This window comes from Pelagimonas varians (genome assembly GCF_003208435.1).
In the GTDB taxonomy this organism is placed as follows: domain Bacteria; phylum Pseudomonadota; class Alphaproteobacteria; order Rhodobacterales; family Rhodobacteraceae; genus Pelagimonas; species Pelagimonas varians.
Genome location: NZ_QKMF01000015.1, coordinates 1 through 57,288 on the forward strand (window position 1 = coordinate 1; position 57,288 = coordinate 57,288).

A 57,288-nucleotide genomic window follows, 5' to 3' on the forward strand; every position below is an offset into this window, starting at 1 on the left:
GCCGCTCCGCCTGAGCGCCCCAGAACCCGTCCGGGTCACTCATAGATTGTGCGTACATCTCATTGTACTGCGCAAGCGTAACATTCGCATTGGCGGCGAGATCCGCAGAAGGCGCATAGGTTGTAGCGGCCTCTTTGGATGTATTCTGATCGGTCATGGATATCTCCTCCCAGTAAAAGTCCCGTTACGGCACGTACTTCCGTCACGTCACCGTGTTGATCGGAGCATAGGGTATTCTGAAAACTTTTGTAGAAAATAAGCAATATGAAAGGGTTATCTGTAAATTATTTTCAAGGCAGGTGTACTAATTGTAAATGAATTTTCGAACTGCCTGCTAACCCCTTCGTTTTGCTGGATGTGTTCAAATTCTGTTTGCGCAAGCAGTCCTTAACCTGTTCAAGACTTAATGCACGGTCTAAGACCTACGTAGTAGTGGGTACGGTGTGGCAAAGTGCTGCGGTTCAAATCTGTTGAGCGCTAACAGGTGTTCATTCGACCTTAAGGCGAATCTCGCTATTTTGACTTGAAAGCGTTCAAAGACGTACTAACGGCGTCCTTAAAGAGGGCGAAGCAAGGTCGTCTGGCTAGGAATTCTGACGGGTTTTTCAGCGAGACGGCTGAAAAAGTGGGGCCGCGTATTGTCCGGAACTGCGGTGCGGTCAGTTGAAACCTATGAGGTTGAGCCTGTCGATTTCCCGATAGTGGCGGAAAACCTGAACTTTGACGCATGGTTTCCTGCGACGAACAGGCGGGTCCACCTATATAAGCACTTTGTAAGCGGGATCCCCTCTGGAACCTTAATTGATATGAAAAAAACCGGTTCCGTGTTGCTTTGATCTTCAGAGCAAGGTGGGGAATGCAGGCTAAAAGCCGCGTTACAAAAGGTTCACTTTACGAATCTCAGAGATTTCCGTATTTCCGGAAATATGGAAATAATAGCGATCTCTCAACTTTCAGCCTTGGCAAACGACCGCCGCCTAGCAGTGTTTCGATTGTTGATGCGGCGATATCCTGATGCTGTATCGGCTGGGGACATTGCCCAAATACTGGACTTGCCGGCATCCTCGCTTTCGGCCTGTCTGACCCATTTGCGCCGCGCCAATCTGGTGTCCCAATCGCGGGAGGGGACATCATTGTTATACAGCGCTCAAACAACAGCTGCGTCGCAATTGATAGACTATCTTTCCGCGGATTGTTGTCGGGGGCGGCCTGAGCAATGCCTCGCTTCTGCAACATTGGGGGACGGAGCCATGCCGCGCAAATTCTCTGTTTTGTTTATTTGCACAGGCAATTCTATCCGATCCATTTTCGCAGAAACCCTTTTGCGGAACGAGGCAGGTGACCGGTTTGAGGTGTTTTCTGCAGGCACCAGCCCGCAATCCGATCTGAACCCCATTGCGGTCGATCTATTGCAGGCCAAAGGGTACGATATCAGTGGCCTTCGGGCGAAAAACATAGATGAGTTTCGCGGTGCAAACGCACCGGATTTTGATTTTGTCCTGACAGTCTGTGACGGGGCGGCAAACGAAGAATGCCCGTCGTGGTCGGGCCAGCCCGTCAGCGGCCATTGGGGGCAACCGGACCCCGCCAAAGCCACAGGAACCGAAGCCGAAAAACACCTGGCCTTTCAACAGGTATTCGGCGCGCTCCAAAACCGCATCCGCGCATTTGCCGCCCTGCCATTTGAAACGTTAGACCGTGCAAGTTTGCAAAACCGCATCGACGACATCGCTAAAACGAAAGACTGACACATGACTAAATATGCAATCAACGGCTTGGGCCGGATGGGCAAACTGGTTCTCAAGCCGATGCTGGACGCCGGAGCAGAGATCGTATGGATCAATGATGCGGTTGGTGACGCGCCCACTCATGCGCATCTGCTTGAGTTTGACACAGTGCATGGCCGCTGGGACGCTGAGTTTTCCAGCGATGAGGACAGCATCACAGTCAATGGCACCCGCATTCCGACCTATCAAACCCGCGATCTGGCAGATCTACCGTTGGCGCAGGCGGATGTGGTTATTGATTGCACGGGCTATTTCAAAACCGATGCGTTGATCGCACCCTATTTCGAGGCCGGTGTCAAAAAAGTCGTGGTCTCGGCCCCCGTCAAAGACGGAAACGCGGCCAATCTGGTCATCGGTGTCAACGACGACATCTATGACCCGGCGCATCACCGGATTATCACGGCGGCCTCGTGCACCACCAATTGTTTGGCGCCTGTCGTCAAAGTCATTCACGAAGGCCTCGGCATCAAACACGGGTCGATGACCACGATCCACGATGTCACCAACACCCAAACCATTGTGGACAAGCCGCACAAGGACCTGCGCCGGGCAAGGTCTGCGCTTAACTCCTTGATCCCGACATCGACGGGATCCGCCACTGCGATCACCTTGATATACCCTGAGCTTACAGGAAGGTTGAATGGCCATGCTGTGCGGGTGCCTTTGCTCAATGCGTCGCTCACCGATTGTGTGTTTGAGGTCGAGCGCGAAACCACAGTTGAGGAGGTCAATGCCTTGTTCAAAGCCGCCTCCGAAGGTGATCTGAAGGACATTCTGGGTTATGAAACCCGGCCCTTGGTGTCCACGGATTACGTCAATGATCCGCGCAGTTCGATTGTGGATGCGCCGTCGACTATGGTTGTGAATGGCACTCAGGTGAAAATCTACGCGTGGTATGACAATGAATGGGGCTATGCGCACCGTTTGGCGGATGTGGCGCAAAAAGTCGGGGCTTCGCTCTAAGCGGCTAAGAGAAAACTCATGACACAGACAGATACCCGCCCTCAGGGGATAGCGGCCTATATGGCCGTCACGGCCGCCTATTGGGCCTTTATGTTGACCGATGGTGCACTGCGTATGTTGGTGCTGCTGCATTTCCATACGTTGGGGTTTTCGCCTGTCCAACTTGCCTATCTGTTTGTGTTGTATGAGGTGGCGGGGGTCATCACCAACCTGTCGGCAGGTTGGATTGCAGCCCGCTTTGGGCTCAGTGCGACGCTCTATGCCGGGCTTGGCCTTCAGGTGGTTGCATTGCTGGCGTTAACGCAACTTGACCCTGCCTGGGGGATAACTGCATCGGTTGTCTTCGTGATGGCTATTCAAGGGCTGTCCGGCGTTGCCAAAGACTTGTCCAAGATGTCGGCCAAATCTGCGGTCAAACTGCTGGCACCAACAGGGCAGGGCGGATTGTTCAAGTGGGTGGCACTGCTGACAGGCTCTAAAAACGCCGTCAAAGGATTGGGTTTCTTGCTGGGCGCGGCCCTGCTGGGATTTGCCGGATTTGTGCCTGCGGTCCTTGGGATGGCGGCGGTTTTGGCTGCCGTGCTGCTGGCCGTGATTTTACGTATGCCGCCGGGCTTGCCTGCCGGTAAAAAAGACGCCAAATTTCGCGAAGTCTGGTCAAAGGACCGCAACATAAACTGGCTGAGCTTTGCGAGGGTGTTTTTGTTCGGCGCGCGCGACGTGTGGTTTGTCGTCGGCATACCGATCTATTTCTATGCTGTCTTGTCGGATGGAACCGAAGAGGGCAATCGCATGGCCTTTTTCATCATCGGCAGCTTTATGGCGGTTTGGACCATTCTATATGGGGTGGTGCAGGGGGCCGCGCCAAAGCTGCTGAGGGCTTCAATTCGGTCCGAATATGAGCTAATCTCTGCAGCCAGAAACTGGGCGGCAGGGTTGATGGTTGTCCCCGTGGTGCTTGCCGGGCTGATCTGGGTAGCAGGCGCGCCAGCCTTGTGGCTGACCACACTGATAACGATTGGACTGTTGGTCTTTGGTGCGCTGTTTGCTGTTAATTCTTCCCTACATTCCTATTTGATATTGGCCTTTTCCAAAGGGGATCGTGTGACGATGGATGTCGGTTTTTACTACATGGCGAATGCGGCTGGCCGATTGATCGGCACAGTCCTCTCTGGCCTCAGTTATCAAGCCGGTGGTTTGTCTTTGTGCCTGTTGGTTGCGGCCGCAATGCTTGGAATCAGCGCTTTTGGTGCCGGAAAACTTCGCACGTCCTGACACGTTCCCCGATTGCTGAGGCGATGCTTAATTCATGAGCGGAACTTACTGAAGTTTTTGCATTTTTGCGACATTCCGTCTGCAAAACCGTCTGAGAACATCAATTATCTAGAAACAATAGGAGCGCGTAGATAAACTTGTGGTAGTGTTGTTTATCTATCATTCGGCTTAGGCGGTTGCGCTTGCGGTAAAGGATCGTTTCCAAAAGGAATATTGGGCAATAAAAAATGAACAAAAATAATGATGTTCCCCAGTTTCCGAAGCGTTCAGCGAATAGGTCGGGTGACATTTGTGGGTGCCGATTGTGGCTGTTGGGCTTTGCCTGTTCATAAAAGAGATGGCCGTGTTTGATAAATCCAAAGCCGTTCGAAAAATACTACCAAGCCCTTTGCGGCAGCGCCTGCGTGCTTTGATTTTGTTGGCGGCAGTGCCAAGTGCTGCGAGTATTATCTTCTTTGGATTCAAAGACTACGAGGCGTCGATCCATCAAAACGCAATGTACTCTGCGAGGATCACACATGAGTTGGTTTTAACTCAGCAGACGTTGATTTCCGAAACGCTCAGTTTTTTGCAAAAACTGGCCGTTGATGAGACTGTTCAAGATCCCTCCGATCCGGCCTGTAGTGTGTTTTTGTCTCATATTTTGCAGCTTTCGGACCGATACCAAAACCTCGGAATTCCTGGGGCGAACGGTGATTTACTGTGCACGGCCATACCGCTTGCACAGCCGGTAAATGTGGCGGACCGTCCTTATATTCGCAAAGCTTTGGACCAAGGGGTGTTCAGTGTCGGTAGCTTTCAAAGCGACCGTGCTGCTGAGGTGATCAGCGTGAATTTTGCCTATCCAGTGATACCCGACGGGCAAAGGGAGCCGGTTGGGGCTGTCGTTGCCGTTCTTGGGCTGGAGTGGTGGAGCAAGCAGTTGATGCGATTGGAGCTGCCGGACGGAACCAAGGCGGCGATCACCGACCGCGAGGGCAAAATAATTGCGATCCACCCGTCGGACGAAACCGCACTGGGGAAAGAACTGGCGTCTCAAGCGGCTTTTTCAAATCCGCCCGTCACTGGGCCCGAAGGCGAAATGGTGCAAGGAGACGATGGAATTCGGCGGGTTATGTCCCGTAGCATCTTGTTCCAAGATGGCGAAGGTCAGCCAATTGAGGTCAGCCTCGCCTTTCCAGTTGAGCAGGTCCTCGTAGAAGCGCGCCAGTCAGTTCTTATTCGGTTGGCCGTTTTGGGGAGCCTTCTGGTTCTCTTCAGCAGTCTCGCTCTTCGCATTCTGGAAGGGCAGGTTATCAGACCGCTTGGTGCTTTGAATCAAGCTATACTCGGATTTGAAAAAGGTCAGATCGAGGATCACATTCTCGAAGCCCAGACCTCGAAAGTTTCGGATTTTGAACAGATTTCGAGCAGTTTTCGCCGAATGTCTCGGGCGCGTCTCGCAGCGGAAACATCGGAACGGGAACGCTTGCAGCAACTTCAGGCTTTGCTGGATGCTTTGCCGGACAGCTATTTCCGTCTCAATCGTGACGGAGTTATTCTGGAATATAGTGCAACCGAGGCGGCAGACCTGCTGATGCCACCGGAACAGTTTGTTGGCCGGCGGGCTGCTGATGTTTTGCCTGCGCCTGCGTTGAAGCTGTTTGATGAAAACATGAAGCGGTATCATGAGACCGGACGGGCAGTCTCTTGGGAGTATGAGCTGGAAATCAACGGACATCGGGTTGATTTCGAAGCGCGTGTTCGTCCGATTGGGGATGGCGACGAGATGGTCCTCGTGGCGCGCAATATTTCGGAATTGAAGCGTGCACGTGAAAAAATCCTGTTGCAGGCACGCACCGATTTTCTGACACGGTTGCCAAATCGGGCAAGTTTGACCGCGGAACTGGACGCTGCGGTTGATGATGCAAACCGCAATGACCAACAGTTGGTTTTGTTGTTCGTTGATCTCGATGGATTGAAACAGGTCAATGATCGTCTGGGGCATGCAACCGGAGACGGTCTTCTTAAACTGGTCTCACAGCGGTTGCGCGGCTGTCTAGGCCCAAGGGATTTCGCTGCGCGCCATGCGGGGGATGAATTTGTGCTGTTGTTGCGGGGTGACGATCCTGCTGCCCGCGCCAGAGCGGCAACCTTGCGGGTTTTGGCCGCCATGCAACGGCCATTTGTGGTTGGTGCAGAGACTGTCCATATTTCCGCGTCCATCGGCTCGGCAATCTGCCCGCAGGATGCCAAAACACCGCAGGCGCTTTTGAGTGCGGCGGATCAGGCGATGTATTCAGCGAAATCAAGTGGTGGCGGACGAATTCATCTATTTACCCCTGAAATCGGATTGCGAAATGCCAACCGTATCCGTCTGATGGATGACCTGCACGCCGGATTGATCAAAGATGAATTCGAACTTCACTATCAGCCTATTGTGGATCTGAAATCAGGGCGTGTCGTCCTTGCCGAAGCCCTCCTGCGTTGGAACCATCCCGAACTCGGCCAATTGGCACCGGACCGGTTTTTACCGCTGGCGGAAGAGGGCGGGTTGATGGTTCAGTTGGGGGATGCTGGGCTGCAACGGGCCTGCAATGACCTACCGGCGTTCCGCAACCGGTTTGGCGAAGGGTTTCAGATTTGTGTCAACCATTCCCCGTCCGAACTGAGCGCCCGCGAGCATGGCAAGGGGCTGGACTGGGCCAGTTACATCAAGGCAAACACACCGTCTGATGCGTCGATTATGGTCGAGATCACCGAAGCGGCGCTGTTGGATCCAACTCCGTTTACCCTGTCCAGTCTCAGAAGCTTCCACGATGCGGGAATCGAGATTGCATTAGACGATTTCGGGGCCGGGTACTCTAGCTTGCTCTATTTCTTGAACAACGAATTTGACTATCTCAAAATTGACCGGGAATTTGCGCAAAGCGCCCCCGAAAGCCAACGGGCTGTTGCGCTGTGCGAGACCATTTTGGGCTTGTCCAACCGGCTCGGAAGTCGCGCGATCGCAGAAGGCATCGAACGCGAGTCACAGCTCAGGTTTTTTCAAAACCGCAATTGCGCCTTAGGGCAGGGGTTCTTGTTTTCCAAAGGCCTGTCCCGACGACAACTTCTTGAATTCACGCAGGTTGTAGACATTAAGTAGCCGCGGCGGAGTTGGGGGCTGGGCAGTCAAATGTCGCCTGGCAAGCCAATGCCGTAAGATTTCAGATGTTTGGATAGATCGCGCGGAGCGATGTCGATGAGCTCAACATGATGGGCCGGGACCGACCAGACAAATCCGGTGGATGTGTTCGGGGTGTTGGGTTGGAAAATCAAGACATCGCCGTTTGCCAGTTTTGAGATTTCAAATCCCAAAGCGCGTTTGTCAGCAGGATCCCCGATCCAGACAACTTTCCAGTCGTCTTCGAAGGATTTGTTCCCGACAGAGTCAATGAAGCCCTTTTTGGTGAAGTGGTATGTCGGGATTGCGCGTGTCAGAAACTGGTCCATCTTTGCGACTTTGGCAGAAATCAGGGAACTGCGGGCAATGAGGCCGGCGGTATAGCACACGGCGATCACGGCGAATGCAGCCAGAATGTTGGCCAGCGCAATGCCTCCGAAGGATTCAATGGGGAACAATTTGCTGATGGGGGCCGCGACTTGCAGCGCAATTCCATATGCCTTGCCTAAGATCAGCAAGACAAAGATTATGGGAACGAGAAAAATTATTCCGCCGATAATGGTCGTTCGAAGGCCATTTAACATTCTTGTTTCTCCTGCCAGCCGCTCGTACAGGCATCTTTATGAAACAATACCGCCCTCGGCAATGCCAAGATGACCGACCGATGTGCGGCTTGCAAGCCGCGCGGCTTGGCTGATCTTGCACACAGAGACTTAAGGTGAATACATAAGTCAAACGCCCTCAGACGAGATAGCTATGTCCCAGATCATTTTACACAATTACCCTCAATCGCCAGTTGCTGAAAAAGCCAGAATTGCACTGGGTATCAAAAATCTGGCGTGGTCCTCTGTCGAGATCCCGCGACTGCCACCCAAACCGATGTTGACCAAATTGACAGGCGGGTACAGACGCACGCCCGTTATGCAGATCGGGGCGGATATCTATTGCGATTCGTCCTGCATTCTTGCCGAGCTTGAGCGGCGCGTCCCATCCCCCACATTTTTCCCGACTTCCGACACGGGGTTGGTCATGGGGCTCAGCCGATGGATCGATGGGCCGATGTTTGATCTAACCGTCAAGATTGTTTTGGGCTCTGCCGGTGACGATCTGCCGAAGGATTTTGCCGAAGATCGCGGACGCCTTTATCTGGGGGCAGATTGGGCCGAAGGCCTGAAAAAGGCCCACGAGAACCTTCCACACCTTGCGTCCCAAATGCGCGGTCCGATGTCTTGGTTCAACAGCCAGCTTTCTGATGGGCGCAGATTTTTGCTGGGTGAAAATCCGGCTGCTCTTGATGCGCAGGTCTACCATTTGGTGTGGTTTTTGCGGGGCCGTTGGACGCAGGGGCCCGAGTTTCTAAGCGAATTTCCCTTTTTGGAAAAGTGGGATGCCAATGTGAAGCAAATTGGCCATGGTCAAGTATCGGATCTGTCCGCAGAAGAGGCGATAAAACAGGCCTCTGAATGTGAGCCTCTTGGGTTGCAACATGACGACAAAAACGATCCGCAAGGCTTGGCTGTCGGCACGCCAGTTGTTGTGTCTCCTGATCTTGATGGCGGTGAACAACCCGTCGAAGGCACCTTGGTTTATGCCAATTCAGATCGCTTGGTGGTCCGGCGCAATGATCCCGATTTAGGATCAATAAATGTACACTTCCCACGGATTGGGTATCGGGCCAAAGTCTTGGACTAAAGCCCGTCAGACCCATGGCGCAGGGGCGGTTTTAACGCGGCTGGACGTTTCTGTTTCGCCGCTTTGATGGGCATCCAGAATGCACCCATGGACACATCTTGCCGCCACATTCAATCCAATGTGGCGGCAAGATTGATTTTAGAATGTCACGATCACATACCCGTTGCCGGAACTTTGATAGTAACGCCCACCGCAATCCCAAACGGCATACCCGTAGACGGTTGCACGCACGCATGTGGCGCTTGGTAGGGAGTTATAGTAAGCACCGCGCCGCATCGCCCGTCGGTTTGTGCGCCGGGCCACGCCTGCGATGCTTCCAGGTGTTAAAGGACGTCCGATTTCCGCGGAAACCGGCTGCGGGCCGAAGGTGCCGGATGCCAAAGAAACAGGATCTATTTCGAAGGTGAAGGCCGTGGCCAGTGCCGCAATCAACGCGAATTTATTGATGATTTTCATAGCTTTTACTCCGAAATCTCGCTGATGTTGCCCGCGGCGTCGATCTCGAACGACGAAAGCTCGGTAGCTCCGGACGGCGGAGCAAAGGTGAACGTCGCCTCGTCGGCCATCGGCTTTGTGTTCCAGTTCGACATAAGGATAGAGTATTCCGGCCCTCCGGCGATAAGTTTACTGGTAATCACATATTGAACAGGCAAAGGGGCATCGCCGTCTTTGACCCACAATTGCCAATCAACGTCATCGCCGCGAAACGCCAGATGATGGACATCTTGCCCCCCGATTGTTGTCATACCGACATGCACACCGGACAGAACATTGGCCGAACTGGGATCAAGCGGGGAGTTTGACAAAAGATCAGCCCCCGGCACATCGAAACCAATCAGATCCCTCACACCGGCAACCCCGTCGTCAATCGTCGTGGCGGGCAGTTGCAGATAGCGGTTTATGTTTTTGCCAAATACCGTGAGGGTGTCGCCATCAAGGATGAACTCCATGTTTGCCAAAGCACCGTGGTTTGTCACACGAAACTGGCCCGGCCTGTTGACCGCAATACTGCCTGATCTGGCGAGCTTCAACTTCTGACCGTTTTGAGTGATGGCATCTGTACTTGCGTCGAAGTCCACAGAAAATGCGGACAGCCCGGTCAAATACGATGACATATTGGTCAGGACGGTGGTTGCATCGGCGTCAATGTTTGCAGAATCCACGTCGGCCGTTGCGCTGACTGCTGCGCAGCTAAATATCAGCGCGGTGGCCAATCTTTTCGGCCCCCGAAGTGATTTTTGGAAATCTGTATCTCTCATAGTCGTCGCTCCGAATGATATGAAGCAAAGCCTAGAGCTTTCCCGTAGTTATAAAAGATGCCATTTCGCCATCGGAACTTATTCGCCATATTGCTGTGAGTGAGGGGGAGGCCGGAGGCGTGTTGAAACGCCGGGGCACGTTTTCTTTGCGGAAATCACTTCTCTGACTGTCAGGATCCGGAGTTGCCGTAAGGTAAATCAAAGGTTGCGTATTGCTGTGGGGTGCTAGAGGCTGATCCAAATTTTAACCGGAGGAACCACTATGAAGTACTTGTCTCTCATTGCTGCGACTATGCTGGCAGCAGGGCCGGCGCTGGCCGACGATCAAAGTGCCGATGATGTGGGCTGGCACATTGTGATGACGGTGAATGCCGGTATGGAAGATGCGGTCCTGCCGCTTCTGGACCAGATGGTGTCAGCGACCAAAGCCAACGAACCGGGTGCTCTGACTTATGACTATATGGGTGCCGGAGACCAAGTGCATATTGTCGAACGCTATGCTGATAATGCGGCAGCGATGACCCATATGGGGAATTTCGGCGCAAACTTCGCAGAAAAGTTTTTGCAAACGTTTTCGGTGAATTCGGTCGCGGTTTATGGTCCGGCAGGGGATGATCTAAAAGCGGTTTTGGAGCCGTTTGCGCCAGCCTATATGGCACGGCTTAGCGGCTATACTCGCTGATACAAGCTGATTGAAAAGGCAATTGCCTTTGATTTGAGCCACTTTTGCCACCGGGGAAACCCTGTTTTCGTTTTCCCGGTGACGCATATATTTCATATCACGTTTATGTTTTGGGTGGATTTTGGACTGCGCCGCTAAATCCTGCTGTGCGAAGAATTTTCAGATCGTTTCAGTGTGCTGGTTCTCTCGATAGAGAAGGATTGGTTTGGCCAGCGGTTCAAGCACTGGCAAAAGCTATGGATTGATCGGTTGTGTGCGTCGCCAGCCTGCTTTGTCCATCAGGTGACTGAACGTCCTATCCCAACATGATCCACTGACAAACGCCTCCGCGCTTGTAATTGGTTTCTCGGACAACGCGGGGTGTGATCCTTGGCCCACGGCGCGGCCAGATCATCGCAAGTCACAGGGCAGCCTTTGGTCCAGCGATTGCGCAACGCAACACGGTCGGCGCGCCCAAGGTCTCCTGATACGCGCCGTGGATCGTTCCGGATCTCGATCGGAAGGATGTGCTGCGCAATTCGTCAAAATCCATTCGGCCAAGTTGACTTGCACCATCCACGCGTCCCGTGGTTTATAGATGATTGCCATGCGGATGAGTCTTTCGTTTGCACACAGTGTCATCGGTGTTTGAATGTTACATTCTCGTCTGCGTTGCCTTCGCAAAACGGCACCATTAGGACTGCGTTATAGAGCGCCTCAATTCCAGTAAGCGGAAAGCAATCTGTTGATAGACAACAATAAATACACAGCTGTCAGTTCAGCGCGCCTGTCAGTGGCACCGATGATGGATTGGACGGATCGACATTGCCGTTATATGCACCGTCTGATCAGCCGCCATGCCCTGCTTTATACAGAGATGGTCACGGCACCTGCCTTGGTTCGCGGTGGGGCATTGCATTTGTTGACCTATAGTCCCGAAGAGCATCCGGTTGCGTTGCAATTAGGCGGTTCGGACCCGAAGGAGCTGGCTCAGGCGGCCAAGTTGGGTGCGGATGCCGGTTATGACGAGATAAATCTGAACTGTGGCTGCCCGTCGGATCGGGTGCAATCAGGCACGTTTGGTGCGGTTATGATGAAAGACCCGCAATTGGTGGCCAATTGTGTGTCCGCCATGCGCGACACTGTCGATGTGGATGTCACGGTGAAATGCCGGATTGGTGTAGATGACCAAGACCCGGAGACAGTTTTACCGGAGTTTCTGAGCTCTATCGCGGATGCGGGGGTGACGCGCGTCACCGTTCATGCCCGAAAGGCCTGGCTGCAAGGGCTTAGCCCCAAAGAGAACCGGGAAATCCCGCCATTGGACTATGATCTGGTGATGCGGATGAAGGCGATGTTTCCCGATATGCATGTGTCGATCAACGGCGGCATTGATAATCTGGACACCGCTCTCGATCTTTTGGACCGCGGCTTGGATGGCGTGATGATTGGCAGGGCGGCCTATCACCAGCCTTGGGATGTTTTAAGCAAGGTCGATGCGGCTGTCTTCGGTGGGGGATCCGACAAAACGGCTCAGTCAGTGGTGGTTGAAATGCTGCCCTATATTGAACAACACCTTCAATCCGGCGGTCGGTTACATCAAATTACACGGCATATGCTGGGGCTTTTCGCAGGTCAGCCCGGTGCGCGCAGATGGCGGCAAATCCTGTCGACAGGCGCGAACAAAGACGGGGCAGGGCCAGAATTGCTTGAGGTTGCGGTTGCCGCGATCAATGAGGCAAAGCAGGCCTCTGTTCAGGCTATGTGAGCAGTTGTGCGCGAATCAAAGCGTTTTCCCGCACCTATTTCCCTTCATTTTTGAAACAACGGGCGTCGGATTTTGGATTTCTTCCGCAAACCTAGCCCTGTTTGGGAAACAATCGGAACCTCAATCAATCATTATATGTTGTTGACGCAACGCTGGTAAAAAAAAGTCCAATCATTTCTAAAAGTATACTAGAAATTTACCTCTTTGAAGGGGGCTGCCATGATTTGGTTTTTGACGCTTTTTCCGTTGCTTTTGTTGACCACGTTCATTGGAGACGACTCCGATGATGACGATAATGATGACTCATCATCAGATCAGAACACAGATGAGCCGGACATCGGGACGGACGGCGACGATGTGCTGTCCGGAACGGATGGTGACGACATTATACAGACGCTCGGCGGGAATGATCTGGTCTATGCAGAGGGCGGAGACGACACAGTATCTGGCAATGGCGGCGATGACACTCTGCATGGCAATCAGGGCGACGACTCTCTGGCTGGAAATCTCGGTGAGGACCGGCTTTTGGGCGGAGACGGCGATGACACGTTGTTGGGGGGAGGCAATGACGACAAGCTGGATGGTCAGAACGGCGAAGACCTGTTGTTCGGTTCGGATGGTAACGACCTTTTGAGGGGAAGCGAAGGGGAGGATACGCTGAACGGCGACAGCGGCCATGACACGCTGAAAGGTGGCACCGGGTCCGACATTCTGGATGGCGGCGCAGGGGATGATAATCTGGACGGCGAGGCTGGCGACAATACCCTGTTTGGCGGCGCAGGCGATGACACGCTGGAAGCCATCGAAGGCGCGAATGTGCTTGAGGGCGGCGATGGTGATGATGGTCTGCTGATCGCTGGGTTCACTCTGGACTTTGCCTCTGACACCTTGGATGGCGGTGCCGGAAATGACACGCTGGAAGCCGGCGCTGCGGATGATCTTCTGTTCGGAGGGCTTGGGTCGGATTCGATCAACGGAGGCTCGGGCAATGACCGGTTGGAGGGCGGCGCAGAAGGCGTGCAAGAGGAAACTGCCGATGGCAATGACACCTTGAACGGCGAGGATGGCGATGACACCTTGATTGGCAACGCTGGGGATGATGTCTTTTTGGGAGGCGCTGGGGATGACCTCATCACCAATGCTGGCGGCGCGGGTACCGCGACTGGTGGGGCAGGGGCGGATACCTTTGTGGTCGATACTGTCGATGATCTGGTGTCAGGCGACGCTGACGTCGCACTCAGGGTGACCGACTTCACCCCAAGCGGCTCTGAAGCCGATGTGTTGCGCATTGAGCTGAGTTCGGCAGACTTTGGCGGAACAGGCATGCCAAGCGGTGATCTGTCTGTCGTGCCGGACGGGCTGACAGGCGATATGCTTGTGCAGGTAGAACACGGGTCAGGTACATTGACGCTGGCGCGCATTGACGATGGCGTTGCCAATGGTTTCACAATCAACAACGTGGTGTCGGTGCTCGTTGATCCGTCGGGTGCTACCGCCTAATTTGCGTTAGCGTTTGCAAGGTCGGTGTTTAGCCCCGGCTTTGTAAACGCGCTTGCCGGCCGCCCCGCCGTTTGGTCAGCAGTGCTTTGCGATCAGGCAAGGCCAAAACGATTTCGGCACGTTCGTCATTGCTCAGCTTTGACCACGCGGTGATTTCATCAATAGACCGCAGGCAACCGGTGCATATACGTGCATCAGGATGCACAACGCAAATATTGATGCAGGGGCTTTGCACTTCGTCGCGTTTCCAAACGTCGTCTTTCATCCAGGCCATCTCCGATTAACTTCCGATGTGGCGCAAACGATCAAGCGCTCCTTGCAGGATATAGGAGGCCGCGACGTGATCGATAACCTCTGCGCGACGTTTTCGTGACGTATCCGCCTCTAAAAGTGCTCTTTCTGCCGCAACAGTGCTGAGGCGTTCATCCCAAAAGGTAATGGGCCCTTCCCACAGGCGGGTGAAATTGCGGGCAAAAGCGCGGGTCGATTGGCAGCGGGCACCCTCAGATCCATCCATATTGCGCGGCAAACCCAAGACAATACCGGCGATTTCGCGTTTCGCGAGGATGGCGACCAACTGTTCGGCATCAAGGGTGAATTTCTTGCGTTTGATGGTCTCTAGCGGCGTGGCGACACTGCGCAGCCCGTCAGACACTGCAACCCCTATGGTCTTGGTCCCGAGGTCAAGCCCGGCAATGGCCCGCATCGGGGGCAGGGCGCTTGCGAATTCGGTGACATCATCATGGATCATCTGTGGCTCAAGCCCTTTTCAAGCGCCGCCCACTCACCCACCCCGCCGCATGAAAAGGGCTTTGGGGGCTCGTGGGGCAGGCAGTGCGGATTATGTCTAGTCGGCGATACCGATGCGGGTAGCCGCAGCGGTGACCTGTGCCAAAGATTCGGGATCGTTGGCAAAGATGTTTTGCGCCTCGTTCCAGATAGCAGTGGCTTGTTCGATATCGCCCAGCACGCCGATTGCGTTAATCAACTTAGCCCAATCCGAGGCAGGCCCGCCTTCGGTTGCCAGACGTTCGGACAGTTGGTCAACCATGCCTTTGATCATGTCCTGGCGTTCTTCGGGTGTCATGTCAGACGCAGCAGCGATATCATCAGAGCTGGGTCCACGGTTGTCATCATCGGAATGCGGCAGCGGCGGCAACTCAAAGCGGGTTTCGCCGGCGCGATAGGCCAGTTCTTCGATCTGTGCGCGGATAGGGCCAACCCATGGGGCATCGGGTGCACTGGACCGCAGTAGACTGTTCCACATGCCAAACGCCACATCGGGGCGTCCGGTTTGGGCCATCATCAAGCCGCCATAGAACCGTGCCACACCGTCTTCGGGATCAATCGCCAGCGCTTTTTCAAGGGCAACCTGAGCTTCGGGCGAAACAAGACCGCCAGCTGCGATGATCATCATATCTGCCAGATCAGTGTAGTCTTTGGCCGTGGCGGATTCCCCGCGCAGGGCCACGATTTGCGCCTGTGCTTCATAGGCCAGTTTGTAATTCCCGAGCGCCGCTTCCGAGCTGGCCAACAAGATATGACCTTGCAGGTCGTCCGGGCGCGCCGCCACAGCTTCGCGCAGTTTTTCGACCAGTTTCATGTAGTCTTCCGGGGCATTGGCAGCCTCTGCTGCTGGCATTCTGGATTCGTACTCGGCCTGCGATGGACGGTTGTCGCGAAGCTCTTGGGCAGCGGCAATCCGGTCAGACAGGGGCATATCAACCGCATCGGGGCTGCCTTGTTTCCAATAGAGTCCAAATCCGCCGCCCAGCACCAAAGCGGCAATCAGCCCGGCCATTATATAACTGCCTGTACCCGCGGTGCCCTCTGTTGATGCATTTTGCTTTGCGGCTGTGTCGGCCGCCAAGATTCGGCGGGAGATTTCGACCTTCAGTCGCTCGGCCTCATCGGCGGCGATAGTGCCGCGGGCGGTATCGCGTTCTATCTCGGTCAGCTGATCGCGGTATACGTTCAGGTCAAACGCTTCGGCCGGGCCGGTCTCACGCTGGCCGCGCAACAGCGCCAACAGCAATAGAACGGTCAGTACCAGCGCCAAAGCGCCCGTTAGGATCCAGAACATATATCATCTCCGCCTGTGTTCCGTCTTGATCTATAGGCGCGGGGCGCTGGAAAAAAGGGCAAAAGTCAAGCGATGCGTCTCATGTGACATCCCGCGCATCTTGTGAAGTGGGCTGATGTCGCAACTGTGTCAAATGTGACGGTTGCGTATCGCCCCTGTCGCGGCAACCATTTATCACAATATCAAAACCCTGAGCTTTGGGATTCGAGCCTTATGAAACGCTATTCTGCCTTTGCCATTGCCCGCGAAGCCCTGCGCGACCACACCGGATGGGACCGCGCCTGGCGCAAGGCCCAACCGAAAAAACGCTATGATGTTATAATCGTTGGCGCGGGTGGTCATGGCCTTGCAACGGCCTATTATCTTGGAAAGAATTTCGGGATCACCAATGTGGCCATCTTGGAAAAGGGCTGGCTTGGGGGCGGTAATACCGGTCGCAACACCACAATCATCCGGTCCAACTATCTTCAAGATCCCTCAGCGGCGATCTATGAAAAAGCCCGCTCGCTGTACGAAACGATGAGCCAGGATCTGAACTACAACGTGATGTTCAGTCCGCGCGGCGTGATGATGCTGGCGCAAACCGAACACGAAGTGCGCGGCTATCAGCGCACCGCCCATGCCAACGCGCTGCAAGGTGTGTCGACGGAGTTTATTTCACCGGCCCGTGTCAAAGAGCTTTGCCCGATCATGAATATCAATGGTCCGCGCTATCCGGTTCTGGGTGCGCTTTGGCAGGCGCGCGGCGGCACAGCCCGCCATGATGCAGTGGCTTGGGGGTATGCACGGGCCTGTTCGGACATGGGCATGGATATCATCCAGCAATGTGCGGTGACCGGTGTGTCCCAAGAAGGCGGCAAAGTCACTGGTGTTTCGACAACCAAAGGCGACATCGCTTGTGAAAAACTGGGAATGGTGGTGGCAGGTCATTCCGGCGCGCTCGCCGATATGGGCGGTTTCCGCCTGCCGTTGGAATCCGTCGCGCTTCAGGCTTTGGTGTCAGAGCCAATCAAGCCCGCGATGGATTGCGTTGTCATGGCCAACACGGTGCACGGCTACATGTCGCAATCCGACAAAGGAGAAATGGTTATCGGCGGCGGCACCGATGCGTTCAACAACTACACCCAGCGCGGATCCTTCCATCACGCCGAGGAAACAGTACGCGCCCTGATCGAAACCTTTCCGATGCTGTCGCGTTTGAAAATGCTGCGCCAATGGGGCGGGATTGTGGATGTCACCGGTGATCGCTCCCCGATCTTGTCAAAAACCCCGCTCGAAGGCTGCTTCATCAACTGTGGCTGGGGCACTGGTGGATTCAAAGCGATTCCGGGGTCTGGCTGGGGCTTTGCCGAACTGATGGCCCGCGGCCAATCCCCGCTCACCGATCAGTTTGGGCTAAACCGCTTCTCCGAAGGCCGCTTCATTGACGAAAGCGTCGCAGCAGGGGTGGCGCACTGATGGCACTCGCAGGCTCTCGACAAACAGACCAAGACCGCCCGCCCAAACTCAAGCTCAAGTCCTCGACCGCCCGCGCGGTTGGCTTTTGTGTCCTTTCAAGTCTGAGGAGTGCATCATGCTAATCCTTGAATGCCCCTATTGCGGCGTCAAAGCCGAAGAAACCGAACTGCATGCAGGCGGAGAAGCGCATATCAAACGCTTCGGCCCCGGTTCATCGGATGATGACTTCGAAACCTATCTGTTCCAGCGCGAAAACCCGATGGGGGTGCATTTCGAACGCTGGCGCCATGTTAACGGTTGCGGAAAATGGTTCCACGCTGCCCGCTCGACCACCACACTTGAGGTCTTTGGCACCTACAGCGCCCAGACGCTGGCACCGCCCAGTGACATCACAGACAAAATCACCGCCCGCCTTCCGGGCTGGAGCTGGAGGGACTTGTCATGACCTCCATCTTCATCTTGCTTAATAAACTCCCGCCGGAGGCTCCCCAGCTCTCCCCGTGCGAAAAGGGCCAATAACATGAGCACCCGTCTCGCCAAGTCCGGTCGCCTGATCGACAGATCCTCCCGTGTTGAATTCACCTTTGATGGCAAACGCATGTCGGGCCACAAGGGGGATACACTTGCCTCGGCTTTGCTGGCCAACGATCAAATGCTGGTTGGTCGCAGCTTCAAATATCACCGTCCGCGCGGTATCGTTGCCTCTGGTGGCGAAGAGCCGAACGCATTGGTCAATCTGGGGCAGGGCGACCGCCACGAACCGAATGCCCGCGCCACCACGACCGAGCTGTTCAATGGTTTGACCGCGACCCCGCAGAACGTCTGGCCAAGCCTCGACTATGACATCGGGGCGGTCAACAAATACGCCTCGCGCCTTTTGACGGCAGGCTTCTACTACAAAATGTTCATGTACCCGCGTGCCTTTTGGAAGCACGTCTATGAACCGTTTATCCGCCAATCCGCGGGCCTTGGCAAAGCGCCAAATCCTGAAACCTCTGATCCTGACACCTATGAACATTTCTATGCCTTCGTAGACGTTCTGGTGATTGGCGGCGGCGTGGCAGGTTTGCAAGCCGCGAAAACCGCGGGTGAGGCTGGTGCCAAAGTCCTTTTGATCGAACAAACCCCCGATTGGGGCGGACGCACTGTTGTCGACGGCGCGGATATTGACGGTATGTCTGCGCAAGATTGGGTGAACTCAACCCTTCAAGCTCTTGAAGCCATGCCCAATGTCACCCTGCGCAACCGGATGATGGGCGCGGGCGTTTATGACCATGGCTATGTGCTGGCTTACGAACGCCTGACCGATCACGCGCCGGAAATGAAGGGGCCGCGCCACCGTTTGTGGCGCATTCGGGTCGGACAAACCATCACAGCGACCGGCGCGATTGAACGTCCGATCAGCTTTGCTGGTAATGACATTCCCGGTGTGATGCTGGCGGCGGCAGTGCGTGATTATTCGGTCAATTACGGCGTGTCGGTCGGGGACCGCACAGTTGTGGTCACCAACAACGATGATGCTTATCGCACCGCGATCACCTTGAAACAATCCGGTCTGGATGTGCCGATGATCGTAGATGCCCGCGAAACGGGCGGCGGGGCCTTGATGGATCAGGCGCGCGGTCTTGGCATCCGTGTAGAAACCGGCTGCGGCATCGCCAAGGTGCATGGTGGCAAGCGGGTCACATCCGTGGATATCTGTAAACAGGCTGGCGAAGGCGGGATGTTGTGGAACATTCCATGTGACGCTGTGGCCATGTCAGGCGGCTGGTCGCCCGTGGTTCACCTGTGGTCGCATTGCGGCGGCAAGCTGACATGGGACGAGGCAGGAGCCTTTTTCCGCCCCGATCCAACCCGCCCGCCTTTGGGCGACGCCGGTCAGACGATGGTCCATGTGGCTGGCAGCGCCAACGGCGAAATGTTATTAAGGACCGTCTTGGAAGATGCGGCGCGTGCTGGCGAAGTTGCCGCTCTGGCCGCAGGTGCGACGGGCCAAATCTCGGACGCATCCGTGGCCGCAGATACCGCAGAAGCTCCGCTTGAACCGGTTTGGTTGATGCCGCAGGGCGCCCATTACGGTTTGCGGCTTAAATCCTGGCTCGATTTCCAGAACGACGTCAAAGTATCTGATGTGCAACTGGCGGCGCATGAGGGTTATGAAAGTGTTGAGCATACCAAGCGATACACCACCTTAGGGATGGCTACGGATCAAGGGAAATTGAGTAATATCAACGGCCTTGCGACGCTTTCTAATGCACTTGGTGCGGAAATCCCCAAGGTTGGTACAACCACCTTCCGGCCGCCCTATACGCCTATTTCAATGGGCGCTATTGCGGGCGAAGCGCGCGGTGATGTTTTTCAGCCGATCCGCAAGACACCGATGTATGATTGGCACGAAGCCAATGGTGCTCATTGGGAACCGGTGGGACACTGGCGCAGGCCCTATGCCTATTTGAAATCGGGCGAAACCATACATCAGGCGGTGCACCGCGAAGTCACCGCAACCCGCACCAGCCTTGGGTTGCTTGATGCCTCTACCCTTGGCAAGATCATCGTCAAAGGACCGGACGCCGGGCGCTTCATGGACATGATGTACACCAACATGATGTCCAACCTGAAGGTTGGCAAATGCCGCTACGGGTTGATGTGCAGCGAGAACGGGTTCTTGTCGGATGATGGCGTGGTTGCGCGCATCGATGAAAACACATGGCTGTGCCACACCACCACCGGCGGCGCGGATCGTATCCACGCCCACATGGAAGAATGGCTGCAAACCGAATGGTGGGATTGGAAAGTCTACACTGCCAATATCACCGAGCAGCTGGCGCAGGTCGCCGTTGTTGGCCCGAATGCCCGCAAAGTCTTGGAGAAGCTGGGCGGCATGGATCTGTCCAAAGACACCTTGCCGTTTATGGAATGGCGCGATGGCACTTTGGCGGGTTTCCCTGTCCGGGCCTATCGCATCTCGTTCTCGGGCGAATTGTCTTATGAAATTGCGGTTCCCGCCAATTTGGGCCGTGCGTTCTGGGACAAGCTGCTTGAGGCGGGGGCGGAATACAAAGTGACGCCCTACGGAACGGAATGTTTGCACATCATGCGGGCCGAAAAGGGTTTTATCATGATTGGCGACGAAACCGACGGCACAGTGATCCCGCAGGATTTGGGGCTGAACTGGGCAATTTCGAAAAAGAAAGAAGACTTCTTGGGCAAGCGCGCGCAATTGCGCAGCCATATGACCGACCAAAAACGCTGGAAGCTGGTCGGGCTTGAAACAACCGACGGGTCAACCCTGCCGGATGGTGCCTATGCGGTTGCGGATGGCAACAATGAAAACGGCCAGCGCAACACCCAAGGGCGCGTAACCTCAACCTATCATTCGCCAACTTTGAACAAGGGGATTGCGATGGGGCTGGTTCTAAACGGCCCTGACCGAATGGGCGAAGTGATCGAGTTTGCGATGGATGACGGTGAAACCATGGTGGCCGCCAAAATCGTCACTCCGGTTTTCTATGACCCCGAAGGGGAGAAGCAGAATGTCTGATATTGCCACAGCGTTGAACGGAGCCAGCTTTGACGGGTTGGTCCAAGTTGAAGAGTTGCGGGCGCAAGGGATGATTACCCTGCGCGGTGATTTTTCGGATAGTGGTTTGGTCAAGACGATCACCGATCTGGCTGAGGTTGCCCTGCCGGGCCAACGCGGGGCCGTAATGGACGGAACGCGCGGCTTGCTCTGGATGTCACCTGATGAGCTGCTTTTGCTATGCACCTATGCCGAAGCCCCGTTTTTGCTGGGCAAACTTGAGGCTGCATTGGCAGGGTATCATGCCTTGGCAGTGAATGTGTCCGATGCCCGCGCTTGCTTTACGCTTCAGGGGGCGGCAACACGCGAAGTTCTGGCAAAACTGGCACCGGTTGACATGTCTCCCGAAAGTTTTGGCGCAGGGCAGGTGCGCCGTACCCGTTTGGCGCAGGTTGCAGCGGCGTTCTGGTTGACTGGCGAAGAAGGCGCACAGATCGTGTGTTTCCGGTCGGTTGGTGAATATATGTTTAACCTGCTCAAGACCGCCGCGGCACCAGGTAGCGACGTTGGTTTTCTGTAGCTAACTAGCGTCAGTTGTGTTGTGCAAATTGAATTCATTGCGTAGGTTCCGGTTGAATAAACTTGGGAATTTACGATGAATTATATTTTGGCTGCAGCATGTTGCGCGGCGTTGTCCATGGTTGGGCAAACGGTTTTTGCAAAACCGGTTCAGTACACTTGTGACGTTAAATTCAAAAAAGGCAGCTGGGTGATGCCGAAAATGGATTATCGGTATGACAGCGAAAAAGGCACGGTGTCGCTGTTAGACGGGATGATCTGGGATCACAATGACAAGAAGTGGCTGGAAGCGACCATTCAAAAGGACACAGAGACGAAGCTGGTCTTTAATTGGCGGTTTCGTGCACCTTCCAGAAACAAGACTCCGATTGAGTTGCTCTACACCGCAACGGCGAACAAACAAAATGGCCGCCTAAACGTAACAGCCCTGTTAGTTGAACATAATCACCGCAGTTTTGGCCGCGGCACCTGCAAGCTTAGAAAATAAACTTAAGCGGCCTATATCTAGGCGTGTACGGGGTTGTCAGGCGGGAGGTGTGGGAAGCAACCTTGAACCCCTGCTGCCTGCTGGCTATGTGCTGATTGAACCCATTGGAGTACCCTATGAGAAACGCCATTGTTGCGCTTGTCCTGGCCTTTGGGTCCATTCAGGCCACACCTGCGCAAGCCCAAGGGGTTGGCTATCAATGCAAAGTGGCAACCACATCCCAGCAAGGAAACTGGTTGCCAGAGTTTCTTTTCATCGGGTATAAACCCGCTGAAAACCTGGTCATTATTTCGGATCCGATTATTTTGTATTTCAATGATCGCCAGCCCGTCAAAGGCAAGTTGGAATCGGATACGGACAATCGAATTTCGGTGACTTGGCGTCTTGAAACCAAAAGCGGCACCGGACAGTTTGTGCGCATGGCCTATCGGGCCACTATTTTTAAGGCGACTGGTAAACTTAGCATTTCAGCCAAACCGCTTGGATATCAGGACACGTTTACCGGCCGCGGCACCTGCGAAGCGCGAAAGCTGACGTAAAGCCGAGACTTGGACTTGACCTTACGCGGTCTAGGGGACAGGTATGACACAACCACAATAGATGCGAACAAGGGGCTCCACCATGGCTTTTGAACTTCCTGATCTTCCTTATGCACACGACGCTCTGGCTTCCAAAGGCATGAGCCAAGAGACAATGGAATATCACCACGATATTCACCACAACGCTTATGTCGTGAATGGTAACAAGCTGATCGCCGGCACCGAATGGGAAGGCAAATCGCTTGAGGACATTATCACAGGCACATATGACGCCTCTGCTGTGGCCCAAAACGGCATCTTCAACAACGCATCGCAGCACTGGAACCACACACAGTTCTGGGAAATGATGGGCGCTGGCAACAACGACATGCCGTCCGAACTGGAAGCCGCTTTGAAAGAAAGCTTTGGCACAGTCGACGCGTTCCGCGATCAGTTCTCTGCTGCTGGCGCTGGTCAGTTCGGTTCCGGCTGGTGCTGGTTGGTCAAAGACGCGGATGGCGGCCTCAAGGTCACTAAAACCGAAAATGGTGTGAACCCATTGTGCTTTGGTCAGACCGCGCTTTTGGGCTGCGACGTATGGGAGCATTCCTACTACATCGATTTCCGCAACAAACGTCCTGCGTATCTTGCCAACTTCCTGGACAACCTGGTGAACTGGGAAAACGTGGCATCGCGCCTCGGCTAAAGGTTTGGGCTAAGCGCCTGCACTTTACGGTGAAGAATTCAAAGAACGGGGCCGCATTGCTGGCCCCGTTTTTTCGTGCTTGTTCCTATGGACCGACCCCGATAAGCCAACAGCAGGGGGCCGCATGAACAACACACAACAAGGTTTGCTGGCCATGCTTGGGGCCTGTTCGATCTGGGGCCTTTCCCCGATTTATTACAAAGCATTGTTGCATGTTCCGCCGGGTGAGTTGCTGGCTCATCGCACGTTTTGGTCCTTTGTGGTTTTTGCAGGCGTCCTGGCGTTGCAAGGGCGGCTTGGCAATCTGAAATCGGCCATGGCGACGCCCCGCGCGGTAGCAGTATTGGCTTTTGCGGCTTTGATGATTTCTATCAATTGGGGGCTGTTCATAATCTCGGTCCAGATCGGCCGCGTCACAGAAACCTCTTTGGGCTACTACATCTTTCCGTTGATGGCTGTGTTGTTCGGGGTGGTCCTTTTGCGGGAACGCCTGTCAACACTGCAATGGCTGGCCATTGCGCTGGCAACCGTCGCGGTTTTGCAGTTGGCCATCGGATTGGGCACCGCGCCGTGGATATCATTGATCCTTGGGGTGACTTTTGCTCTGTACGGGTTGATCAAAAAGCGGTTGACGACGGGGCCGGTGGTGTCTGTTACAGCCGAGGTCGTGCTTTTGGTGCCATTTGCCTTCGGTTGGCTGGCCTATGTGCACGCGGGCGGGCAGGGGCAATTTGGCCGCGATCTTTGGACATCGGGTTTGCTGGCCTTTTCAGGCGTTATGACGGCCTTGCCGTTGATCCTCTTCTCAGCGGCTGCGCAGCGCGTCAGCATGAGCACGCTGGGCGTGATGCAATACATCAACCCAACGCTTCAGTTTTTCTGCGCGACCGTGATCTTTGGCGAAGCGCTGAGCCGCTACCACACCATCGCTTTTGCGCTGATTTGGCTTGCGCTCGCGATCTATTCTTTCAGCAGTTGGCGTCAGGACAGCGCCCGCCGCAAAAGCGCCATGACTTCTTCGGTCGAACCGCCAGTCTGAACGAAATCCAGAAGCGATGCATCGGCGAACCCTGAATCGACGATATGGCCCAGCAAACCGCGCAAGGGGCCCCAATAGCCGTTTACGTCCAGCAAGATGATCGGCTTGTCATGCAGTCCAAGTTGGCGCCATGTCAAAACCTCGAAAAATTCGTCCAAGGATCCTGCGCCGCCGGGCATCACCACCACGGCGTCAGCGTTCATCAACATCACCTTTTTGCGTTCATGCATGGTTTCAGTGATGACAAAGGTTGTCAGGTCGGTTTTGCCTACCTCCATATCCATCAAATGGGTGGGGATCACGCCAAAGGTATTGCCTCCGGCCGATTGCGCCGCGCGGGCAACAGTGCCCATCAACCCGACATCACCTGCGCCATAGACCAACCGCCAGTTTTCACCGGCAATCGCCTGGCCAAGGGTTTCGGCCTGCGCGGCAAACGCGGGATCTTTGCCCGAGCGAGAGCCGCAATAGACGCAAATTGACTTGGGTATCATAAGGTTTCCTAAATGCTGGTCGCCGATTTCGCCGAATGCGACGTCGAAATGGGGTTTTGACCGCTGATACCGTGTAAGATATACACGCTCAACCGCGCAGTTTTTTGGTTTGGGGACCAAAGGGGTTAGCGCTGAAAGAAAAGGCTGTCATGAGCAAAATCGCACTATATTCTGCAATCGCCGGAACAGGCTCTGTCGGGGTGGTTGTTGTCGCTGTTGCGACCGGAGCACTTGATTTGTCAAAACCGGACCCTTTGGCTGTGCCAGCACCTGCGGCTTTGGTCGCGCCTGACGTCGGGGCGGTCTCGCCCAAGCCTGCGCCGCAACCGGATGCAGGGGAAGCCGCCAGTTTGGTTGCCGATCCAGAACCTGAACCAGTGGTTGACCCTGAATCGTCAGATTTGCCCAAACAAGCTGTCATTGCACAAGAGCCGCCAGTCGCCGTGGATGATCCGGTCGTAGCTGCACCGATAGAAAGCGAAACGCCAGAGCCTGTTGCCGCATCCCCGGCAGAAGATCCGGTCGAAACTGCAGTGGCGTTGCCGGATGTGCCTGCGCCAACCGAACCCGTCGAGGATGTGCAAGTGGCTGCTTTGGCCCAGCCGGAACCGGAAACAAACGCGCCTGCTGCGGAAGATTTGCCATCAGCGGTACCGCAAGCCGCGCCGCCTGTTCCGTCTACCGACCCCACGCCAGAGGTCGCAGCAATCGTGGAACCCGAGGCCGCCCCCAAAGAGGCACCGTCAGCGCCAGCCCCGGGGGTGCTGCCAGAGGAAGCAAAGCCTGTTCCAGCCCCGCAGGTTGCCGAAGCTGTGGAGCCGGTCTCAAAAACACCCGCTCCGACGTTTGATATTGTCCGCACGGAAACGGATGGCAGCACTCTGATCGCCGGTGCAGCGGTGCCGGGCAGTCAGCTTGACGTCATGCTGGATGGAAAATCCGAAACTTCTGTCACCGTCGGAAGCGATGGCCGATTTGTTACCTTTCTGGACTTACCAACCGAAGGGGCTGCATCGGTTCTGACATTGCGCAATGAAACGGACAAAGGGGTAAGCCTGTCCGAGCAAGAGGTGATTATCACGCCTGCGATTCCTGTAGCGTCTGAAAAGAAACCGCAAAAAGAAGCCGATCTGGCTTTGGTAATCCCTGAAAATGCTCCTTTGCCAGTCGTCGAAAGCAGCCAAACGCCTGTTGCGGAAGCGCCCGTTGCGCAAACGGCCGAAGTTGATGCACCCGAGCCAGTCGCCCCGCAAGTCGAGGCGCAAAATCCGCCAGCTCCGGTCGCGCCGCAGCCTGTCGAAACCGCCATAGCGGCCGCTTCAGCACCGGACGCAGTTCCCCAAGGCGCGGCGCGCTCAGAGCCTGAAGAAGCGCAAGAGCCTGCAAAACTGGTGCCGCCAACAATCTTGCTGTCCAGTGCGCGCGGCGTAGAGGTCTTGCAAACTGCGCCTCTGTCTCCGGGCGACGTGGCACTGGATTCCATCAGCTATGACGAACAAGGCGATGTGCTTTTGGCGGGGCGGGGCGAAGAGGCCAGCTCGGTTCGGATCTATCTCGACAACACACCGGTCACGACCTCGCGTATTCGCGAAGATGGCCGCTGGCGGGTTGAACTGCCACAGGTGGACACCGGAACCTATACGCTGCGGGTCGATCAGATTGATGACAGCGGTGTAGTGATTGCGCGCGTCGAAAGCCTGTTTTTGCGCGAAAGTGCAGAGGTGCTGACACGTGCTGCGGCGTCTGGCGGCGGTATCGCCCGATCCATCACAGTTCAGCCTGGACATACGCTGTGGGAAATTTCGAACAATCGCTATGGCGACGGCAAGGAATATGTTCGGGTGTTCGAGGCCAACCGAGACCGGATCGGCGATCCCGATTTGATCTATCCGGGCCAGATTTTCGATCTTCCCAAATAGGTTTTGATCTGAACCTCGCAGCTGTCCAGCTAGGCTAGTACCGACGGGGATCCCGGTATTGTCGGACTGTGCGCATATGCACAGGCCCAATGGCTCTGCATGATCTGGTAAGATGGGTCTGACTGGCTTACCTATAAGCGACGCAAGCAGGAGCCAGCCATGCCGCCAGATACCGACACTGCAGACATCGCCGAGGAAGAACGCCGTTCCGGTTGGCGGGTCATCCAGCGGGTTTTCCCCTATTTGTGGCCAGACGGCCAAACATGGGTCAAACGCCGTGTCATCATCGCCATGGCTTTTTTGCTTTTGTCAAAACTGATCGCCGTTACAACCCCGTTTTTCTACAAAGAGGCCGTGGACAATTTGGGCGGCGATGTGCCCGATCTGGCCATTGGTGCTGTTGGCTTGACGATTGCCTACGGGATGGCCCGTCTGATGACGGTCGGGTTTCAGCAGTTGCGCGATGCGGTGTTTGCCAAAGTCGGGCAGCGGGCATTGCGGGCATTGGCGCTTGAGACCTTCACCCATATCCACCGCTTGTCGATGCGCTATCATATCGGCCGAAAAACCGGCGGTTTAAGCCGGATTATTGAACGCGGCGTCAAGGGTGTTGAGTTCTTGTTGCGCTTTTTACTCTTTAGTATCGGGCCTTTGGCGCTGGAACTTGCTCTGGTTGGGCTGGTTCTGTTTGTGATGTTTGATGTGTGGTACTTGGCTGTCGTGACAGTGGTGATCGCGGCCTATGTCGCCTACACATTCAAGGTCACGGAATGGCGGGTCAAGCTGCGCCGCAAGATGAATGCGCAAGACACGGACGCCAATCAAAAAGCCATTGATAGCCTGCTGAATTTTGAAACCGTCAAGTATTTCGGCGCAGAAGGCCGCGAAGCTGCCCGCTATGACGAAGCGATGAAGGGCTATGAAAGCGCAGCCATCAAGACGGCGACGTCGCTTGCGGCGCTGAACTTTGGTCAATCGGTGATTATCACAACCGGACTTGTCGCTGTGATGGTGATGGCGGCAATGGGCGTACAAGACGGCACGTTGACCGTCGGCGATTTTGTCATGGTCAACGCCTATATGATCCAGATTACCATGCCCTTGAATTTCCTCGGAACAGTTTACCGTGAAATCCGTCAGGCTTTGGTGGATATGGGCGAAATGTTTCATTTGCTCGAACAGCCGCGCGAAGTGGATGACAAATCCGGTGCACCTGATTTGGTGGTGCAGGGCGGTGTTGTTGAGCTGACGGATGTAGAGTTCGGGTACGACACGGCGCGTCCAATCCTCAAAGGGGTCAGCCTGCATGTTGGTGCCGGTGAAAGCGTGGCACTGGTCGGGGCATCGGGATCTGGAAAATCCACCATCGGCCGCTTGTTGTTCCGGTTCTACGACGTTGGCGCAGGGTCCTTGAAAATTGACGGTCAGGATGTGCGTGACGTTACCCAAGACAGCTTGCACGCGGCCATTGGTGTGGTGCCGCAGGACACGGTGCTGTTCAACGACACCATTCGTTACAACATCGCCTATGGTTTGGAAGGCGCGACCGAAGCCCAGATCATCGAGGCTGCAAAGGCCGCTCAAATCCATGATTTTATCCAAGAGTTGCCTGAGGGCTATGACACGCCAGTCGGGGAGCGGGGGCTCAAACTGTCGGGGGGCGAAAAGCAACGGGTTGGAATCGCGCGCACCCTGTTGAAAAATCCGCCGATTTTGCTGTTGGACGAAGCGACTTCGGCGCTTGATACGCAAACCGAGGCCTCTATTCAGGGCGCTTTAAAACGCGCCGGAGAAGGGCGCACGGTCATCACAATTGCCCACCGTTTGTCGACCATCGCGGATGCGGATCGCATTGTCGTGTTGCATGCGGGTGAAGTTGTCGAAGAGGGCACCCATGAGGAGTTGCTGGCCCGTGAGGGGCGTTATGCGACGTTGTGGACTATGCAAATCTCGGAAGATGAAGCGGCTTAGGCCAATGAACCGGCTTTTTGTTGATGTAATAAGGGGCCCCCTAGCGGGGCCTTTTGTTTTGGTAATATTATATGACCACACTTGTTGCCTATAGGAAACTTTTTCTCTATTCATGCTGCAAACACGCATTTGAAGAGGAATCGTCCATGTCCAATACAGCGCCCGAACCTACCGCAGATCGCGTGGATCGTTTTGGTCTGCAAGTGGCTGCAGAGCTTGCTGAATTTATCGACACGCAGGCCTTGCCCGGCACCGATATTGATGCAGATACATTTTGGCAGGGCCTATCTGACTTGGCGCATGACTTTGGCCCGCGCAACGCGGCGCTTTTGGGCAAACGTGCGGATATCCAAACCTTGATCGACGAGTGGCACATAGCCAACCGCGATGCCCCCCATGACCATGAAGCCTATAAGGCGTTCCTGTCCAAGATCGGGTATTTGCTTCCCGAAGGACCTGATTTCGAGATCGATACAGCGAACACCGATCCGGAGATCGCCTCGGTTCCGGGTCCACAACTGGTGGTTCCGATTACCAACGCCCGCTACGCATTGAATGCTGCCAATGCCCGCTGGGGCAGCCTGTACGACGGGCTGTATGGCACCGATGCAATGGGCACTTTGCCTCCGAAGGGCGGCTACGACAAGGGCCACGGAGCGCGTGTCATCGCCCGCGCACGTGTCTTTTTGGATCAGGCTTTTCCGGTTGAAGGCCTAAGCCATGCGGACGCCCGCCGCTACCATGTCAAGGGCGGCGCATTGTTGGTGGATGAACACCCTTTGGCAGATCCAGTCAAATTCGCCGGCTATCGCGGACACCCGAAAGCCCCTGACGCGATTTTGCTGCGCAACAACGGGTTGCATGTCGAATTGGTCTTTGATCGCACGCATGTCATTGGTGCCCACGATCAGGCAGGTTTGGCGGACGTACGATTGGAAAGCGCCGTGTCCGCGATCATGGATTGCGAAGATTCCGTCGCTTGTGTGGACGCCGCAGACAAAGTGCAGGCCTATAAGAACTGGCTGGGCTTGATGCGCGGCGATCTGGCTGAAAGCTTTGACAAAGGTGGTAAGCAGGTTAAGCGGCAGTTGAATCCCGATCTGGTCTATACAGCACCAGACGGCGGATCATTGACGGTCAAGGGCCGCGCGCTGCTGTTGGTACGCAATGTCGGACACCTGATGACAAATCCGGCGATCACATTGCGCGACGGTTCCGAGATTTTCGAAGGTCTGATGGACGCAATGGTTACGGCGCTGATTGCAAAACATGATTTGGCCAAAACCGACGGTGCGCGCAATTCCCATCACGGGTCCGTTTATGTGGTTAAGCCAAAGATGCATGGTCCTGAAGAAGTGGCTTTTGCAGATGAGACCTTTGGTTTTGTTGAAAAAGTGTTGGGGCTGCCGGCAAATACCGTCAAACTAGGCATTATGGACGAAGAACGCCGTACCACGGTGAACCTGAAAGAGTGCATTCGCGCCGCCAAATCACGTGTCGCCTTTATCAACACTGGGTTCCTTGACCGTACCGGTGATGAAATCCACACCTCGATGAAAGCCGGGCCGTTCAGCCGCAAAGACTTTATCAAACGCAAACCGTGGATTGGCGGCTACGAGAACCGCAATGTCGACATCGGGCTTGAGTGTGGCCTGTCAGGCCGTGCCCAAATTGGCAAAGGGATGTGGGCCATGCCGGATCAAATGGCCGCGATGCTGGAAGCCAAGAGCGAGCATCCCAAAGCCGGTGCGAACTGCGCTTGGGTTCCTTCGCCGACCGCCGCAACCTTGCATGCGCTTCACTACCACGGTGTGGATGTGTTTGCGGTTCAGGCAAAGCTGCGCAAAGGCGGACGGCGTGCCCATGTGGATACGGTTCTGGAAATTCCACTGGCCAGCTATCGCAACTGGACAAAAGACCAAATCCGCCGCGAGGTCGAGAACAATGCCCAAGGCATTTTGGGCTATGTTGTACGCTGGGTTGATGCGGGCGTTGGCTGTTCGAAAGTACCGGATATCAATGATGTCGGGTTGATGGAAGACCGAGCGACTTGCCGGATTTCATCGCAGCATATTGCCAATTGGTTGCATCACGATGTTATCGGCAAAGACGCGGTCATGGATATTATGAAGCAGATGGCCGTCGTGGTTGACGGCCAGAATGCTGGAGACGCCACATATGTGCCAATGGCACCGGGCTTTGACGGCCTTGCCTTCCAGGCGGCCTGTGACCTGGTGTTTGAAGGACGCGTTCAGCCGTCGGGCTATACCGAGCCTGTTCTGCACCGTCGCCGGTTGGAACTGAAGGCACAGGGGTAAAGGGGGCTCTGCCCCCATCCGCTTAGGCGGATTCCCCCGGGATATTTTGGACAAGAGAAAGGACTGGCCAGTGGCAATAACATTGAAGCAGGCGCGCGAGATAATTCGTGTTGCATTCGAGACAGGGGCCGCGAAGGGGATGAACCCGCTGTCGGTGGTGGTTCTGGATGCAGGTGGCAATTTGCAAGCCTTTGAGCGATCGGATGGGGCGGCACCGGGGCGGTTTGATATCGCTCGTGGCAAGGCTTATGGCTGCGTCATGCTTGGCATTGCTGGCTCGGCTCAAATGGCGCGAGCAGAAGCCCAAGCCTATTTTGTCGCGGCGGCAGGTGGTGCCTTTGGCGGGAAAATGATCCCTGTTCCCGGCGGCATTTTGGTGCGTGATGAGACTGGGGCCGTGATTGGCGCTGTCGGTGTCACGGGAGACAGTTCGGACAACGATGCGATCGCCGGCAAGGCGGGGATCGAAGCGGTTGGATTGACCGCAGAAATTTAATTGGTTGGATGAAGACTTGAAAAACGCCCTCCGATTTTCGGGGGGCGTTTGGGTTTGAACGGCCGGTTATCCGGGCAGATAGCCCATCGGGTCGGTGCTCTCAAATCCTTTGCGAACCTCGAAATGCAAGAAGGAGGGATCGCCCGAGCGGACCTTGCCGATGGATTGACCACGGCTGACGGCATCGCCTTTTTGGACAGTTATATTGTCGAGATGGGTGTAGACGGTAATCAGATCACCGGGGTGGCGGATCAACAGGAATTTCACCCCTTCGGCCGTTGTGCTGATTGAGGCAACCTGACCCGAAGCTGCGGCTTTTACCGCTGTGCCTGCGCCGGCTGAGATATCAATCCCCTCATTGCGGCCTTTGGAATAGTCGCGAATGATGCTGCCGGACACTGGCATCACCATGTCCGATTTGGCCGGGGTAGCCTGCGCTTGCCCAATGTCAGCGACGGGTTTTGCGGGTTTCGGCGTTGCTGCGACTGCGGCTGTACCGGCTGCGGCACCTGCCGAAGCTGCGGGCGGGGTCACTGCGGGCAACGGTTTAGAGGCCGAAGGCGGCGTCGGCGTTGGCGATCCGCTGCCAGGTACAGGAACTGCGTTAGATTTTGTGGTTGCGGCTGGGATTTTTTGCGCCACCGGGATCAACAAGAGTTGGCCTTCGCGCAGTGCAAAATCCTTGTCCAGACCATTCCACTCGGCCAATGAGCGGGGCGAGACATCGTAGAGACGGGCGATTGTGAATGCGGTTTCACCGCGCTCAACCTTGTGCCGTACCGGTTCGGTGCCGCTGACAACGCGGTTGACGCTCGGTGCGGTTGGTGAGGCCCGCTCGATCGCGCTGCCTGCCAAAGTTGCCACATCGACCGAGGTCGCAGGTTTGATCGGGCCGGTGACGTCCGCGCCCGTTAAAGGCGAAGGTTCGGACACACGGCGGGGGAGGGCGACCAGTTCATCCTTGCGCAGCGGATCGTCAACTTTCATGCCGTTGAAGCGCGCCAATTCTGTAGCGGGCAGGCCGATACGTGTGGCAAGGCTGGACAGGGTATCGCCGCGTTTTGCCACCGCGACCTGATAGTTCGGATAAGAAATGATGCCGCGGTCATCCGGTTCGGGCCGGTTTTCCGTCGCCATTTGAGCGGCGGCAGAAGTGTCGACCGGGCCACCGATCTTTCCACGAAGGTCGAGATCAATGGGCTCGGAACAGGCACCAAGCGCGACGCCCAAGGCAAGGGCCGATACAATTCGGAGTCTGGCTGTCATCTCGATTTCCTCATACGCGCCCCTTGTTGCCGGAGCGTCTCACCACCATTTTTTCGCCGGTTTTGGCGCGTCAGTCTTTTCCAAGCCCTTCAACCAACGGCACAAATCGCACGGGCCGTAGTTCGTCGTATTCGAAACCGTCCTCGTGCCGTGTGACACGGATCAGGTGTTGAACCGTGTCGGACTGGCCCACCGGCACAACCATGATACCGCCAATCTTAAGCTGCGCCAATAGGGGGCCGGGCGGGTCTTCGGCAGCTGCTGTCACAATAATGCGATCAAAGGGGGCCTGATCGGGCAAGCCAAAGCTGCCGTCTGCCGTAAAAGCCGTGATATTTGACAGCTCCATTTTGTCAAAAACCTTGCTGGCGGCGCGGATCAAACGGCGATGGCGATCGACGGTGTAGACCCGCCGCGCCAGAAGCGCGAGGATGGCTGCCTGATAACCAGACCCGGTGCCAACTTCGAGCACCTTGTCGCGCGGACCGACTTGCAAGGCCTGTGTCATCAGCGCGACCACAGAAGGCTGCGATATGGTTTGGCCGCAGGCGATCGGCAAAGGCATGTCTTCATAGGCGCGGTCAGTAAAATAGCCTTGGATGAAATCGCCACGATCCACGCGTTCCATCACCGACAGAATTTTCTTGTCGGTTACACCTTTTGAACGCAGTGCAAAGAGAAACTGCATTTTGGCGTCTGCGTCGAAGTTCATTCGAAGGCGTCTTTCAGGTTGGAGAGCGCATCATGTGCGGTGAGATCCGCGCGCATCGGCGTGACCGAGATGTAACCGGCAAGGTTCCGGTCTGCATCGCTGCCGGGGTCTGCCGGGGCCCGCTGGTCGCCGCCGCGTACCCACAAGAACCGTCGACCCGATGGCGCGTTATGCGGTTCAACCGAAAATCGGGTGTCTGCGCGTTTGCCTTGCGGGGCAACGACGGTGCCCTTCACATCTGCGGCTGGAACCGGCGGGAAATTGACGTTGTAGAACAACCGGTATCCGTCTTGATCCTTGGGATCCGCGGCAAGGATCTTGCGCACGACTTGCACGCCATAGGCGGCTGACGCTTCGAACGGGTTTTCGAGTTCATTGTTTTGTGGCCCATAGTACTGGGACATCGCAATGGCGGGCAGCCCTTGCAGAGCGGCTTCCATTGCGGCCCCGATGGTGCCGGAATAAAGGGTATTCTCTGCCGAGTTATTGCCGCGATTGACACCGGATAAAACCAGGTCCGGCAGGGTTTCCTTGAAGACATCATGCACACCGGCCAAGACGCAATCAGCGGGGCTGCCTTCGGCGGCAAAGCGGCGCGGACCCATCTGGGCAATCATCGTCGGATGGGTGTAGGAGATACAATGTCCGACACCGGATTGTTCAAAAGCAGGGGCAACCGTCCAGACTTCGCCGGATGGGCCCGCAAGTTCATTTGCAATCGCGTCGAGGATCTTGAGCCCTGGTGCGTTGATACCGTCGTCATTTGTGATGAGAATGCGCATGGGGCTGCCTGTATGGTGTTTGGTTCTCCATAGGCAATGATTGGCCATGGGGCAAGCCTGCAGGGACTTGTCGCAGCTGTGGTTGGCGGGTGGTGGTCGGGTGTGGCAAATCTGACAGTGCGTCTACGAGTGCGTCTAAGGCGGCACAGGTCGTGGCCGGTGAAATGTGATGCCAAACACTGCAACCCCTGACAATCAGGAGCTGCAGATATTTCATGTCCCCAACCGGCTATTTTGCAGGCTGAAACTGCGCGAGCAGACGAGCCGCTTCATCGCGAGGTGCGGCAAGCAGATCGCGGTCTTCGCCGGGGTGGAAGCGGGCGCGGAGGGCTGTCGACATCGGTTTTGGCTGGTGGATGTGTACCTGAGGACCGGTTTTGGCAGTCTCGGCAGACCAGGTGCGGGCAAGCGCCATCTGAGCGGTCTTGGTGGTGCCATAGTGGCCGTAGTATGGCTCTCCGCCGTGTGGATCGTCAAAGAAAAGCGCCTGTCCGTCTGTCCCCAAGAGAGGGGCAACAAATGGGATCATGTGCGCCATAGCATCGACATTGATCGACAGCGATTTTTGCCAATCCTTTTTGTCCATATGCGCGGCCGGGGTTAAAGGCGCCGCATGAATAGCGGTATGTGCCCAAAGACCGACTTTGCCCCAGCGATCAAAGATCGAGCGACACAAATGTGCCATGGCATCGCGATTGGTGATATCCATCGGCGCAAGGGTTGCTTCGCCGCCCTTTGCCTTGATGCGATCATCTAGATCTTCGAGCCCGCCCACAGTGCGGGCAACGGCTACTATGTGAAAGTCCGGGGCGAGGGCTTCGGCAAGGGCGAAACCCAACCCACGCGAAGCTCCGGTTATAAGGGCGATCTGTGTCATACAGGTGATGTGTCGCGCTTTGATCAAAAGGTCAAGGCGGCGGTATTGTCGCAATCTTGGTTTTGCAAAGCAGACGGTGCCCCGAATTTGCAAGTTTAGCAGCCTGAAAGGGCGCTAACATAGGTCTGAAGGCCTGTCGCCTTCTTGACAGTTCAGCGGGGGGACCGCATGAAAGCGGTGTCTTACACATCAAAGAAAAGGGGACGCGCATGTCTAGCCTTTCTCAATCCGTTCTTGGCCAACAGTCTGCACTAAAGCAGGCTGGCCTTGTTCTGGGTGCATCGCTCGTAATCGCCGTTGCAGCGCAGATCAGCGTTCCAATGTTTCCGGTTCCGATGACATTGCAAATGCTGGCCATCTTGTTGGTCGGTTTCACACTTGGTGCCCGTTTGGGGACCGCCGCATTGATTACCTATCTTGCCGAAGGCGCGATGGGTCTACCGGTTTTCGCAAATGGCGGCAATGGCGCGGCGCTATTCGGCCCGACCGCAGGGTTCTTGATCGGTTTCGTTGGCGTAGCCTTTTTGGCAGGTCTGGCGGCTGATCGCGGCATCGCCAAGGGGTTCGTATCGACCGCTCTGGTTGCGCTTGCTGTATCGGCTTTGCTGTATGTTCCGGGCGTCGCCTGGCCGATGGCTGTCGCTCAAATCTCCGGTGTTGAAGCCAGCTGGGTCGGCAATGATTTCGGCGCTTACTACTGGGCGTACTTCATGAAGCCATTCTTGATCGGCGATGCAGTGAAATCTGTTCTGGCTGCTTTGATTATGGCCGGTGGTTGGAGCGTCTTTTCGAAGCGCTAAAATCTGAAGAATGCTAAAGATCTGAACGCCGTCCTGATTTGGGGCGGCGTTTTTTTGTTGTGTGAGAGTAGCTTCGCCGGCGGTGTAGACGGGGGCCAGCCCCCGAACCCCCGGGATATTGGAAGACAGAAGAAACGAGGCGTCAGCCTTCGTCTTTGTCATGCAGGCGTTTTAGGGCGGCTTCGCACAGGCCATAGTCTAGCCATTGGCACCCGGCACAGACGGTTGAGAGTGCGCCGGGGGGGACGTTGGCTTTGATGCGGGTCAGGGCTTCGCCCCATGTAAGGGTTTCATAAGGTTTGAGGTGCAGCGCTGCCGCATGTGACCGGTCAAGCGTTGCGATGGCGCTTTGGTTCGTGCACAGGCGACCCTGACGTTTGGGGCAGGGGGCGCAGATATCATCTGTATAGCCGGTCAATTTGATCAAGGTGTCACGGCCCTTGGGGGCGCGCAGCCGGTCTTCGACGATGTTGCGCATATTGGCTGTAAAGGCGTCGGAGTAGCCTTTGCCTTGAAATCCAAGTGAACACAAAAAGTGATGGGGTCTAAACCGGAGGGCGGGGGCGTTGGACATCTTAGTCTCGGGTCAAATGCGGCCGGATGTCCTGACCCGCGGCGGCATAAATATCCAATAGCTGGTCAAACGATATGCCGCTTGTTTGCGCTTCGGCCAATGAACCGGCTGCCGCGGAAAGAGCCGGGCACTGGTTCGGGTCCTTTTGTTGCAGTGTGACGGGGAGTTGTTCTGCGTCCTCAAAGAGCGGGAGGACGTTGGCCAAAAGACCTTCTGATTGCGGGAATTCTTTGTCGTCAAGGCAGGTCAGGTATAATTGGAAAACCTCGCCGGATACTTCTGCCCAGGGACCAAACGACAGGCTGTCATCTGCGCCTTTGACGGGCAAGGCCAACACGCAGCGCAGAAAGTACCGGCCGTCGAAGCGGCAAAGATCTGTCGCCATTTTGTCATCGCCAACGATCAGGGTTTCGCCGCCATCACGCTGTCCATGGGGCCAGCCCTCTGGATGTTCATAGCCAAGATCAAAAATGCCGTTAAACGTTTGCCCGCAGCAAGGGCAGGCCCGCGTTTCATCGTTGAAGCGCCGCCAGCGGCTGTCTAGGGCAAGAAGGGTCATGATATGGCCTGTCCGTTTTGCTAAAACAGTCCCACTGTTATTCAGTACCGGCCAGAGACAGAATGAAGATCCAATTCCGCCCCTAGCCATTTGGGGGTTGTAGGCTATTCAGCCGCCTTCATTTGAAAGCCCTTTTTAATCATGTCTGCCGGCGTGACCGGATATTCACCCGAGAAGCAAGCATCGCAGTATTGCGGGCAGTTGGATTTGCGTCCCTCTGCTTCGCCAACGGCGCGATACAAGCCATCCAGTGAAATGAACTTAAGGCTATCAACCGACAGGTGCTTGCGCATCTCTTCTTCGGTCATTGTTGCGGCCAGCAGCTTTTCACGCTCGGGGGTGTCGACACCGTAGAAACAGGGCCAAGCCGTGGGCGGAGAAGCAATTCGGAAGTGGACTTCGGCTGCGCCAGCATCAAGGATCATTTCCTTGATTTTGCGCGATGTGGTGCCGCGTACAACGGAATCATCGACCAAAATCACGCGCTTTCCGCGGATCAACGCGCGGTTGACGTTCAGCTTTAGGCGGACACCCATGTTCCGAATATGCTCGGACGGCTCGATGAACGTGCGGCCCATGTATTGGTTGCGGATGATGCCCATGCCAAAGGGGATGCCACTTTCATGGGCAAAACCGATGGCAGCGGGTGTGCCGCTGTCTGGAACAGGGCAGACCAAATCAGCGTCGACCGGGTTTTCACGGGCCAATTCAACACCAATCTGGCGGCGCGTTTCATAGACGGATTTGCTGCCGATGAGGCTGTCGGGGCGTGAGAAATAGACATGTTCAAAGATGCAGAATTTCGAAGGCTGCGGTCGGAAAGGCTGGTGGCTTTGCACCCCCTCATCGGCGGTAATTACCACCATTTCGCCTGGCTCGATCTCTCGGACATATTCTGCCCCGATGATATCAAGCGCGCAGGTTTCCGAGGCAAGACACCAGCCATCTCCGACTTTGCCCAAAACCAGCGGGCGCACGCCCATCGGATCACGCACACCAATCAGCTTGGTGCGGGTCATGGCGACAATCGAAAACGCGCCTTCTACACGGCGCAGGGCATCTTCCATCCGTTCTGGGATATTGCGCTGCAAAGAGCGGGCCATCAAATGAATGATGCATTCACTATCAGACGAGCTTTGAAAGATAGAGCCGCGCTCAATCAGTTCGCGGCGTAGGGCGTCGGCATTGGTGATATTGCCGTTGTGCGCTATTGCTGCGCCGCCCATGGAAAATTCACCAAAGAAAGGCTGCACATCACGGATGGCGGCCCCTTTGGATCCGGCGGTGGAGTATCGCACATGACCAATACCGATTGGTCCGGGCAAGGTTTCCATCAACCGAGCGGATGTAAAATTATCCCGAACATACCCAAAGCGTCGCGCCGAGTTGAAGCCTTCGTCAGGATCGTGTGTCACGATCCCGCCGGCTTCTTGGCCGCGATGTTGAAGAGCGTGTAAACCGAGTGCCACAAAATTGGCAGCGTCAGTAACGCCAACAGCACCAAAGATGCCGCATTCTTCTTTGAGTTTGTCTCCGTCGCTGAGTGCAGCGTCGAAATCGAACGGGTGGGCGGGGGGCATTATACCGTCGGGCAAGGGCAGCTCCGAATCCTGTCGCGAGTGTTCGGCCCCGTCATAGGCGACCCGGGCGGCACTGTCACGAAAGGATCACAATACTTGGCATAAGAATGTGTCTTTTGTGCAGTTTTGATAATGTGCAGGTGATGCGCATTCGAACCTTGCTGCCCAATCGGGCCTCAAACAAAACGGCACCGCCCGATTGGGGGTGCCGTTAAACCTGTCTGGAAACGTGACTTTTGTGGGTCAGTTCGCAGCTTCGGCAGGTGCATCACATGCGCTGACCAAAGATTCATACTGAGCAGTGATCCAGCTCACGGCTTCTTCTGGGTTTTGTTCTTCGACTTTGTCAGTGAACTGGCTGAACACAGCAGCCGAACGCGAATCGTCAATCATCGGAATGTCTTGCGCGGTGATCGCAACTTCGTAGACAAAAAACGCCACGGCCACCAAAATGATGCCTCGCGCCACGCCGAACAAGAATCCGAGCGCTTGATCGAGCCCGCCCAAAACGGATTTTTGAACCAGTGAGGCAAAGAACGGATTGAACAGCGACAACACCACCAAGGCGACTGTCATAATGGCCGCAAAGGCCGCGATCAGGGACAAGATGCAATTGTCGCCAAGGAAATTACCGATCACCGGCACCTCTTTAACCAAAGGCTGTACCTGACCGACAAACATAAAGGCCAACATGCCCGCGACGATCCATCCTCCGATGGCAAGAGTTTCGCGTACCAATCCGCGCGAATATGCCAAAAGCGCCGACAGCACGATAATCACTGCCACCACGCCATCTACGACTGTAAAGCCTTCCATCTGCCTGCCTCTTTCTGTTCGCGCTCATCCAGCGCCGAATACTTCGCCCACAAATGTGGTCAGATCCGACATCCGGGTTAATTTCATGCCCCCCTTAGAAGAGGCTTTGCCCCCCGAAGGGAGTATGGCCGTGCTGAAACCAAGTTTTTGCGCTTCTTTCAACCGGTTTTCCATCTGTCCGACCGGACGTAGGGCCCCTGATAGGCTGATTTCACCAAAAACGACAGTTTCGGCGGGCAGGCTGATGTCTTCGCGGGCGGAAAGTAGCGCAGCGGCCACAGCCAAATCGGCCGCAGGTTCCGTCACACGCATTCCGCCAGCCACATTCAGGTAAACATCAAGCCCTGCAAAAGGGATGCCGCAACGCGATTCGAGCACAGCCATGATCATTGCCAGACGTGACCCATCCCACCCCACAACCGAGCGGCGTGGCTGGCTGTGCGGCGACGGGGATACCAACGCTTGGAATTCCACCATCACCGGCCGTGTGCCTTCGATGCCTGAGAAAACCGCCGATCCCGGTGCAGGTTCACCGCGCTCGGACAAAAACAGGGCTGACGGGTTGGACACTTCGGCCAGACCCGCGCCGGTCATTTCAAACACTCCGATTTCATCAGCGGGTCCGAAACGGTTTTTGACGCTGCGCAGGATGCGGAACTGATGGCCGCGTTCGCCTTCGAAATAGAGCACCGTGTCGACCATGTGTTCGACCACACGCGGCCCGGCAATTTGCCCGTCTTTGGTGACATGGCCAACCAAGATCACGGCGCTGCCGCGGCTCTTGGCAAAGGTGGTCAATTCATGTGCAGCGGCCCGGACCTGCGATACAGACCCCGGCGCACTATCGACAGTGTCGGACCACATGGTTTGGATCGAATCGATGATAGCGAGGTCGGGTTCTTCTTCGTCCAGCGTTGTCAGAATGTCGCGCAGGCTTGTTTCAGTGGCCAATCTCACCGGCGCGTCGGTCAGGTCCAGACGCTGGGCGCGCATGCGAATTTGCGCGCTGGCTTCTTCGCCAGAGATATAGATGACCTTGAGTCCTGTGCGGGCAAAGGCCGCTGCCGCCTGTAGCAGCAGGGTTGATTTGCCGATGCCGGGATCGCCGCCAACCAATACCGCGCTGGCTGGCACAAGGCCGCCGCCCAAGACGCGGTCAAGCTCGTCCAGTTTGGAGGCTGTGCGCGGCGGCGGTGCTTCCTTGGTCGACAAATCGGTCAATGGAATTTTGCGCCCTCGAACCGCCCCCAAAGACTTTTTGGATGGCCCTTGGCTGAGCGGTTTTTCTTCGATGATGGTGTTCCATTCGCTGCATGCATCGCAACGGCCCGACCATTTGGTGCTGGAGGCACCGCAAGATTGGCACACGAAGGTGGTCACTGGTTTGGCCATAAGGTTTCCTGTCTCGCAGCTGATCTTGGGCGGGCAGGGCGGTTATGCCCCAAAGCCGGAGCCGCGCCAATGGGTGGGGGAGATAGATCGGTGGTTTCTGTTCAGGGGGCAGCTGAAAGCGTTTTCTTTCTGGATTCGGCTGCGCCAAACATCACAGACCCGAGGATACAAGCGGTGAACAAATACAGGCCCCATGCCGTCTCTATTGTGCCTAAGCCCATACCTTTGGACAAGGTTATGTAGAGCGCGACCAAGAATATGTCAGCCATCGCGAATTTGCCCAATAGGTTCAAGGTTGGCATTGTTTTGCGGTCAAGCAACCCGAATTGCACCAGTGCCAAACCCATGGTTTTCAGCATCGGGGCAAAGAGTGCAAACATTGTGACAACAAGGGCCAAAAACACATCTGCATCCCACAAGGACTGCAGCCCGGATACCACACTGATTTCCGTCAGGCCAAAGAACGGCAATATCCCGGCCCGCAAAAGCGGCGCGAACCAGGAAATCGGGTAAAGGATGAGCAAAGCAAGATTAAACCAACGCATGACAGCCACTTAGGAAGTAACACCGCGATGTTCCAGCCTTGTGCCGGTTATTTGGTCCACCACCAGAGGCCCAGCAAGGTTAGCAAAAGCACAAAATGGACAAGGTCGAGCCAGCGCCAACGGGCGCGCGGCGTCAGTGAACTGACCAAAAACATCACGGATGGCACCAAAAGCGCCGCCATTCCGCCGCCTTCGGCCATTGCTTGTGCGGCTGCCACGTAGAGGGGACCGCTTGCAATGCCAACCGCAGGCGCAAAAACTGTGGCCACGCCGCCCGCCGCTAATAGAAACGCAGCAAGCGCTGGCCAAAGGGAAATCCCGCGCCCGCCGATCACCCGAAGCAATGCGATTATGACAAGCGCTTCGAGAAAGATGAATTTCTTGTAGAATATGAAGGCCAGCAGCACCGGGTTTGGCTCAAAGAAAGTCATGCAGCGGCCCCTTCTATCTGACCGATTCAATGGGGCCGGTGGCGCGGCCCGAAATGAATTGGTCTACAAATGGATCACCGCTTTGGTCAAGGTCGCGGACGGGTCCTGTCCATTGGATCACCCCATCATGCAGCATCGCAACGTGGTCCGCGATTGCGCGGACACTGGTCATGTCATGGGTGATGGTCATCGCAGTCGCGCCCATTTCGTCAACGATTTCGCGGATCAATTCATTGATGACACCGGCCATGATCGGATCCAATCCGGTGGTTGGTTCGTCGAAAAAGATGATCTCGGGTTCGGCGGCAATGGCACGGGCAAGGCCGACGCGCTTTTGCATGCCGCCCGAAAGTTCGGCAGGAAACCGGTCAGCCACATCGGGCTTCAATCCAACGCGGCGCAGTTTTTCGATGGCGATTTCGCGGGCCTCTGCGACAGGGCGTTTGAGCGATCCGCGCAGCAAACGAAAGGCGACGTTTTGCCAGACGGTTAGGCTGTCAAAAAGGGCCCCGCCTTGAAACAACATGCCAAAACGCGCCAGAAACGCATCGCGGTCGCCGGTTGTGACGTCCTTGCCGTCTAAGGTGATGACACCGGCATCCGGTCGGACCAAACCCAGTACAGATTTGAGCAACACGGATTTCCCCGTCCCAGATCCACCGATGATCACCATCGACGTACCCTTGGGGATGCTTAGGTTTACACCGCGCAATACGTGGTTGTCTCCAAAGGCTTTTTCAACTGAGATAAGCTCGATCATAGTGAGAAAAATGCCCCGGTCAGTAGGAAGTTCGCAGCAAGGATCAGCACCGCTGCCGCCTCGACAGAGCCTTTGGTCGCTTTGCCGACACCCTGTGCGCCGCGGCCAGAATTCATACCGAAATAACATCCCATCAAGGCTGCAATGCCGCCAAAAATACACCCCTTGGTCAGCGATGAAACAATGTCCAGCAGCTCAAGAAAATCGACCGTGTTTTTGAGATAGGTCGCGGGGTTGAACCCCAGCGATCCGGTCGCCACCACCCAGCCGCCGAAAATACCAATCACGTCGCCTACGGCCACCAGCAAGGGCACAACAATCAAACCGGCCAAGACGCGCGGGGCAACAAGGTATTTCATCGGGTTGGTCGACAAGGTGACAAGGGCGTCGATCTGCTCGGTCACCTTCATCGTTGCGATTTCCGCCGCGATCGAGGATGTCACCCGCGCGGCGATCATCAAGCCCACCAAAACCGGCCCCAGTTCGCGTACCATGCCGATGGCAACAATCTGTGGCACCACGGCTTCGGCGTTAAACCGTGCGCCGCCAGCATAGATTTGCAGTGCCAAGGCACCGCCGGTAAAAATCGCTGTCAGGCCGACAACAGGCAGGGACAGCCAGCCGATGTTCAGCAGAGCCAGCGCAAATTCGCGGCCATAAAATGGCGGGCGGACCATGTGGCCGATGGCTTGAAATGCGAACAAAGCGACACGGCCAATCGCCGCCAGAGTTTGCAACGTTGCACGTCCTAAGGCTCCGAGGGGGGACAAAAGGATCATGTTGGCAAGTATCGGCGTTTGTAACGTGCGCCCAGCGAAGTCAGTATTTCGTAGCCAATGGTACCGGCCCAATCTGCCACTGTATCCACCGTTTGATGCGCGTTTATCAGGTCAAGCGCGCTTGGCTCTTCGTTCAATTCAGTCACATCCACCCCGATCATATCCATCGACACGCGGCCCAATACTTTGCATCGGGTATCACCGTGACACAGCCAGGCGTCGCCGCCCATTGCCCGGATCAGCCCGTCGGCATAGCCTGCGGCAATTGTCGCGACACGGGTCGGAGATTGCGCAATCCATGTGTTTGAATAGCCGACGCTTTCACCGGCCAGCACATCGCGGGTCTGAATGACGGGGATTGATAAATGCACCACGGGGCGGGCCTGTGCAAACGGCAATCCGCCGTATAGCCCGATGCCGGGACGGGTCACGTCAAAATGGTAGTCGCTGCCCAGCAGAATGCCCCCCGTCGCCGCGAGAGAGCGCGGTGCGTCAATTCCGTCGGTCATATCGGTGAAGTTTTGCAGCTGAAACGGGTTCATCGCATGATCTGGTGCATCGGCGCAGGCCAGATGGCTCATGACCAACGCAGGGCGCTGCGCCAGTGCGATTTCGCGCAGCGCGCGCCATTCGGCGTCTTCCATGCCCAAACGGTTCATGCCGGTATCAAGCTGTATGCCAAAGCTGTGGCCGGGGAGGGCTTCGACATGGCGCAGCATCTGGTCGATGGAATTGAGCATCGGTGTCAGATTTGCATCGCGGATCAGTGCGGTATCGCCTTCCATATGTCCCGAGAAAACGAAGATCTCGGGGCCGGTGCCCAAGATCGCGCGCAGCTCCGCACCTTCTTCGCAAGCGGCGACAAAAAATTGCCTGACACCGGTTTGGGCAAGCGCAGGGGCAACTTGCGCCATGCCAAGCCCATAAGCGTCAGCTTTGACAACCGCAGCCGTTTCGGTGTGCGATTTTGAAGATAGCGCATGCCAGTTGGCACAAAGCGCAGCGAGATCAATTGTAAGTTCTGCAACAGCCATATGCGTGTCTTTGGCATGATAGGCGTGAGCGTCAAGAGGAAATGATGTTTTGGGTACCGCAGGCCGCAAGCCTATTGGCTGATTTGGCGAAAATGTTGGTTAACACCTGTTGGGATAAGCTAGGCTGGGAGCGGAGGGACACATATGAAAGACAAGTTGCGTCTGGAGTGGCAATTGTTTCAACTGGCGCTGCGGTTTTTGACCTGCATGCCCGCTGCTGGCGATCTTTCGACGTCGGACGATTTACGGATACGGGCGCACAAGTATTTCCCGATTGTCGGGGCCTTTGTCGGCGCTATTGGCGCTTTGGTGTTTTGGGCCAGTTGTGTTTGGCTACCGCAATCGGCCGCCCTGATCATCTCGCTGGTTGCGACCTTATTGGTGACCGGAGCCTTCCATGAAGACGGGTTGGCCAATGCGGTCGAAGGGATGAGCCGCGGGTCAGGCCGAACCCAAATGCTGGAGATGATGGCCTCTCCCGGGTTGGGGCTTTTTGGAGCCTTGGCTGTTGCACTGGTTGTAGCGCTGAAACTGGTTTTGCTGGCGCATATGCCGCTGGTTTTGGCCGGTGTTGCGCTGGTTCTGGGACATATGATCGGGATGATGGCGGTGGTCCATGTGATTGCCACAACGCCCTATGTGCACAGCAATGGGTTGCAAGCTGCCGCCCCGTACATAACATCTGGCGGCTATCGTTTTGCGGTTTTGTCTTCAATCGCCGTATTGATCGCGGCGGTGTTCTATATGGGGCTTTGGCCGCCGCTTTATCTGATCTTGGGAAGCATCGTTTTGGGACAATTGTTCCGCTCGGCAATGATGGGCAAACTGGGCGGTTACAACAGCGATTGCCTCGGCGGCGTGATGCAACTGAGCGAAGTCGGGGCCTATTTGGGCCTGTCGGTCTGGTTTTGATGCGCGGGCAAAAAGCCGCGCGCACCGCAGACGGCGTTAGTATTCGTTGCCGCCCTGCCATGTTTTGGCCAAGTTGCCAAAGCGCGTGAACTGAGCCTCAAAGGACAGCTCTACCGTACCAATCGGGCCGTGCCGCTGTTTGCCGATGATCACCTCGGCTTTGGCATGCAGGCGCGACATGCGTTCCTGCCATTCGGCCATTTTGTCCAGCTGCTCTTCGCCCGGTTTTTCACGTTCCACATAGTATTCTTCGCGGAACACAAACATAACAACGTCCGCATCCTGTTCGATCGATCCAGATTCGCGAAGGTCCGACAATTGCGGCCGTTTGTCTTCGCGGTTTTCAACCTGACGAGACAGCTGGGACAGGGCGATCACAGGAATTGCCAACTCCTTGGCGATCGCTTTCAAACCCATCGAAATTTCACCGATTTCCTGAACGCGGTTTTCCGACGTTCCGCGCAACAGCTGCAAATAGTCAACGATGAGAACGTCCAGCCCATGCGTCCGTTTCAATCGCCGAGCCCGCGCAGCCACCTGCGAAATCGGCAAGGCGGCAGTGTCGTCGATAAACAATGGACAGGCTTCAAGCGCCTTGGCCGCTTCAACGAAGCGCCGGAATTCGATTTCGTCCATGTCACCCTGACGGATTTTATGGGACGAGATTTCAGAGGCTTCGGCCAAGATCCGGCTGGCAAGCTGCTCGGCGCTCATCTCGAGGCTGAAGAAGGCAACAACGCCGCCCTCTACTGTGCCCTCGGTTCCGTCCGGCTTGATGCCCTTCTTGTATGCCTTGGCAATATTGAAGGCGATGTTGGTTGCCAGCGATGTTTTCCCCATCGAGGGGCGGCCTGCCAAGATCAGCAAATCCGACGGATGCAAACCGCCCAACTTTCCGTCCATATCGATCAGACCGGTCGACACACCGGCCAAACCGCCTTCGCGTTGGTAGGCCGCATTGGCGACATTCACCGCTTCTGTGACGGCCTTGAGGAACGAGACAAAACCGCTTTCGACCTGTCCTTGCTCGGCCATGCTATAGAGCGCCTGCTCGGCCTCGACGATCTGTTCTTTGGGGTTGGATGCGATATCGACCTTGGCCGCTTTGGCAGAAATATCTTTGCCCAAACGGATCAGATCGCGGCGCACCGCCAGATCATAAAGCATTTGGGCATATTCACGCACCGCAAACGCGCTGACAGAAGAGGCGGCAAGTCGCGCCAGATAGGCGGGCCCGCCCAGTTCCTTAAGGCCTTCGTCGGCTTCCATAAACGCCTTGAGCGTTACAGGTGAAGCGAGGTTGTTTTTAGAGATACGTGCAGCGGCGATCTCATAGATTCGGGCGTGAACCGGATCGTAAAAATGCTGGGGGCCAATGATCGATGCGACGCGGTCAAAGACGTCATTGTCAGTCAAAATAGCGCCCAGCAACTGTTGCTCGGCTTCGATGGAATGCGGCATGGTGTCGGCGGCTTCGACCTGAATTCCGGTCGGATTTATTGTCATAACTTCGTTCATGCCGTTCCCCAACTGCCCCAATTTGCGAATGTAACGCCTTTGGTGCGCTTGGTATCAACAAGCGGGGCAAAGGGGCAAATTGTATATTTCTGGGGATAAGCTTCCTGCCGAAACCCCATGCTAGATATTGCGATTAGACTTAGCGGTCTGTCAATATAAGGTAGCGGCAGAGAACCGGAGACGGTTTTCTGCCCGCTACCTATACTGATGCGCTTAGTCTTTGTTGGCGTCTTGCCAAGCGCGCGGTGCTTTCAAAAAGGCCTCGACCTGTGCGAGTTTCTCATCCGAGAAATTGCCCATCTCACGCGCGGCTTCCAGCACGTCCCACCACGTACACAGGTGGTGCAGTTCAACCCCGTGATCGCCCAGTGTTTTGATCGTCTCGTCAAAAATACCGTAGTAGAAAATGACGGCAGTATGACCGCAGGTTGCACCGGTTTCGCGGATGGCATCCACAAAGGACAGTTTTGATCCGCCGTCGGTGGTCAGGTCTTCGACCAGCAACACACGTTCGCCTTCGGTCATCACACCTTCGATGCGGGCGTTGCGGCCATAGCCTTTTGGTTTCTTGCGCACATAGGTCATGGGCAGGGCCATACGTTCGGCAACCAGTGCGCCGAACGGGATCCCTGCGGTTTCACCGCCGGCGATGTTGTCAAAGGCTTCGAAGCCGGCGTTGCGCATCACAGTCACGGTCAGGAAATCCATCAAGGTGCTGCGAATGCGTGGAAACGAAATCAGCTTGCGGCAATCGATGTACACCGGTGACGGCAGGCCCGAGGCCAATTTGAACGGCTCGTCGCCCATGAAATGTACCGCTTCGATTTCCCACAGCATGCGGGCGGTCAAACGGGCCATTTCTTCGGCAGAGGGATAAGACGTCGGAATCATCGGGCAGCTCTCCTGGATTTTGCGCGGATTTAGCGCGAAACAGGGCGGGACAAAACCCCGCCGTGTTATTTCTTTGGGCCGCAGCCGCAGGGCTGGCCTCTAAGTTTGAACCGTCCAGTGCAAGGGCATCATCGGGTCAAACACCGTGACATCGCCGTCCGGCGTTTCAATCTTGGCCGGATAGGTGACGGGGTCGCCCTTGGTCAAAACCATCTGCGCGTCGTTGGGGGCCAAACCGTAAAAGGCCGGTCCGTTCAGGGATGCAAACCCTTCCAGCTTGTCCAACGCGTTTTCTTGTTCAAACACTTCCGCAAGAATGCTCATGGTGTTGGTTGCGGTAAAGCAACCGGCACATCCACAGGCGTTTTCCTTGAGTGGATCAATATGCGGCGCACTGTCCGTTCCAAGAAAGAAGCTGCGATCACCGGATGTGGCGGCGGCGCGCAGCGCAAGGCGGTGCTCTTCGCGTTTGGCCACGGGCAGGCAATAGTAGTGCGGTTTGATCCCACCGACCAAAATAGCGTTCCGGTTGATCACCAAGTGGTGGGTGGTGATCGTCGCAGCCAGATTGTCACCGCCGCTGCGGGCATAGTCTGCGCCCTGTTTGGTTGTGATGTGTTCCATGATCACGCGCAGGTCTGGAACAGATTTGCGCAAAGGATCCAGCACTCGGTCAATAAACACGGCCTCGCGGTCAAAAATATCAACATCGCTGTCGACGACTTCACCATGCACACACAGGGGCAGCCCAATTTCGGCCATGGTTTCAAGGGTTGCACGTACCTTGTCAAAGTCGGTCACGCCCGAGGCGGAATTGGTCGTCGCGCCCGCCGGATACAGCTTGACCGCATGGATCAACCCTTCGTCCTTGGCGCGTTTTACATCTGCCGGATCGGTTTGTTCGGTAAGATAGAGTGTCATCAGCGGTTGGAAATCACTGCCATCTGGCAGCGCATCCATGATCCGCGCCTGATAGGCCGCTGCATCATCGCGTGTGACAACAGGCGGAACCAGATTTGGCATAATGATCGCACGGCCAAAATGGCGGGCGGTTTCAGGAGCAACGGCGCGCATCATAGCGCCATCGCGCAAATGAAGGTGCCAGTCATCGGGGCGGCGAAGGGTCAGTTTTTGCATGGGGGTCCGGTAGCACGCACGGCCGGTTATTTCCAGAGATTCGACCGACAGAACCTGCTTTGACGCGGAAATTCGGTGCTGTGCTAGCTATCTTGGGAGACGAGCTGCGCCAAACGGCGGCGAAACCGCGGTGCATCCAACCGTGAGACCACATTTTGACACAACAAGCGGGCCAGATCGCTGCGCTCATCTGCATCAATGCGGGCCAATAGGCGGCGCAGATAGGGCGGGTGATCGCGCCGCGCCCGAAGCATTTTGGCAAAAGTATTGGTGTCCAAGCGGTCTTCGGCGACGGCAGTCAACAGCGATGGAAGCAGGTTCAATTCGATCATGTCAGCTTGCAATGCGCCGCCCATCAAGGGCAGGCGGTGGCGCGTGACGTTACGCCGTTCGAACAGGGCAGAATGCATGGCATCCAGATGTTCGTTGGGGTCAAACAAGACATGCGCATGATGGGCCGCCTCAATCATATCCGGCGCAAACCCGTAGCGTGAGGTGAAATCGCGGCGGCGTTGTTCAAGGAACCTTTCATCCCAGCCTGTGACCCGCGGATCAAGCGTTGCTTGCGGTTGTAACATCAAGACACGCGCACCGGGCGCGGTAACCGAATAGGCAGCGGCCGCATATCCGCAGGGGCCAGCCCCATAAAAGACAACGTTTTCAAAATCATCAAAAAATCCGTCGTCCAGCATCTGGTCAAAGAAGGCAAAGACTTTGGCGTCGCGAAACCAGGTGTCACCTTGGCTGAGCACAGAAAGCGACGACCAGCCGTTGTTGCGGACCATATCGAACCCTAGCGGAGTACGGGTGGGAGACAGCGCCTCGATTCCCGGTACGGATTCAAAGCTGACCAAGAGAGTGTCACCGTCCTCGACAAAGATCGACGCATGCCGTTTGCCAAGAGGCTCAGCGAACCCCAGATTTTGACCAATGCGTTTCAATTCGGTTAGCCACTCAGCCCGCGATAGCTGGCTAAGATCGGGAGGGAAACTGGTCTCTGACTGTGGCATACCCGCATGTCCTTTGGTGTCCCCACGCCTCTTGATGGGGATGATTTGGAGATGAAGTTAGCCACGATTTCGGGCGAAATTGTGTTTAATGCTGGGTAATTTTAGGCAAGGGGCGGTGCTACACGCGGTCGGCGGCTTTGGCGCGGCTGGCATGCGCGGTCAGAAACCTTGCGGCTTCGGGCGTTATTGGCCGGGCCGGGCTGGACATCAAAAGCCGGGCAAACAGCGCGCGGTAGGGTTCTTGGGCCATCAGATTGTCAAACCGGGCTTTTCGCCAGTGTACCGCGTGGTTGTGAAGTTCGGATAGGGTCTGATCCGCGGCGAGATCCGCGCGCAGATCTGCCGCGCCCGGCATGTTCAGAATTGACCTGTCTTCCTCAGAACTCCAATTGCGCTCTGACCAATAGTCCATTCCCAGAGTTTGGTTGGAATGCACCGCTCGGCCTCTGTCTGCCTTGACAAGGTAGCTTTCCATTGACCCGAGCGGATAGTGGTTGAGCTGCGCCAAACCATAATTGGACCGGCCGTAATCTGAAAATATCCGGCGGTGTCGAAACTGATCGCCCAAATTACGGCCTTCGCAATCAAACCAGCGGGCCATATCAACTTTGGACGGATCGGGGCTGCGGGGACGGTGTACCCCGAGCTTGCGGTAAATGCCGTTGTTTTTGTAAAGCGTCTTGAACATAGCGGCCCGCCACGGCCAATGCATAATGATTGGCGCAGCTCGTATGAATTGTTGCGTCACAGGGATGTCGACGTATGGCACGACACCGCTGTTCCCAAAGAGCCGCCACGTGAGCGTGATGGCGTCCGCATCCGGCAAGGCGGAGATCAAAGCGGGCAGGGTACGATCCCCGATGTGGATGTTGACGAATTCGTCGATATCCAACGCCAACAACCAATCGGACTGCGTGACAGGGCTTGAAGTGTCGGCCAGCTTTAGTCCGGTGAATTGGATTCCGCTTTTGTCAAAGGGTCCGTCATTGCGGATATGCGTGACCAGATCCATGTCCTGCAACCGGTCCAGCATCTTATCGGTGCCGTCTTGGCAATCGTTGCTAAGGGCGACAACATCGGTGACACCGCAGGCCAAATGATGGGCCAGCCAGTCTAAAAGGAAGCCACCCTCATTGCGGACACATAGAACTGCGGTGACCTTCATATCGTGCCCTTCGTGTAACGCGGGTGACGAATTTTCGGCGAAAATTCAATCATCCCCAACCTTTACGGAATGTAACAACTTTGGCTTCTGATGCTTTGGGAAAATATGTCAGTCCGGCCCTGTGCATTGCGTCAAAGACATTCTGAACCCCCTGTTGCCCAATCCATTGGGGGTGCAATTCTATTATGGCAACGCGAATGCCCGTCCAATCTGCAGAAGGCAACAACACCGCTTCGGCCCCTTCGATGTCGCAGACCAGCACATCCGGTTTCAACCAGTCCAACACCGGGCCGATGGCATGACGTTCTATGTTTACAATTTCCTTTACGCTATCGGGATCTGCATCGAAATCCATGGACGACCCAAGGAAGTTGTCGCGCACATAGAACTTTACGGGATCGCCAACGTCTGGTGATAGCAAAGCGTTGCGCACGTCTACGTTTGTGACCCCATTGGCTTTATGCACCGAATGGATGTAAGGGATCAGCGCCGGGTTGGCCTCATAGCTGACCACTTTTTCCACCTTCTTCTTGACCGACAGCAGCGTCGACATATAGCCAAGCCCACCGCCCAGTTCCAACACCCGATCCCCTTGGCGAACCACCCGCATCACCGCGTCGCATTCTTTGCGCTCATAGGTGCCTTCGCGTATCGCACCGCGTACCCGGCCTGTGGTCAACTGCGGATGTTTCGGGATATTCATCCCCCGGGACCGGATATAGGGGCTGCGGGTTTTGGGCGCGCTTTCGTCCATGTCAGTTCTCCATGTCGAGGGCGAGCGCAAAGGCCACCCGTTCGGTTTCGGTCAGGTCCAATGCCAGCGCCTGTTGGTAGAGGTCTTCGAATTCCGGCATTGCGTGCAACTCAACCGCCTTGGCGTGATGCCAGTCCACCCCCTTTTGGTGCCACACCAACAAAACGGGGTCGGTCATCAGCCGGTTGTATTCTGCCTGCATCCTTGAAAGGTTCCGCTGGATTGTCACATCGCGATTCATGGACCAATCCATGCGAATCCAGTAATTCAACCCGATGGACCGGTCGACATGCAGCGCCCGGCCGCGTTGACGTTTGATCAGATAGCTTTCGGCGCTGCGCAGGGCGTAGTGGTTCAATTGGATCAGATCATAACCAATGGTCTTTTTTGAGTTGCGCCAGCCGTTTTTCAGCGCGTCACGCGTCATATCGGTGCCGGACCCATTGACCCATTTCACCTTGTGTTCTGCCCCTTTTTTCAGCTTGTTCGGACGGTGGCAGGAGATTTTTCCATAGGCTCCGATGTTCTTGAACATAGTCTTAAAGCCCCAAGCTGTATGCGGTTTGGGGCAGTACTTTGGTGCGCAGGCATCGAATTGTTCGATGACAAAGGCGTCGGCCAGATTGGTTACGCCATTGTAGCCAAACAACCGCCAAGTCATGGCTATGTTAGTGGCGTCGGGCACACTGTCAAAGACATCTGCCAAGGTGCCGTTGCCGCAGCGCACATTCACAAACTCATCAACGTCAATATGGGCGATCCAATCCGCGTTTTTGATCACAGGTTCGCTTAGAGCGTTATCAAGTGCATGTTGTTGCGGCGAATTTCCGGACCACGAGTCATTGTTGCGATGCTGCAAGATCCCCATATCCTGAAGCCGGTTCAGGATTTCTGTTGTCCCGTCGCTACAATCATTGGTGTAGATCAAGAAGCTGTCGAAGCCTATGGAACGATGATAGGCGACCCATTCGATGATGTAGGGGGCTTCATTTTTCATGCAGCCCACAATGACGTTTCCGCTGGACCCTTTTGGCAAAATCCGCGTTTTGATTGCCGAATAAGCGGGGGCAGAGGCCTCTTCGTCAATAACCCCGAGGCGGTTGTGCGGCGCGAAAACCGAGGTTTGAAGCTTGGCAAAGTTTTGCTTGGCCAAGGGGGGCAATACCCTGCGCGCAACTGGGCTGAGCTGCGCGTCTATGTTCGCATCTGCACCGTTCTCAGGGGCTGGCGCTGCGCCAAGGGACGCCAAATCGGCAGATTTATTGGCCAACTCTTCTTTGGTGGCTTCGTTGATGCGCCACCGAAAGGCCATCAAGTATTGCGTTGGGCGAAAGCCGCGCGTTGGGTCCGCCTCTTGCCAATTATGCGTTGGTTGGTCCGGGGCCATCAGGTGTGGGTCCAACCCGTCATGCGTTTGGCAAAGTAGTGCAATATCCTCAGCAAAATACCCGGATACAGCCTGCAAGCTGCCGGGCTGGATGGGGGCACCGTGGGTTTTGATCTCTCCCAAAAACTTGCGCCACAGCTGCCGGGGCAAGATGACCTTTTTTTGGGCCAGCAGCCGCAAGACGGCATCATTGAACATCCGTGATCTGGTCAGCCAAGACGCTGACGGCGCGGTTGGCATGTCCTCTGGGTCTGATTTGCCAAATGATCGAGGAATTCCAAAAGCGGCTTGTAGTTCTTTGGGGGCATGTTGTGAATAGAACTGTTCTGGTCGGATGTTGCGAAAGGTAACTGATCCAAGGCCAAACACATTTTCCCAAAAGGTCTGCAGGCGTTGAAAATCAAGCCAGTAGCACGCGCCTTGGATTTCGCTGAACTGCCCAGCTTGCGGGTCAGGGGCTGGGCGGGTGGCCAATGCGGCGTCCCAGAACGATGGCGCGGTCAAACAGCCTAGCTCCAGATCCAGTGAACGGGCGCGACCGTCAATCAACTGGCCTGCATAACGTTGAACCAGCATGCGGGCAGGATCATCCAGATGGGCGACCACACGAATATCATCGGACAAGGGTAATAGCATTGCGCGCAGCCGCTTCAATTCGGAGGCGGTGCACAAAGACGAGCCCAATTGATGGGCTGACAAAATCAGGACATCGGGGGTATGCCGATCCACTTCGGCCTGTAATTGACGGGCGACATCGTCGCGCAGAACCTGTTGTTTGTCGGCTGCGATATACCCGCGGTTATAGCGCAGGCTGTCGACGTTTTCCGGATCGCTAACGGCCAAATACAACCTTGTGTGATTGCGTGCACCGAGGCTGCGGGCATAAAGCACACCTTGGCCAATGAGCTGGTCCCGTTTGGCATCCAGCACCCTTTGCAACCGGTCACTGCTGCCGGAATCGGGCCCGATGTGGACATAGATCCGCATCAAATCATCCCCTTCGAACCACTGGGATCGCGGATCTTTTTGTTTACGTTCAGCTTGCCCCACCAGGGTAACTTTAGCCCGACATGGGCGGACAAGCGGGCCCGCGCATTTGAGGCCCCCATAGGCAATTCCAAAAATCGCGGATCATCGCCAAAGACATCGCGCAGCATATCATAATGCCCTTCGATCCATCGGATGCGTTCGGCGTCGCTTTCTCCGTAGCCCAAGGGAAGGCCGGGAATGGTGCCGCCGGGCAAGCGGTCTGTGCCAAGACTGTTCCAGCGTCGCATACTGTCAGATACTTCTTCAGCAGGGCGCCAAGTGGCAACAAACAACAGGTCAGGCCGCGTCATCCGCATAGCCTTAAGCATCACATAATCGCATTGCGGCCAAAGCGATGTTTCACCGTTCAGTGCACTTATTTCTGAAAGCGCATCATAGACGTCGAGATATTTGAAAGGGTTCCCTTCAAAATAGCCATTGTAGAGCTGACGCCCGACAAAGGTGCCGCCCAATTGTGGGTCTCGCGTGTGAACGCGCCGCACCTTGTGGTCAGCCACCCGCCAACCGGCTTTGTCCAATGCATAGGCCAAAGACGTTGTACCGGTTTTGGGCAGCCCCAAATTGATGCATTTGACCCCTGTCATGAGGCCAAACCAAGTTCCCGCATCAGTTCGTATTCGCCGGGGGGATAGGGGGGCAAATCGCGAAGATGTGTGTATAATCCGGCATAAGCTGGATCGGCCATCAACTGATCGCGCTTTTGGCGGTGTAACCGGACGCATTCACTGTGCAACGGACCAATCACCGGATTGGCGTGCAAGGCTGACATTGCGGCCTCTAGCCTAGGGGCATAGCGCAAAATCGATCGGTCTTGGAAAGACCGGTCATTGCGTTCACGCCAATAAGTGTCATCGAAATTGCGGTTTTCGCGGTTCACATCGCCCCGATCATTTTTGACCAAATAGCTGTCGAGCGACCGCAAAGCGTAGTGGTTCAAAGTCGCCAACCCGCGCGCTCCAGCCGCGGGGAACTTGCGAATGCGGCGGCTGTTTGCTGCAACATAAAACTTGTGCGGCACATTGCGGCCCGATCCATCGGTCCAGCTGGGGCGTCGACCTTTGGGAAGTCTGGCTTTGAAAAACGGTCGATGCGCGCCAAAATAGTGCAGCGGAAAATCGCCCCGAACCAATGACTTCACCTCAATCGCGGTTTCTGCGCACCACAAATCAGGATTGTGCGAGGCGGTGAACTGTTCGATCACAGGGCGGTCTTCGAAATCTGTAACCCCGCAGTTGGCAAAGAATTGAAACGTCACCGAAATTGCTTGCGGATTCCCACAGGCCTCAATCAGTGCGGGAATGCTGTGATCACCCGTATGTATGTTCAAGAATTCATCGACATCTGCAATCCAAACCCAATCGGCTTGCATCACGACGTCTTGCTTGGCGGCATCCTTTAGGGCTTCCATTTGATAATTGCGGCCTTTGGCGGGGTTTGGCAGATGAGTGACAGCGCCGTTTTCGGCCAATGCGTCCAGTAAAACATCCGTGCCATCGGTGCAATCGTTTGAATAGAATAGAAAATCTGTCACACCCAACAGGCGGTTAAACGCGATCCATTCCAGCAAAAATGGACCTTCATTTTTAACACAGGTGACAGCGGTTATGCGCACGGCAGACTCCTTGGGGGCGGATATGCGCACACACTAGCGCCACCTTGCAAACCGAAGGTTACGACGGCATCACAAAAACCGGCGGGGTACATGTTGTTTGATCCCAGGCGTTGCGCCGTGCATGTGCTATGGGGCATGTCTGCTCATCCGCCAATCACCCGGTTTTCCCCGGTTGTTCGTTGACAGAATCATCGCATTCCGCGCGGCACCCGTCAATGCAAAGCATAAGGTCGGGCCGTCTTGTGCGACTTTGGCGCTATTGACCCTTCCTTGCTGGCGGGGCAATCGAGAGGGGCCGAGGGAGATTATATATGACTATTCCAGCATCTATCGATGACGTGCAAACACAACTGGCCAGCACAGGCTATGTCTGCGGACGGGCCTTGGCCACAGTGGTGTTCCTATCGCTGCGTCTGGGCCGCCCCTTGTTTCTAGAGGGCGAAGCAGGCGTCGGTAAAACCGAAATCGCCAAAGCTCTGGCTTTGATGCTGAACCGCAAACTCATCCGGCTGCAATGCTACGAAGGGCTGGATGCCTCCTCTGCGGTGTATGAATGGAACTTTCCAGCGCAGATGATCGCCATCCGCACCGCCGAAGCGCAGGGCGGAGCAGACCGCGGCACTTTGCAAACTGAACTGTTTTCCAAAGATTTTCTAATCGAACGGCCTCTGCTTGAGGCCATGCGCCCGGATGAAAATGGCGCTCCGATCTTGTTGATCGACGAATTGGATCGCACGGATGAACCCTTCGAAGCTTTCCTTCTCGAAGCCCTTTCTGATTTTCAGGTTACAATCCCCGAGATCGGCACAATCAAGGCACCCGAGCCCCCCATCGTTATCTTGACGTCAAACCGCACCCGCGAAGTGCATGACGCCCTTAAACGTCGTTGTTTGTACCATTGGGTCGATTACCCTGACTTCGCCCGCGAAGTCGAAATCCTGACCTCCCGCGCCCCCGAAGTTGCCGATACCTTGTCACGCCAGATTGTCAGCTTTGTGCAGACCCTGCGGACCGAAGATCTCTTCAAAAAACCGGGGGTCGCAGAAACCATCGATTGGGCAAAGTGCCTTCTCGCTCTGGACGTGGTCGACCTGTCACCGGAAATGATCTCGGACACACTCGGCGCGATTTTGAAATACCAGGACGACATTGCCAAAATCCACGGCTCCGAAGCCAAACGCATACTGGATGAAGCCAGCGCTGCTCTGGAACCGGCCTGATGTTTCTTCTGTCTGAAAATATCCCGGGGGTGTGGGGGCAGCGCCCCCACGTAGGCTGATGGCTGAACACATCCCTCTCGAAATTCC

The 57,288-nt window shown here is 55.7% G+C and carries 55 protein-coding genes and 1 pseudogene (1 of these 56 only partly in view); 25 read left to right on the forward strand and 31 right to left on the reverse strand.

Going from position 1 to position 57,288, the window contains the following annotated elements; genetic code table 11:
• On the reverse strand, positions 1-157 hold a 157-nt coding region (locus tag C8N36_RS24770; protein ID WP_170125910.1), incomplete at its 3' end, for an acetyl-coenzyme A synthetase N-terminal domain-containing protein.
• A 769-nt stretch (positions 158-926) separates the two neighbouring features.
• Here C8N36_RS24770 and C8N36_RS24775 point away from each other — a divergent pair.
• The 5 genes and pseudogenes from C8N36_RS24775 to C8N36_RS17435 form a co-directional block, all read left to right on the forward strand.
• Positions 927-1,097, forward strand: a pseudogene (locus tag C8N36_RS24775) (helix-turn-helix domain-containing protein); the annotation flags it as partial.
• 153 nt (positions 1,098-1,250) lie between these two features.
• Positions 1,251-1,748 (forward strand): arsenate reductase ArsC, encoded by a 498-nt coding sequence (locus C8N36_RS24780; protein WP_306456923.1) that lies wholly within the window; start codon positions 1,251-1,253, stop codon positions 1,746-1,748.
• 3 nt (positions 1,749-1,751) lie between these two features.
• Positions 1,752-2,750 carry an ArsJ-associated glyceraldehyde-3-phosphate dehydrogenase gene (locus C8N36_RS17425; RefSeq protein WP_097806197.1) on the forward strand — a complete coding sequence of 333 codons (999 nt, stop codon included), beginning with the start codon at positions 1,752-1,754 and terminating at the stop codon, positions 2,748-2,750.
• Positions 2,751-2,768: 18 nt separating this feature from the next.
• Positions 2,769-4,025, forward strand: a complete 1,257-nt coding sequence (gene arsJ / locus C8N36_RS17430) for an organoarsenical effux MFS transporter ArsJ (RefSeq protein WP_097806196.1) — start codon at positions 2,769-2,771, stop codon at positions 4,023-4,025.
• 343 nt (positions 4,026-4,368) lie between these two features.
• Positions 4,369-7,152 (forward strand): bifunctional diguanylate cyclase/phosphodiesterase, encoded by a 2,784-nt coding sequence (locus tag C8N36_RS17435; protein WP_170125911.1) that lies wholly within the window; start codon positions 4,369-4,371, stop codon positions 7,150-7,152.
• 26 nt (positions 7,153-7,178) lie between these two features.
• On the opposite strand, the gene C8N36_RS17440 is transcribed toward C8N36_RS17435, so the two are convergent.
• Complete coding sequence (locus tag C8N36_RS17440; RefSeq protein ID WP_097806194.1) at positions 7,179-7,754, reverse strand: DUF502 domain-containing protein; 576 nt, start codon at positions 7,752-7,754, stop codon at positions 7,179-7,181.
• Positions 7,755-7,926: 172 nt separating this feature from the next.
• Here C8N36_RS17440 and C8N36_RS17445 point away from each other — a divergent pair, with 172 nt between their 5' ends.
• On the forward strand, positions 7,927-8,862 hold the full coding sequence (locus C8N36_RS17445; protein WP_097806193.1) for a glutathione S-transferase family protein: 936 nt from the start codon (positions 7,927-7,929) through the stop codon (positions 8,860-8,862).
• Positions 8,863-9,000: 138 nt separating this feature from the next.
• Here C8N36_RS17445 and C8N36_RS17450 read toward each other — a convergent pair whose 3' ends face one another.
• Positions 9,001-9,318, reverse strand: a complete 318-nt coding sequence (locus tag C8N36_RS17450) for a hypothetical protein (RefSeq protein ID WP_097806192.1) — start codon at positions 9,316-9,318, stop codon at positions 9,001-9,003.
• A gap of 5 nt (positions 9,319-9,323) precedes the next feature.
• On the reverse strand, positions 9,324-10,121 hold the full coding sequence (locus C8N36_RS17455; RefSeq protein WP_097806191.1) for a DUF2092 domain-containing protein: 798 nt from the start codon (positions 10,119-10,121) through the stop codon (positions 9,324-9,326).
• Positions 10,122-10,383: 262 nt separating this feature from the next.
• Here C8N36_RS17455 and C8N36_RS17460 point away from each other — a divergent pair, with 262 nt between their 5' ends.
• The 3 genes from C8N36_RS17460 (at position 10,384) to C8N36_RS17470 (ending at position 14,050) form a co-directional block, all read left to right on the forward strand.
• On the forward strand, positions 10,384-10,803 hold the full coding sequence (locus tag C8N36_RS17460; protein ID WP_245910940.1) for a putative quinol monooxygenase: 420 nt from the start codon (positions 10,384-10,386) through the stop codon (positions 10,801-10,803).
• Positions 10,804-11,530: 727 nt separating this feature from the next.
• Complete coding sequence (gene dusA / locus C8N36_RS17465; protein ID WP_097806211.1) at positions 11,531-12,550, forward strand: tRNA dihydrouridine(20/20a) synthase DusA; 1,020 nt, start codon at positions 11,531-11,533, stop codon at positions 12,548-12,550.
• A 219-nt stretch (positions 12,551-12,769) separates the two neighbouring features.
• Positions 12,770-14,050: a calcium-binding protein gene (locus tag C8N36_RS17470; protein ID WP_097806190.1), complete on the forward strand. Its 1,281-nt coding sequence runs from the start codon at positions 12,770-12,772 to the stop codon at positions 14,048-14,050.
• A gap of 28 nt (positions 14,051-14,078) precedes the next feature.
• Here the strand turns inward: C8N36_RS17470 and C8N36_RS17475 are convergent, their stop codons facing one another.
• The 3 genes from C8N36_RS17475 to ccmI form a co-directional block, all read right to left on the reverse strand.
• Positions 14,079-14,315, reverse strand: a complete 237-nt coding sequence (locus tag C8N36_RS17475; protein ID WP_097806210.1) for a DUF1289 domain-containing protein — start codon at positions 14,313-14,315, stop codon at positions 14,079-14,081.
• A gap of 15 nt (positions 14,316-14,330) precedes the next feature.
• A complete protein-coding gene (ruvX, locus tag C8N36_RS17480; protein ID WP_097806189.1) occupies positions 14,331-14,801 on the reverse strand; it encodes a Holliday junction resolvase RuvX in 471 nt (156 codons plus the stop codon).
• Between the two features lie 96 nt (positions 14,802-14,897).
• The gene (gene ccmI, locus C8N36_RS17485; protein ID WP_097806188.1) at positions 14,898-16,133 is read right to left on the reverse strand and encodes a c-type cytochrome biogenesis protein CcmI; all 1,236 of its coding nucleotides are present in this window, start codon (positions 16,131-16,133) and stop codon (positions 14,898-14,900) included.
• Between the two features lie 213 nt (positions 16,134-16,346).
• On the opposite strand from ccmI, the gene C8N36_RS17490 reads away from it, so the two are divergent.
• From C8N36_RS17490 to rarD, 8 genes are all read left to right on the forward strand, one after another.
• The gene (locus tag C8N36_RS17490) at positions 16,347-17,591 is read left to right on the forward strand and encodes a sarcosine oxidase subunit beta family protein (RefSeq protein ID WP_097806187.1); all 1,245 of its coding nucleotides are present in this window, start codon (positions 16,347-16,349) and stop codon (positions 17,589-17,591) included.
• A gap of 115 nt (positions 17,592-17,706) precedes the next feature.
• Positions 17,707-18,036 carry a sarcosine oxidase subunit delta gene (locus C8N36_RS17495; RefSeq protein WP_097806186.1) on the forward strand — a complete coding sequence of 110 codons (330 nt, stop codon included), beginning with the start codon at positions 17,707-17,709 and terminating at the stop codon, positions 18,034-18,036.
• 75 nt (positions 18,037-18,111) lie between these two features.
• On the forward strand, positions 18,112-21,132 hold the full coding sequence (locus tag C8N36_RS17500) for a sarcosine oxidase subunit alpha family protein (RefSeq protein WP_097806185.1): 3,021 nt from the start codon (positions 18,112-18,114) through the stop codon (positions 21,130-21,132).
• Positions 21,125-21,691: a sarcosine oxidase subunit gamma gene (locus C8N36_RS17505; protein WP_097806184.1), complete on the forward strand. Its 567-nt coding sequence runs from the start codon at positions 21,125-21,127 to the stop codon at positions 21,689-21,691. The genes C8N36_RS17500 and C8N36_RS17505 overlap by 8 nt, the downstream gene beginning before the upstream one ends.
• A gap of 117 nt (positions 21,692-21,808) precedes the next feature.
• Complete coding sequence (locus C8N36_RS17510; protein WP_146227663.1) at positions 21,809-22,177, forward strand: hypothetical protein; 369 nt, start codon at positions 21,809-21,811, stop codon at positions 22,175-22,177.
• 116 nt (positions 22,178-22,293) lie between these two features.
• Positions 22,294-22,716 carry a hypothetical protein gene (locus C8N36_RS17515; protein WP_097806182.1) on the forward strand — a complete coding sequence of 141 codons (423 nt, stop codon included), beginning with the start codon at positions 22,294-22,296 and terminating at the stop codon, positions 22,714-22,716.
• Positions 22,717-22,798: 82 nt separating this feature from the next.
• The gene (locus C8N36_RS17520) at positions 22,799-23,401 is read left to right on the forward strand and encodes a superoxide dismutase (protein WP_097806181.1); all 603 of its coding nucleotides are present in this window, start codon (positions 22,799-22,801) and stop codon (positions 23,399-23,401) included.
• Between the two features lie 124 nt (positions 23,402-23,525).
• Positions 23,526-24,440, forward strand: coding sequence for an EamA family transporter RarD (gene rarD / locus C8N36_RS17525; RefSeq protein ID WP_097806180.1), 915 nt, complete (start codon positions 23,526-23,528; stop codon positions 24,438-24,440).
• Here the strand turns inward: rarD and C8N36_RS17530 are convergent.
• A complete protein-coding gene (locus C8N36_RS17530) occupies positions 24,383-24,934 on the reverse strand; it encodes an LOG family protein (RefSeq protein ID WP_097806209.1) in 552 nt (183 codons plus the stop codon). The genes rarD and C8N36_RS17530 overlap by 58 nt on opposite strands.
• Before the next feature lie 149 nt (positions 24,935-25,083).
• Between C8N36_RS17530 and C8N36_RS17535 the strand changes: the two genes are divergently transcribed.
• From C8N36_RS17535 to C8N36_RS17550, 4 genes are all read left to right on the forward strand, one after another.
• Positions 25,084-26,853 carry a LysM peptidoglycan-binding domain-containing protein gene (locus C8N36_RS17535; protein WP_097806179.1) on the forward strand — a complete coding sequence of 590 codons (1,770 nt, stop codon included), beginning with the start codon at positions 25,084-25,086 and terminating at the stop codon, positions 26,851-26,853.
• 159 nt (positions 26,854-27,012) lie between these two features.
• Positions 27,013-28,824, forward strand: a complete 1,812-nt coding sequence (locus C8N36_RS17540) for an ABCB family ABC transporter ATP-binding protein/permease (protein ID WP_097806178.1) — start codon at positions 27,013-27,015, stop codon at positions 28,822-28,824.
• 146 nt (positions 28,825-28,970) lie between these two features.
• On the forward strand, positions 28,971-31,142 hold the full coding sequence (locus C8N36_RS17545; protein ID WP_097806208.1) for a malate synthase G: 2,172 nt from the start codon (positions 28,971-28,973) through the stop codon (positions 31,140-31,142).
• Between the two features lie 70 nt (positions 31,143-31,212).
• Entirely contained in the window at positions 31,213-31,638 is a 426-nt protein-coding gene (locus tag C8N36_RS17550; RefSeq protein WP_097806177.1) for a GlcG/HbpS family heme-binding protein, read from the forward strand.
• A gap of 66 nt (positions 31,639-31,704) precedes the next feature.
• Here the strand turns inward: C8N36_RS17550 and C8N36_RS17555 are convergent, their stop codons facing one another.
• The 4 genes from C8N36_RS17555 to C8N36_RS17570 form a co-directional block, all read right to left on the reverse strand.
• Positions 31,705-32,904 (reverse strand): peptidoglycan DD-metalloendopeptidase family protein, encoded by a 1,200-nt coding sequence (locus tag C8N36_RS17555; protein WP_097806176.1) that lies wholly within the window; start codon positions 32,902-32,904, stop codon positions 31,705-31,707.
• 70 nt (positions 32,905-32,974) lie between these two features.
• A complete protein-coding gene (locus C8N36_RS17560; protein ID WP_097806175.1) occupies positions 32,975-33,616 on the reverse strand; it encodes a protein-L-isoaspartate(D-aspartate) O-methyltransferase in 642 nt (213 codons plus the stop codon).
• Positions 33,613-34,398 (reverse strand): 5'/3'-nucleotidase SurE, encoded by a 786-nt coding sequence (gene surE, locus C8N36_RS17565; protein ID WP_097806174.1) that lies wholly within the window; start codon positions 34,396-34,398, stop codon positions 33,613-33,615. Before surE ends, C8N36_RS17560 begins: the two co-directional genes overlap by 4 nt.
• 229 nt (positions 34,399-34,627) lie before the next feature.
• Entirely contained in the window at positions 34,628-35,275 is a 648-nt protein-coding gene (locus C8N36_RS17570) for an SDR family NAD(P)-dependent oxidoreductase (RefSeq protein ID WP_097806173.1), read from the reverse strand.
• Between the two features lie 209 nt (positions 35,276-35,484).
• On the opposite strand from C8N36_RS17570, the gene C8N36_RS17575 reads away from it, so the two are divergent.
• Complete coding sequence (locus C8N36_RS17575; protein ID WP_097806172.1) at positions 35,485-36,075, forward strand: biotin transporter BioY; 591 nt, start codon at positions 35,485-35,487, stop codon at positions 36,073-36,075.
• A 142-nt stretch (positions 36,076-36,217) separates the two neighbouring features.
• On the opposite strand, the gene C8N36_RS17580 is transcribed toward C8N36_RS17575, so the two are convergent.
• From C8N36_RS17580 to alr, 10 genes are all read right to left on the reverse strand, one after another.
• Positions 36,218-36,649 carry a DUF1284 domain-containing protein gene (locus C8N36_RS17580; protein ID WP_097806171.1) on the reverse strand — a complete coding sequence of 144 codons (432 nt, stop codon included), beginning with the start codon at positions 36,647-36,649 and terminating at the stop codon, positions 36,218-36,220.
• A 1-nt stretch (position 36,650) separates the two neighbouring features.
• On the reverse strand, positions 36,651-37,208 hold the full coding sequence (locus C8N36_RS17585) for a DUF2199 domain-containing protein (protein WP_170125912.1): 558 nt from the start codon (positions 37,206-37,208) through the stop codon (positions 36,651-36,653).
• 104 nt (positions 37,209-37,312) lie between these two features.
• On the reverse strand, positions 37,313-38,788 hold the full coding sequence (gene purF, locus C8N36_RS17590) for an amidophosphoribosyltransferase (RefSeq protein WP_097806169.1): 1,476 nt from the start codon (positions 38,786-38,788) through the stop codon (positions 37,313-37,315).
• A 243-nt stretch (positions 38,789-39,031) separates the two neighbouring features.
• Positions 39,032-39,604, reverse strand: a complete 573-nt coding sequence (locus C8N36_RS17595) for a CvpA family protein (RefSeq protein ID WP_097806168.1) — start codon at positions 39,602-39,604, stop codon at positions 39,032-39,034.
• Between the two features lie 24 nt (positions 39,605-39,628).
• Positions 39,629-40,996, reverse strand: a complete 1,368-nt coding sequence (radA, locus tag C8N36_RS17600; protein ID WP_097806167.1) for a DNA repair protein RadA — start codon at positions 40,994-40,996, stop codon at positions 39,629-39,631.
• Between the two features lie 101 nt (positions 40,997-41,097).
• Positions 41,098-41,541 carry a paraquat-inducible protein A gene (locus C8N36_RS17605; RefSeq protein ID WP_097806166.1) on the reverse strand — a complete coding sequence of 148 codons (444 nt, stop codon included), beginning with the start codon at positions 41,539-41,541 and terminating at the stop codon, positions 41,098-41,100.
• A 47-nt stretch (positions 41,542-41,588) separates the two neighbouring features.
• Positions 41,589-41,972, reverse strand: a complete 384-nt coding sequence (locus tag C8N36_RS17610; RefSeq protein ID WP_097806165.1) for a hypothetical protein — start codon at positions 41,970-41,972, stop codon at positions 41,589-41,591.
• A 13-nt stretch (positions 41,973-41,985) separates the two neighbouring features.
• Complete coding sequence (locus C8N36_RS17615; RefSeq protein WP_097806164.1) at positions 41,986-42,732, reverse strand: ABC transporter ATP-binding protein; 747 nt, start codon at positions 42,730-42,732, stop codon at positions 41,986-41,988.
• A complete protein-coding gene (locus tag C8N36_RS17620; RefSeq protein WP_097806163.1) occupies positions 42,729-43,511 on the reverse strand; it encodes an MlaE family ABC transporter permease in 783 nt (260 codons plus the stop codon). The genes C8N36_RS17615 and C8N36_RS17620 overlap by 4 nt, the downstream gene beginning before the upstream one ends.
• Positions 43,508-44,545, reverse strand: a complete 1,038-nt coding sequence (gene alr, locus C8N36_RS17625) for an alanine racemase (RefSeq protein ID WP_097806207.1) — start codon at positions 44,543-44,545, stop codon at positions 43,508-43,510. Before alr ends, C8N36_RS17620 begins: the two co-directional genes overlap by 4 nt.
• Positions 44,546-44,689: 144 nt before the next feature.
• On the opposite strand from alr, the gene C8N36_RS17630 reads away from it, so the two are divergent.
• A complete protein-coding gene (locus C8N36_RS17630; protein WP_097806162.1) occupies positions 44,690-45,457 on the forward strand; it encodes an adenosylcobinamide-GDP ribazoletransferase in 768 nt (255 codons plus the stop codon).
• Positions 45,458-45,493: 36 nt separating this feature from the next.
• Here the strand turns inward: C8N36_RS17630 and C8N36_RS17635 are convergent, their stop codons facing one another.
• The 9 genes from C8N36_RS17635 to C8N36_RS17675 all read right to left on the reverse strand — a co-directional run bounded on the left by C8N36_RS17635 (position 45,494) and on the right by C8N36_RS17675 (position 55,981).
• On the reverse strand, positions 45,494-46,975 hold the full coding sequence (locus C8N36_RS17635; RefSeq protein ID WP_097806161.1) for a replicative DNA helicase: 1,482 nt from the start codon (positions 46,973-46,975) through the stop codon (positions 45,494-45,496).
• Between the two features lie 213 nt (positions 46,976-47,188).
• Positions 47,189-47,866, reverse strand: coding sequence for an orotate phosphoribosyltransferase (locus tag C8N36_RS17640; RefSeq protein WP_097806160.1), 678 nt, complete (start codon positions 47,864-47,866; stop codon positions 47,189-47,191).
• A gap of 99 nt (positions 47,867-47,965) precedes the next feature.
• Positions 47,966-49,003 (reverse strand): dihydroorotase, encoded by a 1,038-nt coding sequence (gene pyrC, locus C8N36_RS17645; protein WP_097806159.1) that lies wholly within the window; start codon positions 49,001-49,003, stop codon positions 47,966-47,968.
• 83 nt (positions 49,004-49,086) lie between these two features.
• Positions 49,087-50,013 (reverse strand): phosphoadenosine phosphosulfate reductase, encoded by a 927-nt coding sequence (locus tag C8N36_RS17650; RefSeq protein ID WP_097806158.1) that lies wholly within the window; start codon positions 50,011-50,013, stop codon positions 49,087-49,089.
• Between the two features lie 118 nt (positions 50,014-50,131).
• A complete protein-coding gene (locus C8N36_RS17655) occupies positions 50,132-51,178 on the reverse strand; it encodes a glycosyltransferase family 2 protein (protein ID WP_097806157.1) in 1,047 nt (348 codons plus the stop codon).
• 49 nt (positions 51,179-51,227) lie between these two features.
• Complete coding sequence (locus tag C8N36_RS17660; RefSeq protein ID WP_097806156.1) at positions 51,228-51,932, reverse strand: class I SAM-dependent methyltransferase; 705 nt, start codon at positions 51,930-51,932, stop codon at positions 51,228-51,230.
• A 1-nt stretch (position 51,933) separates the two neighbouring features.
• Positions 51,934-54,306: a glycosyltransferase family 2 protein gene (locus C8N36_RS17665; RefSeq protein ID WP_097806155.1), complete on the reverse strand. Its 2,373-nt coding sequence runs from the start codon at positions 54,304-54,306 to the stop codon at positions 51,934-51,936.
• Positions 54,306-54,953, reverse strand: a complete 648-nt coding sequence (locus C8N36_RS17670) for a sulfotransferase family protein (protein WP_097806154.1) — start codon at positions 54,951-54,953, stop codon at positions 54,306-54,308. Before C8N36_RS17670 ends, C8N36_RS17665 begins: the two co-directional genes overlap by 1 nt.
• Positions 54,950-55,981 (reverse strand): glycosyltransferase family 2 protein, encoded by a 1,032-nt coding sequence (locus C8N36_RS17675; RefSeq protein ID WP_097806206.1) that lies wholly within the window; start codon positions 55,979-55,981, stop codon positions 54,950-54,952. Before C8N36_RS17675 ends, C8N36_RS17670 begins: the two co-directional genes overlap by 4 nt.
• A 311-nt stretch (positions 55,982-56,292) precedes the next feature.
• Between C8N36_RS17675 and C8N36_RS17680 the strand changes: the two genes are divergently transcribed.
• Entirely contained in the window at positions 56,293-57,201 is a 909-nt protein-coding gene (locus C8N36_RS17680) for an AAA family ATPase (RefSeq protein WP_097806153.1), read from the forward strand.
• Positions 57,202-57,259: 58 nt separating this feature from the next.
• Positions 57,260-57,288, forward strand: the beginning of a protein-coding gene (locus C8N36_RS17685; protein WP_097806152.1) for a vWA domain-containing protein. The gene runs 1,222 nt beyond the window's last position; 29 of the gene's 1,251 nt are visible here — the first part of the coding sequence; its start codon is at positions 57,260-57,262; the stop codon falls past the right edge of the window.

Bases quoted from the DNA above. Each gene is read 5' to 3' on its own strand.
- C8N36_RS17640 (WP_097806160.1), bottom strand. From the start codon at position 47,866: ATGATTCCGACGTCTTATCCCTCTGCCGAAGAAATGGCCCGTTTGACC.
- purF (WP_097806169.1), bottom strand. From the start codon at position 38,788: ATGCCCCCCGCCCACCCGTTCGATTTCGACGCTGCACTCAGCGACGGA.
- C8N36_RS17520 (WP_097806181.1), top strand. From the start codon at position 22,799: ATGGCTTTTGAACTTCCTGATCTTCCTTATGCACACGACGCTCTGGCT.
- C8N36_RS17475 (WP_097806210.1), bottom strand. From the start codon at position 14,315: ATGAAAGACGACGTTTGGAAACGCGACGAAGTGCAAAGCCCCTGCATC.
- C8N36_RS17670 (WP_097806154.1), bottom strand. From the start codon at position 54,953: ATGACAGGGGTCAAATGCATCAATTTGGGGCTGCCCAAAACCGGTACA.
- C8N36_RS17595 (WP_097806168.1), bottom strand. From the start codon at position 39,604: ATGGAAGGCTTTACAGTCGTAGATGGCGTGGTGGCAGTGATTATCGTG.
- C8N36_RS17530 (WP_097806209.1), bottom strand. From the start codon at position 24,934: ATGATACCCAAGTCAATTTGCGTCTATTGCGGCTCTCGCTCGGGCAAA.
- C8N36_RS17575 (WP_097806172.1), top strand. From the start codon at position 35,485: ATGTCTAGCCTTTCTCAATCCGTTCTTGGCCAACAGTCTGCACTAAAG.
- C8N36_RS24780 (WP_306456923.1), top strand. From the start codon at position 1,251: ATGCCGCGCAAATTCTCTGTTTTGTTTATTTGCACAGGCAATTCTATC.
- C8N36_RS17655 (WP_097806157.1), bottom strand. From the start codon at position 51,178: ATGAAGGTCACCGCAGTTCTATGTGTCCGCAATGAGGGTGGCTTCCTT.
- C8N36_RS17490 (WP_097806187.1), top strand. From the start codon at position 16,347: ATGAAACGCTATTCTGCCTTTGCCATTGCCCGCGAAGCCCTGCGCGAC.
- C8N36_RS17460 (WP_245910940.1), top strand. From the start codon at position 10,384: ATGAAGTACTTGTCTCTCATTGCTGCGACTATGCTGGCAGCAGGGCCG.
- C8N36_RS17505 (WP_097806184.1), top strand. From the start codon at position 21,125: ATGTCTGATATTGCCACAGCGTTGAACGGAGCCAGCTTTGACGGGTTG.
- alr (WP_097806207.1), bottom strand. From the start codon at position 44,545: ATGGCTGTTGCAGAACTTACAATTGATCTCGCTGCGCTTTGTGCCAAC.
- C8N36_RS17660 (WP_097806156.1), bottom strand. From the start codon at position 51,932: ATGGACGAAAGCGCGCCCAAAACCCGCAGCCCCTATATCCGGTCCCGG.
- C8N36_RS17620 (WP_097806163.1), bottom strand. From the start codon at position 43,511: ATGATCCTTTTGTCCCCCCTCGGAGCCTTAGGACGTGCAACGTTGCAA.
- C8N36_RS17510 (WP_146227663.1), top strand. From the start codon at position 21,809: ATGGTTGGGCAAACGGTTTTTGCAAAACCGGTTCAGTACACTTGTGAC.
- C8N36_RS17425 (WP_097806197.1), top strand. From the start codon at position 1,752: ATGACTAAATATGCAATCAACGGCTTGGGCCGGATGGGCAAACTGGTT.
- radA (WP_097806167.1), bottom strand. From the start codon at position 40,996: ATGGCCAAACCAGTGACCACCTTCGTGTGCCAATCTTGCGGTGCCTCC.
- C8N36_RS17650 (WP_097806158.1), bottom strand. From the start codon at position 50,013: ATGCCACAGTCAGAGACCAGTTTCCCTCCCGATCTTAGCCAGCTATCG.
- C8N36_RS17585 (WP_170125912.1), bottom strand. From the start codon at position 37,208: ATGACCCTTCTTGCCCTAGACAGCCGCTGGCGGCGCTTCAACGATGAA.
- C8N36_RS17630 (WP_097806162.1), top strand. From the start codon at position 44,690: ATGAAAGACAAGTTGCGTCTGGAGTGGCAATTGTTTCAACTGGCGCTG.
- C8N36_RS17535 (WP_097806179.1), top strand. From the start codon at position 25,084: ATGAGCAAAATCGCACTATATTCTGCAATCGCCGGAACAGGCTCTGTC.
- arsJ (WP_097806196.1), top strand. From the start codon at position 2,769: ATGACACAGACAGATACCCGCCCTCAGGGGATAGCGGCCTATATGGCC.
- surE (WP_097806174.1), bottom strand. From the start codon at position 34,398: ATGCGCATTCTCATCACAAATGACGACGGTATCAACGCACCAGGGCTC.
- C8N36_RS17665 (WP_097806155.1), bottom strand. From the start codon at position 54,306: ATGCGGATCTATGTCCACATCGGGCCCGATTCCGGCAGCAGTGACCGG.
- C8N36_RS17570 (WP_097806173.1), bottom strand. From the start codon at position 35,275: ATGACACAGATCGCCCTTATAACCGGAGCTTCGCGTGGGTTGGGTTTC.
- C8N36_RS17635 (WP_097806161.1), bottom strand. From the start codon at position 46,975: ATGAACGAAGTTATGACAATAAATCCGACCGGAATTCAGGTCGAAGCC.
- C8N36_RS17470 (WP_097806190.1), top strand. From the start codon at position 12,770: ATGATTTGGTTTTTGACGCTTTTTCCGTTGCTTTTGTTGACCACGTTC.
- C8N36_RS17495 (WP_097806186.1), top strand. From the start codon at position 17,707: ATGCTAATCCTTGAATGCCCCTATTGCGGCGTCAAAGCCGAAGAAACC.
- C8N36_RS17580 (WP_097806171.1), bottom strand. From the start codon at position 36,649: ATGTCCAACGCCCCCGCCCTCCGGTTTAGACCCCATCACTTTTTGTGT.
- rarD (WP_097806180.1), top strand. From the start codon at position 23,526: ATGAACAACACACAACAAGGTTTGCTGGCCATGCTTGGGGCCTGTTCG.
- C8N36_RS17545 (WP_097806208.1), top strand. From the start codon at position 28,971: ATGTCCAATACAGCGCCCGAACCTACCGCAGATCGCGTGGATCGTTTT.
- pyrC (WP_097806159.1), bottom strand. From the start codon at position 49,003: ATGCAAAAACTGACCCTTCGCCGCCCCGATGACTGGCACCTTCATTTG.
- C8N36_RS17445 (WP_097806193.1), top strand. From the start codon at position 7,927: ATGTCCCAGATCATTTTACACAATTACCCTCAATCGCCAGTTGCTGAA.
- C8N36_RS17540 (WP_097806178.1), top strand. From the start codon at position 27,013: ATGCCGCCAGATACCGACACTGCAGACATCGCCGAGGAAGAACGCCGT.
- C8N36_RS17515 (WP_097806182.1), top strand. From the start codon at position 22,294: ATGAGAAACGCCATTGTTGCGCTTGTCCTGGCCTTTGGGTCCATTCAG.
- C8N36_RS17615 (WP_097806164.1), bottom strand. From the start codon at position 42,732: ATGATCGAGCTTATCTCAGTTGAAAAAGCCTTTGGAGACAACCACGTA.
- C8N36_RS17440 (WP_097806194.1), bottom strand. From the start codon at position 7,754: ATGTTAAATGGCCTTCGAACGACCATTATCGGCGGAATAATTTTTCTC.
- C8N36_RS17610 (WP_097806165.1), bottom strand. From the start codon at position 41,972: ATGACTTTCTTTGAGCCAAACCCGGTGCTGCTGGCCTTCATATTCTAC.
- ccmI (WP_097806188.1), bottom strand. From the start codon at position 16,133: ATGTTCTGGATCCTAACGGGCGCTTTGGCGCTGGTACTGACCGTTCTA.
- C8N36_RS17555 (WP_097806176.1), bottom strand. From the start codon at position 32,904: ATGACAGCCAGACTCCGAATTGTATCGGCCCTTGCCTTGGGCGTCGCG.
- C8N36_RS17500 (WP_097806185.1), top strand. From the start codon at position 18,112: ATGAGCACCCGTCTCGCCAAGTCCGGTCGCCTGATCGACAGATCCTCC.
- C8N36_RS17455 (WP_097806191.1), bottom strand. From the start codon at position 10,121: ATGAGAGATACAGATTTCCAAAAATCACTTCGGGGGCCGAAAAGATTG.
- C8N36_RS17605 (WP_097806166.1), bottom strand. From the start codon at position 41,541: ATGCGTTGGTTTAATCTTGCTTTGCTCATCCTTTACCCGATTTCCTGG.
- C8N36_RS17560 (WP_097806175.1), bottom strand. From the start codon at position 33,616: ATGAACTTCGACGCAGACGCCAAAATGCAGTTTCTCTTTGCACTGCGT.
- C8N36_RS17450 (WP_097806192.1), bottom strand. From the start codon at position 9,318: ATGAAAATCATCAATAAATTCGCGTTGATTGCGGCACTGGCCACGGCC.
- C8N36_RS17680 (WP_097806153.1), top strand. From the start codon at position 56,293: ATGACTATTCCAGCATCTATCGATGACGTGCAAACACAACTGGCCAGC.
- ruvX (WP_097806189.1), bottom strand. From the start codon at position 14,801: ATGATCCATGATGATGTCACCGAATTCGCAAGCGCCCTGCCCCCGATG.